Genomic DNA, 57,671 nt, shown 5'->3' with positions numbered 1-57,671 from the left:
GAGGAAGACGACGAGGGTAACCTGCACGCGATGCACCACCCATTCACTTCACCACTGGGTGTGAGCGCAGAAGAGCTGAAGGCGAACCCTGCAGCGGCTAGCTCAAACGCATACGACATGGTTATCAACGGCTACGAAGTGGGCGGCGGTTCTGTACGTATCCACAACGCTGAGATGCAGTCTGCGGTATTCGATATCCTAGGTATTGATGCGCAGGAGCAACGCGCGAAGTTCGGCTTCCTACTGGATGCTCTAAAATACGGCACACCACCACACGCAGGTCTAGCATTCGGTCTTGACCGCCTAGTGATGCTACTGTGTGGCACAGAAAACATCCGTGACGTAATTGCGTTCCCGAAAACAACCGCAGCTTCGTGTCTGCTAACAGACGCACCAAGTGTGGCAAACCCAGCTGCGCTTGAAGAGCTAGCGATTACGGTTGCTGCCGCGAAAGAGAAAGATGCTGAGTAATTGTTAAGTTATTCGGATTGATTTGAGCCCACTCCCGAGGAGTGGGCTTTTTTATGAGGGAAGTAAAGAGAAGAGGACTCTATATCGTCACAAGGGAGAGGCATGGTTGTAAATCGCGGTGCAGCTAACTTTTGCTCCGACCTAATCCCAATAAGGTGGCGTGCCATAGTATTCCGAAAGGTAATCAATAAACGCACGAACCTTAGGGGCAAGCAATCGTGAGCTAGGATAAACCGCCCAAATCGCAGAATTATCCACCAAGCTGAAATCCTCCAGCACTTGGACGAGGCTACCATCACTCAAGTGTTGATAAGCAATCCAGGTAGCACACATCGCGATACCCATGCCATCGGCTGCCGCATCTCTTACTGCTTCACCATGGTCAACCCTAATCTTCCCCTTTACTTTGATGTGCTGCACGCCTTCAGGGGTATCGAAAGCCCAAGACTCAAGACCCGTTTGATTGATACACATGTGCTGTTTAAGCTCAGAAGGGTGTCTTGGTATGCCATGCTCGGCAATATAGGCAGGTGATGCACACATAATACGTTTATCCGTTGCGAGCTTTCTGGCGATTAACGTGGAGTCTTTTAAGTCCGCGTTGCGAATTGCCACATCAAACCCTCCTTCGACTAAGTCGACCATTGAGTCCGTTAGGCGAATATCGACACTGAGGTCATCATATTGCGCCAGAAAACCCTTCAATGCAGGGATCAAGTGCATACGCCCAAAAGAGGCTGGAGCCGTCACCCTTAACGTGCCTTTTGGGTAAGCTTTCCCTTTCCCCACAGCTGCTTGCGCAGTATCGACACTACTTATGATCTCCTCTGCATAGGGAAGTAGCGCTTCTCCCTCTTCGGTGAGTGAGACCCTCCGCGTTGTGCGGTGAATCAATCTTGCTCCCATGTTTTCTTCCAGTTTATTGAGATGCATACTGGCAACGGGTGCAGAGAGGCCGAGTTCTTTACCCGCTTGACTGATGTTGTGCGTAGAGGCAACGCGCACAAACAACCGAAGGTGATCAATGTTCACTAATAGTTCCTACATTTCAGATGTGGCACAAGTACATGATTGCTTGTTGTTATCTACAAACAAGGATAAGTATCAGCCAAGGCATTGGCAATGTAACTCGCTCAAGGCACTGCTCAGTTCAGTGTTGGAGACGCACAATCTCTCATATCTCAACTAACCCCAAAGGGTTGTTTGATTAGACTTTGCCCACGTTGGTTAATGGAGTGTTAATCCTTTATGGGCAACGAAACCAGTTACTTAGCCTGATTATTGGGTATTCTTATAGTTGATAATTCCATTTGGTTATCAATATCTCGAATATGATCATATTTTCATCCTTCAACACAGCTCATCTCTCCGTATAATTCGCGACAGAAATATATTGTTACACTCTGGAATGACGTTGAGACCCTAATAATGAATACATTTACTGAAAAACAGTTAACTAAAGCGACTCTGAAAATTACCCTAGCTATCTTCGCTGTTGCTATCGCTATCTCGGCAACCGACGCTAATGCAGCTTGGCAGACCAGCGGCGAGACAAACTCGATGACTAGCAAAGCACAACACTTCATGATGAGTGATTCTGTAACCAGCCTTAAGCCTATGGCTCGTCCATAGATTGGCATTGAGTAATGAATGTGTAGTAGGTTAGGGCGTTTGGCTTATATTTAGCCCGGTCCAATATGCTCTATATCAGAAGAAATATAAAGACAGAATGCCCTTTGGATCTTAATTTGAAATTGTTCTGAAGTATTACGGCACAGCTTGAAACATAGGGTAATCCCTTTCTGTCAGCGGCGTTCGACTTCCTAATACATGTTGTTCCGAGTAGGCGTACTTTTCCAATTAGAACCGCCACAGACAAACACCTGGTTACGTCTGAGCACACTCAGAAAGAACTATCGAATGTTATTTTGCTTCTTAAACCGTCGAACTTTAGTCCGCATGTTTTTCATTGGTGCAGATGTATTTAACTGAATCATGCGACCTAGAGTGTAATTTTCATACCATGGTTCGCCATACAGAACACCATTATCTAAGCGAGAAATGAGCTGCAAAATTTTGGTAACAGTATTGTCGAGTTCATTCAATAGATCTCGATAGGGCACGTTGTCATATTGGCGATGAAAATGTTGGGCAAGCAAACCAAGCCCGCTCCATTTGAACCCTGTTTCAGGGAAATCAATCTTCTCGTTATTTTCTGAGAGTGTTTGCCACTTGAGAACCAAATTTCCCCACCCAACTAAGTACGCTACTGTGTCAGATATTGTAATTTCAGTTCCTTTGATATTACCTTCAACGCCAACTTTTTTAGCCCACTCTTCGGGGATTGAGTCATAATCTACCATTAGTTTATTGAAGATATCGATAATGGCTTGTTGAAGCTCCTCTTTGGAGGTTGAAATCGTCGACATATTCGCTCCCTGCGGGTTTGAGTGCTTAGCGCATCTTCATCATACTCGCGTTAAGTGAAAGCTTAAAGCCACAGCTTCTATTGTGTTTAAGCTCAATTGCAATGATGTTTTTATACAAAGTACGCTCCCGTTTCGCGCTAGCAGCTGCACAGTTGCGATACGAACTTAACATGACTTAGTTTTGCTTACACCTCGATAGTGTCTGTAGAATCGGTGGAGATTGGCAGTGATCACTGCTTTGTGCAATGATAAGTATATAAATTACCTATCGTATTTATATTTAAGTTGCTTCCTCCTTTGTCAGGGAGCTAATTTTGAACACAAACCACTCAGGTGATTGATTGTGAAATATTTGTTGTTACTGTTGCTTGTACCCCTCTCTATTTCTGCTAGTGAAGACCAAAAGGGTTCAAGTTACGAAAAGAGATTTCTTGAAATCAGTAATTATTCTTCTGTGGATGGAGTATGGGAAGGAAAGTACACTCTTCAACACGTATCTCAAGCATTTCTTGACTTGGTAAATGAGCCTATTAATCAAGAAATCGCGGTTAGAATTTCCGTACAAAGAAACTCTGCTAAAGTTGAGATTCAACGCTCTCCAGGCGAGGAATGGGAAATATTGGACGGTCAAACTAGTTATCTATCTGATACTCTTGGCTGGCATGTAATTATTGCTCGTGAGGGTGGAGTTTGGGTAGAACGAATATGGTACTCATTTTCCCGAACTCAAGAAAATTCAGGCTCTTTAGCTGTCACCAGAACCGTTCACAATTGGTATGATGATGGCGATCCGAAACATATAGAGTACTTTAGTGTTTTCGGTGAAGGTAAATTACTAAGAGATTAACAAAACTTGGCTAGTTAGCTGCGTACTTTTCCATTCTTTATGGCTTCCTGTTAGTTGTTTTGTAGCGAATTATAGGCATAAGTGTATGAAGTGTAACAAAGTCTTATTTGGTGTTTAGTAGTGGATATTTAAAAGTTTTACTGATCATGATAACATTAGCTTGTGAGAATTAATTTATATTTATTGTTATATGTTGTTTTTTGGTAATGCTATGGTTAGGTTTTTTGCGCTATTTGCAGTAATTGCTTGTTTTTCATTTTCTAGCTACTTTTCAACTGTAGATGCTGGATTTGGTGCCAAATGTATAGGTATGAATTGTATCATTAGTGCATCTGCTTCTATTGTTTCTATATTAACTGGAGTAATGTTAATTGTTGTTATAGTAAAGGTGCCTAGACTAGCTACGTTTAATACACAAGCTCCTGCAGGTTTATTGAGGAGGTTCGCGTCATTTATGTTAGACTTCTTCGTTCTATTGACCGTTTTTACTCCAATTGCGTCAGTGATAATGGTTCTTGTTGAGTATTACCATACTGGTAACTTTAGTTGGACTTTTAGAAGAGATTACCTCCGTGATAGTGACTATTGGTTTATTGCGTTAAGTATATTGTTCTATTTTGTTTATGTTGCATATTATTTTTATTATTATGCAAGTAAATGTAAGCCTACTCTTGGTCAATTAATTTTTGGATTCAATGTTGTAGCTATAGAAGGTGAAATGACATCGACGATGGCGATTAAGAGGGTTATATTATCTATTTTAGGGGTTTCTCTATTCCCAATATCTGCGCTTTATGGCTTAGTGAATGATAGAGTGTTTTGGTGGGATTCTGGGAGTGATTCTATAGCCGTACTAACAACAAGTTCCAATCTGTAGTGGATGAGTTGATATGGCTCTTTCATAAGAGGTTTTTCTGTACGCAAGATTATGCAAAATATATCGAGTTAAGTATCTGTACTAACTCATTTTTGTCCAAAACCTTGCAGACTGAGGTTGTGGCACGGTTTGGCCCCTTTTACCAGCGATACCAAGCGTCACAAATCACAGTGAGGTTGTTTGGCATACTTTTCTAATCTGATTATGGCTATTGTTGTCGGGCCTGACCAAGTGGTGGTATTCGGAGGGATGATTGTGGCGTTGGTTTTCATTACCCACTTTGACATGAGAAGCTGAAGAAACAGCACCATTATGCTAATCAAAGCCCCAATGTTATCGCTTGGGGCTTTTACTTTATGGGTTACCACTCAATCGCTGAACCATCGAATACGCGGAAAGTGCCTGAAGTCTCTAACGTTATAGATTCGGCAACATTAATGATTCCAGCAACACTTTCTTGTGGTGTGAATGTCGCGTCTTGGCCGCCCATGTCAGTTTGTACCCAGCCAGGGTGAACAGCCACGGTTTTAACACCTTGCTCTGCTAGGTTTTTTGCTGCCGATACGAGGATCTGATTAAGTGCTGCTTTTGATGTGCGGTAGCTGTACATGTTACCTGAACCATTATCACCGATACTTGCAACGCGAGTCGAAATACCAACGATGGTTTTATGCTCACTGGCAGCTACATTTTCTCTTAACGCTTGAATAAGCAGAGCAGGCGCTACGGCGTTAACATTCAGAACTTCTAACCATTTTGATTGGGTCATTTCACCCAGTTTTGCACACTCGTCACCCAGTACACCAGCGTTTAGGATCAGGTGATCAATTGCTCGACCTTCAAGGGTTTTCCCGAGTTCGTTGATGTCTTTCTCTGAAGTCACATCAAGCTTTAGTAGCTCAACATGACCTACAGTCGACAGCTCAAGCAACTGGCTTGCTTGTTGCGGAGCACGACAAGCTGCTAGCACTTTCCAGCCTTTATCAAGATACTGACGAACAAACTCTAAACCAAGACCACGATTTGCACCGGTAATAAGTACAGTAGACATTTTTCTTCCTCATCTGTTGAGATGACGCAAGTGTAGAACGCCTTATTCTTAATAGTATTTAATAAAGAAGAATATCCACCCAAATTCGACATTGTCGAATCTAAACTTAGTTGCTAAGAACAGAGTTACTTACTGAGGAATACCGAAGCAAAGTGCTCAAGACGAGGTTGATCGAGCTCGTTTGAATGCCCGCTAATGCCTGCGACAGCGGCTAGGCTACCATCAATGTATAGTGGGATTGCCAAGCAATTGAGGTTCGCCTCTGCTTGCTCTAAATCAAGTGCAAAACCCTGTTGTTTTACTTTCAGTAGCTCTTGCTCAAGCGGATTATTGATTTGCTCTTTGGTACGTAACTCACGCAATAGATCGTCATCGAACGCCAAGAACACTTTACCAATAGCAGAAGAGGTAAGCCCTTCACGCTGGCCTCGCGGGCTGCGTATGGTAAGCGGATTGTTGCGTTCTATCGCATCAATATATAAATATTCTTGCGCGCCACTTTTAACTGCTAGATAAGCGGTGTTATTGGTTAGGTCCGCCATACGTCGCAGTAGAGAAGAGAAGTGGGTTCTAATCGTTTCATCTTTTTGCTCGAGTGGTTTAGAGAGCTCGCGTAAACGCAGACCGAGACTGTAGCTATGTTTGCTCTTTGTGACATACCCCAGCGAGCACAGCGTTGCTAGTAGCCCATGAACCGTGGTCTTACTCAACTCTACTTGTTGACTGATATCTTGCAGAGAAAGCGGTTCTTGATGCATAGAGAGCACCTCAAGAATGGCAAAGGTGCGCTCGACAGACTGAATATTGCGGGTTTCTTTCGCCATGTTGTTTTTCTGTGTTGGATAGACATCTAGAGTATATCCTTGCGTTGTATGTACTTGCAGTTTTTTAATCGCTGATGTGTCACCAAGGCAAATGAATACTTGGCTAAAAATCAGAGGGTTAGGGCAGTAGGCTATTGCTTTTCCATATGTTTTCCCACCCTAACAGATCCTATGTTGACTATGTTCACCAGATCGGAGTTGTGCACAGGTGTGCTGGCGGGCATGTAACACAGAGGTGCTTTAAAGATTGTTAGGGGCTCTTTAGAAACAATACAGTCGCCAAAGTATTATTCGTTAGCGACTGTTCAATAAGATACACCATTTATTTCTGCTTCGAGAATCTTGCCTGATAAGGCGTCAACTCATTCCCTTCCATCGTTAAGGGTGTATAGAGGTTGGGTCTACGACCTCTGATCCAGCGTCTGCCTGTGCACATATTCAGATCTTTCGCATTGAGATCGGCAATAACCATATCATTATCAACGCAGTCAGTTTCAGCGAGAATATCGCCATAGGGGTTGAGCACCATCGCATTACCCGTTCTGACTTCATCCATATCAACCCCAACGCCGTTACTAAAGATCAGGAACATGCCGTTGTCATGGGCACGTGCGGGTAGCCAGCGCATCAACCACTCTCTTCCTTTAGAGCCTTGCATTTCAGAACGAATTAAATCTGGGTTTTGCTTACGATTATGCCAAAGCTGGGGATCGATCAACCCCATCGCATTAGGGCTGCGAGAGTTCGTGCCACCTGTTTGATGAGGCGCAACTAGGATATCAGCTCCTTTTAATGCAGTTATTCGAACATTCTCGACCAAATTATTGTCCCAGCAAATCAGGATTCCGACACGGCACCCATGTGGTGTGTCAAATACAGTGTATTCACTACCACTTTTCATGTGTTCACTGACAAACGTATGCAGCTTTCTGTGTTTAGCTATCTGACCATCAGGCATTGCCATGACATAAGAGTTGTAAAGATTTCCGTCCTTGTCTTTTTCAATCAGACCTGCACCGATGCTGAGTTGATATTTTCGAGACATTTCTAGCAAGCGTTGAGAAGTTTCTCCTTGCGGTATGGACTCCGACAACTCATCGATCTGTGACTTTTGCAGTCTTGAAACATGCCAGTAACCAGTAACGCACATTTCAGGGAAGACAAGGATTTTTACTCCTTGTTTAGCCGCCTGTTCTACATAACTTTGAATGATCGATAAGTTGTAGTTTTTATCGTTCGCATGGTGGTTAAATTGAACAGTGGCAACACGGATATCTTTCATGACGGATCCTTTTCCTTAGTGAATATCCATCATCTTAAAAACCTCATTCGATTCCGTATAATGAATATATTTCTCACATACAATGAGCAATTGGAATGGATTTGGGTGATTTACGTGCATTCTGTCAATTAGCGCAAGAGGGTAATTATCGAGTAGCTTCAGAGCACTTACACATTACTCAGTCGGCTTTAACCAAGAAGATTCAACGTCTTGAGGCTTTTTGTGGCGTGGTTTTATTTGAAAGAGGAAGACAAGGGGCCAGTTTGACGGCGGCAGGAGTGACTCTTTTACCGGAAGCTCAGCGACTGGTTTCCAGTTTTGATTCTTATAAAGGGCTAACCCGACAAGTTGCCAAGGGCATTGCAGGAAACCTCAATATAGGTTTTGGTATATCTACTTATCACCTTGCACCAGATTACATTGCAAAGTTTAAACAACACTACCCAGAGATCCACATCACGCTCAATGATATACCATCTCAAAACCAGTCGAAGGCGTTGCTTTCGGGAGAACTTCAGCTCAGCTTTAGTCGACTTCCAACTATTGCTCCTTTGAGGGGGTTAAAGCTCTCAACAGATCAGTTAGTGATAGCGACGCATAGGAGCCAAATCGTAGACCAAAGCCAATTGTGGTCCTCGTTAGAAGTCATTGATTATTTACAGCTAAATCCTGCAAGAGGCATGGGTTTAAGCCAGCAAATAAGCATGCTTTTGGCGGAGCATGAGAAAAAACTGACTGTTGCTCAAGAGGCTGATGATATTCAAACACTGTTGGCGCTAGTATCTGCAAACTTAGGCTTCGCTATTCTGCCAGCAAGTGTAAAGCATATTGCGAATGAGCATGTTGTTTTTTGGGAGCTATCTGGAGAAAGCAGCTCGTGGGATGTCGGTCTAATTTGGAATGAACAGTTAGAGAGCTTTGCAAAAGATAACTTCATTCAATTCGTGGAGAACATTCAAATTGAATGTGGATGATTTTAACGGTGCGCTACAACTCACTTATGCCCAGAAATGAGTTACTTCTAGGCAAAAGGCCTACGAAAGTAGGCCTATAGAGGATTCTCAAAAAACTCACTCAAACTGCAACTTTAGGCTAGCGAAGAACAAGTATAAATATCAGATGCTTACCACAACCTTTCCGATTGCTTGACCACTTGCGAGGCGATCGTGCGCTTTACCTGCCTCTTCAAGAGAAAACACTTCTGAATCCAAAACAGGTTTTAGTTCATCGGCTTCAACAATCTGAGCAAGTGCTTTTAGAATTTTACCGTGCTCTGCACGACCCACGTTGTAAATCATCGGTAGCAGCATGAAGACAACGTGCAGTGATAGACCTTTCATGTGAACCATAGTCAGGTCTTGCTCATGTAGGCTGAGCGTTGTCGCGATCTGGCCATTGAGCTTCACCGCTTCGATTGAATTGTTCAGATTTGCTCCGCCGACTGAGTCGAAGATTAGGTCAAAACCTGCGCCCGCAGTGTGTTTTTCAACGTAATCCGCCACCGACTCAGATTTAAAATCGATCGCCGTTGCGCCCAAATCGCTAATTAAGTCAACTTGTTCACCGGCTGCACCTGTCGCAAAAACTTCAGCGCCCAAATGACGTGCAAGTTGCAGAGCGATGTGACCTACACCACCGGCGCCGCCGTGCACTAACACCTTTTGGCCAGCAGTAATACCCGCGCGAACCAGGCCCTCATAGGCGGTGATACCAACCAAAGGTAGGGCAGCGGCTTCTCGCATTGAGAGGTTTTTCGGTTTGTGTGCAATCAGCTCAACATCTGCCAGCATGTATTCAGCGAGTGAGCCCTGAAGCTCGCCAAGTCCACCCGCACAGCCATACACTTCATCTCCGACAGCATACTCAGTAACTCCCTCGCCAACGAACTCCACAGTACCCGCAAAGTCCATACCCAGCACGCCCGGCAGCTTTGGATGGAATGGCAGTGCTTCACCCATTTCTCGCAGCATCATGTCAATGGTGTTGACACTCGATGCAGCAACCTTAACAACGACGTGTCCAGGTTTTGCCTCAGGCATTGGGAGTTCTGCAGTTTCAAATACGTCTGTACCGCCGAATTTGCGAATTACTGTAGCTTTCATGGATAACGACCTCTGTGATGTTTTGTCAGTGGTGCGTAGTATAAACATTGGCATGAATTTGATAATAAGCCCTAATGTACAATCAGTATTAAGGATTTATTAATAATATGCCAAGTTACCTCGATGCTACTGTGTCTCAGTTCAAGTGGTATGACAGACAACCCGTTAGAGTTCCTTACGTTGCCTTGCCCGTAAATACATTAAGTGTATACGCTTTGTTAATTCCATCCTCTAGAAGCCCAAGCAGATATCATCGAAGCTAGTATCCTGCTCGTATTCAGCAGGATACTGCTATGGATGCTTGGGGAATTACTCAGCTAGATCCAATACTCGCATCTCATCTTTACCCGGTAGCTCGCGATTAGCACGCATATACGCTGCCATTAGGTCGGTCATCATCATATCAGTGCGCTCTTCTATGTTAGCGCCTTCAACGAAAGTCAGGAAACCATCACCACCATCGGCGATAAAGTTGTTAGCAACGACGCGATAGCTCTGCTCCGGTTTAATCGCTTCTCCGTGAAGTGTCATACTGACCACACGACTGCCAACGGTGCGTGAGCTGTCGTAGCGCATTTCAAAACCTGCAGATACCTGCAGCACGCCGTTGGTCAAGCCTGCCGAGTGTTCCATCAGATCTTTTAACTGGTTGCCAGTGAGATCCATCGCCATTGCAGTATTTGGGAAAGGGAAGACGCTGAGGATATCACCTAGTGTGACAGTACCAGCTTCGATATCGTTGCGCAGCGCACCGCTGTTCATAAAGCCGATATCGGCATTTTCAAATGCGAACAGGGTGGCATCTGCACTGATGTTGCCCATCGGTGACGACTGACCGTAAGCACGAGTCAGTACCTCGTCGGTATCGATAACCTTTTGCTTAGCAATCACTTCAACGTTTTGCTTCCACTTATCGATCACCTCTTGGGTTTCTGGTTGTGGCGTCCATTCATCGGCCCAAAGCGTCTTGAGTTCAAACTCGTAGCCGCGAATAGTGCGGTTTTCCTCATCAAAATCGAGCACAAGTTTACCCGCATTGATGCCATAGCCGTCAGTAGACACGATAAGGGTATCGTTAACCTCAATAGGCTCTGGGGTGCCGACGTGGGCGTGACCTGTCACTAAGATGTCAAGGCCAGTAACTTGCTTCGCGGTCTCGATGTCTTTATCCAGAGCGCGACGCACATCTGTGGTGCCCTCACTGGATTGACGCGCCGGAGTGCCTTGGTGCATAAGCGCTATGGTAATATCGACTTGTGAGCGCAGCTCATCAAGGTACGTTTGCAGGTACTCTATCTCGTCACGTGCTTCTAAGTTCTGGCGCTGAGCAGCAGAGACAGTGTCATAAAAGGCAAACTTGCCATGCAGGCCAATGACACCAAAGCGAATACCGTCTTTTTCTATAATGGTATACGGCTTGTCCCAGACCGGCTTGTCTGAGTTTTCAAAGAAGACATTTCCCAACAGCAGTTCGAAGTCTGCCTTGGCAAGCTGTACCAGCATGTTGTCCCAACCATAGTCGAACTCATGGTTACCGATAGAGGCGACATCGTAGTTCATGGTATTCATGATATCGATGATTGCTTCGCCCTTGGTTAGGCTACAGAGGTAAGGGCCTGAGAAGTAGTCTCCGGCATCAACAAAGATAGAGGCAGGGTTTGCCGCTTTTTCCTGCGCACTCCATGCAGCGATGTTGGCAAAGCCTCCTACTGGACGTTCACCATCGACATAGCGGGCGATAAATGGTTCAGAGTGAGCGTGGATATCATTGGTGTAGAGGATGGTGACATCTTTTGCCAGTGCAGCGCCACTTGTCGCGGCCAGTAGTGAAACCAGTAAGGTCTTTTTCATCGTATCTTGTCTTGTAACGTTGGAAATCGAGGCGCAAAGTTTACGAACAGGTCGCCTTAAAAGTGTGATATAGATCACGCCATGAACGTTTGCGCAAACGATAAAATAAAAAAATACACTTTTTGTTGCTGTGAAATATGAAGCTAGTTGATCTAAACGTCTGCAAAAATAACCGATGTGAGAATTTCGGTATCACCAATGCCGATGGTTTTTACGGGCCCGTTTATCGCCTCGGCTTTCGCGCTTATCATTGCCAAAAGTGTGACTCTTATCCTCCCGTGTTAGATAACCACGGCTTCACTCAAATCTGGAGTCACATCGCAGAAAAAATAGGCAAGCTGACGGCGAAAATCTGCCCATATTGTGCCGGTGAAACGCAAAAAAGATTCGGTTCATCGACTAATGGAAAGGCACGTTATCGTTGTAAATCCTGCTCTAGGACCTATTCGCGTTGGAGTCCCAAGCAAGAGTTCGCGACAATTGTGCCTAAATTAACGCAGCACCTAAAAGGGAGTGATGATTGGTTGTGTTATGTAAATAATGTCGTGCTACAGCGGAACCAGATCGATAGACAGCTAATGCAACTGAGTAGCCAGGCTCAACAGCAACGATATGACGAGCAACCTGCTCAGCGCGTTGCGACTTTGGCTTTTACCATACCGTACAAAGGGATGCATCAAGGGGAGCAAAACCGGATGTGGGTGCTTTGGAGTTGTGATGTGGATAGTGGCAAAGTCTTGCTAGTGACCAGCAATTGGTGTCCATTTCTATTGACCGAGGATAGTCTTTATCAATACTCACAACCAAACTCTGAGTCGCTGGAACACCATAGCTCAGCGGAGGTGAAGGCGTTAGAGGCAGCCGAGAAACGCAGTCAACAATTTCTGCAACGCTCTCAGTTTGACTTGATTAACTATGGTCCTAGCCCTCTCCATGCCAAGACTGAGGCAATCGCTAAACCTGTTTTAACTGCACACGCTCACTGGCGCGCGTTACATGCTCTCGGACATGGTCGCCTTAAGGGGGAGCACTATTTGTATCATGAGGTTTTTCTGCGCGGCGCTTGTATGACTCAGTTCGCTGAGCAGGTCAGGCTGGGAGAGTGCCGGATCTTCTATGTTTCAGGCCAAAATGATGGATTGTTCGGAGAGCTTGTCGATAGTAAGACGCTAGGCTGGTGGCAAAATCGCTGGTATCTTTTTCGCCAGGGTGATCAAGAATACGCTGTGACTGCCTTGGTACCGAGTGTTTCGCTCAGAGACACTGCCAAGGCAACACTGGCCCCGTGTTATCAGTTTGCCGATTTATTGCAACAGCAGGGCTGGCTCGAAGTCTTCAAACAGACATCACCATCAAGAGTGAATGCACTTCTTCAGTGCTTGGCGACACGGTTTAACCAGGACAAAGGCGCTGATTAACCTAGTACATTGCCTCTGTGGATTGCACTAGATTAATAAGCAAAAGACTTCCTAACGCTCTCTGCTAAGCTTCATCGCTAAACCGTTACCAACAAAGATTAATATGCCTTGGATGATCAACTGGTCATAAAATGGGATACCCATCAGGTTCAGACCACTGGTTAAGATAGCTAAGATAGCTACACCCAGAACCGTTCTAAATATCGACCCTTCACCGCCAAACATGCTGGTGCCACCCAGTACTACGCCACCAATGATGATCAGGAGGATCGTGTCACCGACGCCGGGAATCGCGTTGCCAAGGTTAATGATACTGATCATGCCTGCAACACCCGCCAATAAGCCGGCCACCACATACACAGAGGCCTCAGTGCGCTCTGTATTGATGCCGGTGTATTTGGCGGCTGAACGATTGCTGCCGAGTAAATAGACTTGTCGTCCCCAGGTACTCAACGCCAGCACGCCAATCGAGACAACGGTAAGCGCTATCGCAATCCAAGCAACAGCGGGCAGACCCAAAAAGGTCATAAAGCTAAAGTCTAGAATAGCGAAGGGGGTGCCTTTAACCGCGATACCTTTTGAGATCAAAAATGCGATACCACGAGCAATTAACTGTGTGCCCATGGTGGTGATAAAGGGATTGAGCTTGCAATAACCAATCAAAAAACCATTGAGCAGCCCAAATGCCAATCCCACTCCAAGCGCGGCGATAACGCCTAGCGTTACACTCTGCGTTTCTGCCATAACCGTACCGGCGATAACGGCGCTGGCAGAAATCACCGTGGCGATAGACAGGTCAATCCCCCCGGTCAGGAATACTAGGGTCATGCCGATCGCCGCGATCATGATGACTGAGTTGGAAATCATGATCGATTCAACATTCCCGGAGGTGAGGAAAAACGGAGAAAGCGAAGAGAACCCAACCAGCAGCACAATAATGATCGGCACGGCTGGATATTGTTTAAAAAAACCAAGGACTCCGAGTGATGCCTTGCTCTCGCGCCCGCTACCTTTTACCACGTTTTCCATAACTACCTCCGAGTAAGGTTAGTGCGTGCTATTTCGCGCCCCAAATGACTGACTTATTGGCCTCAATATCATCTGTGGTATAGAAGTTACCCGGAATAACATTGTTCATATCTACGGGCTCTCCGTTGATTAACGCCGTGGCAACTTTGACGGTTTTAATCCCGGTTCCATTGGTGTCCATTGCGACGATACCATCCGCATTGCCAGACAGCGTGGCTTGATAACCATCGTTACTGCCGTTGACGCCGGTCACCACCACATGGTCAGCTGAGCCTTTTGGTTGGATCTTATTCAGGTCACGAAGTACGGTCTCGACACTAGGGATGTGGGTATCGGTTGCAGCGAATACCGCCTTGATGTTTGGATTGGCTTGGAAGGCATTTTGAGTCGCCGCCAGCGCGCGAGCGGAATCCCAGTCGGTCGGCATCGCGATCACTTCGACGTTCTTGAGCCCTTTCAACGCGTCGTTAAAGCCTTTACTTCGGTCGATGCCATTTTGGTCATTGAGTGCGCCAAGCAGTTCAAGGATAACTATTTTCTCATCAGTATCTTTAAACTGTTCAGCGGTGTATTGACCGGCAAGGTAACCATCGGTAATTGAGTCAGGACCAACATAAGCATCAACAGCGCGGCTATCAGGGAGCGCGCGGTCATAAGCGACAATCGGGATACCGCGTCGTTTAGCGCCAATCAATGCCCGCTCGATGGTATTTTGGTCAACAGCACAGACTAAGATAGCATCCACTTTCTGTGTTACTAGTGATTGGATCTGAGAGTTTTGCGCTTGAGCATCGCCATCCGCCACAACCTCAATGATCTTGTAGCCTTTTTGCTCCGCTTCCGCCTTAATCGCATCGATGACAGCGACGCGACTCTCGAACAATTGATCAACAGACAGACCGAGCGTGATCTCTTTGGCCATAGCAAAGCCAGACATGGTAAACAGTGAAGCGGCAGCAATTAACCCAATTACTCTTTTGTTGTTCGTTTTCATAGTAACCTCATTTCACGTTGTGGGTAGGCTTTGAGAAGCGGAGCGGATTCGCTTGGCTCGCTCTTCTAAAACCGATTTTTGTTGCCGCATGACCGACAGCTTGTCAATCACGACAGCGACTAGGAGCACAACACCTTTGACGATGTCGTAGACATAGGGGGAGGCGTTTAATAGGTTGAGACCGTTGTCGATCAGCACCAAGAATATCGCCCCAATAACACTGCCTAGGACGGTTCCAGTGCCGCCGGACAGTTTGGTGCCTCCAAGCACGACCGCCGCGATCACGGTAAACTCAATCCCGATACCAATTCCTGACTGAAGGCCACCGACGCGCGCCAGTAGGATCAGTGCTGCAATCCCGGTTGTGACGCCGCCAATCAGATAGACCAACATGGTGATCTGCTTGACCGGCAGGTTCGACTCACGGGCAGACTGCTCTGAGTTACCAATGGCTTTGACATACAGACCAAACCGAGTTCGATTGAAGAGGTAAGCCCCGGCAATCAGGGTGAGAAACATTAGGATGATTGGCATGGGAATCCCGAGTAGCGAGCCATTACCCAAAAAGCCCATTTCTCGTGGCACGGGTATGTTCTTCGCTTCGGTTAGGTGGATCGCCATACCGCGATACATGGTGTAAGTCGCGAGGGTGGTGATCAGCGGTGAGATCTTAAAGCGAACAATTAGGAACCCATTGAGATAGCCGAGGATGCAGGCAAACGACATTGATGCGCTGAAGGCGATAAAGTAGGAGTTGGTCATCATCATCAGTTGCGCAAACAGCGAAGAGGTAAAAAACAGTATCGCACCGACTGAAATATCGATCCCCGCCGTGCAGATAATGAAGGTCATGCCCACGGCCATAATCGCGGTGACACTCGACTGAACCAAAATCGATTGAAAATTCGCTGCCGACAAAAATGACGCTGACACCAAAGATAAAACAATACACATGACAAAGGTCGCACCAGCGATCGGCAGCCAGTTGTATTGCGAGAGTGCTTTTTTGATCGAATCCATTTAATTGCTCCTAGGCTGACTTCTGTTCATAAGCGGAGCTTGCCGCAAGGGAAATGATCTTGGCCGGATCAAACTCTGAGCGTTCAAACTCACCCACGATATGACCGGTGCGCATCACCAGAATGCGATGACTGAGCTCGAGAAGTTCGGGTAAGTCGGACGATACCAGCAGCACCGAGACACCCGATTTAGCTAGGGCCGCAATGCGGTTATGGATATCGAACTTGGCGCCGATATCTACCCCCTTTGTCGGTTCATCGAGAATGCAAACACTCGGCTGTGTGGCGAGCCAACGCGCGAGCAGGACCTTTTGCTGGTTTCCGCCACTTAGGTTGGCGACGGCTGAATCTATCGAAGGGACAGAGATGTTCTGCTCATCGGCGATCTTGTCAGCACTTTGATACTCACCTTTGAAGCCAAACCCTTTGATTTTGCGCTGGACAAATCGAGTAATCGCTGCCGCTGAGATGTTTTCTTTTACTGAACGTACAGGGAATAGGCCGTGCGAGCGCCTGTCTTCGGTGAGGTAACACAGACCACGCTGCATAGACTCCTTAACAGAGCGCTTATTCATCGGCACGCCGTCGACAGAAACCAACCCAGTTGACTCTATAAGGCCAACGATCGCCTCAGCCACTTCGGTTCGACCTGCCCCCATCAGTCCAGCAATTCCGAGGATCTCCCCTTGGTGAAGGTTAAAGGAGATATCGTCGAAATAGTAAGAGCTTAAGCGGTCAACGCTTAGCTTTACCTTTTCGCTGTGTGGCGAGAGATTAATTCGTGACTCCTCAATGGTTCGACCTACCATCAATTGCTCTAACTCTTTGCGTGGCGTGTTCGCCAATAGGTCGCTGCCAACCTGTTTACCATCACGAAGACAAATGAACTTATCACTCATGCGATAGATCTCATCCATAAAGTGAGAGATGAAGATCATCGCGATGCCTTGCTGTTTTAGGCGGTTCATCAAATCAAACAGTCGGTCACGCTCCGGGGCGGTAAGGGAGGTGGTCGGCTCATCGAGGATCAACACGTTTTGCGCGTGGAGCAGGGCCTTGGCGATTTCAACGATCTGTTGTTTACCGGCGCCGAGAGATTCGACTTTTTGCCCGGTTTCTATCGAAATACCAAGGTTGTCTAACTGCTCCTGGGCAATCTTGTGGCAGGCTTGCCAATCGACTTTTGAGGCACTGCCTGGCAGATCACTAATGCAGATGTTTTCAGCGACATTCAGCGTTTCGAATAGGCTAAGTTCTTGGTGAACGGCCCCGATACCGTGGGTACGGCCATCAATCTTGTCAACCTTCTCACCTCGGACAAATATCTCACCTTGGTTGGGCTCGAGCAGCCCACAAATCATATTCTTGGTGGTGGATTTGCCTGCGCCGTTTTCTCCCACCAAGGCAACGATTTCACCAGGATAGATATCAAAAGAGACATTACTGACCACAGTTTTTCCAGAAAAACTTTTCGCCAGCCCTCGAACGGATAATACAGGTTTGCATGTTTCACTAGGCATATCTAAGCGCCTCCTGCTTCAATCGATAACCTTTATTGAGACAATACTTCACCGTCCGACACACCCTTAATGTGGTCGTAATGCCTCAGCATAATATGATCATTACCAAGCCTAATTGGTGCTACCAATACTCTAAAACTGAGATAAATCGTCAGTGTTTCTATTTCAGCTATTCTACTAAAAGCATAGGAATTATTGGGTGACCAATGTCCAACTTATTGGTCAATAAATAGACAGGAGTGCAATAATTGGTAGTACCAATAAAGAGCGAGGTAGGGTAGGGGCTTGCAGTCAACTCCCGAGGATAAGCTAGGACTTTTTGTCCAGATTCCAGGACAGTCTCATTGGATATACTTCATCGGGTATAAGGTGATGTGAAATGGATGAGGCGCTGAGACCTCATCCGATTTTATTAGAGAGTATTTGATTAAATTTGACTACTTGCGGTAATGCTTGATGAGCTCATTTAACTTAACCACCAACGCACGGTATTCAGTATCTTGGTTCATCACAAACTCACGGATCAATTTGCCTGCGTGCTCTTGGAACTCAATATAGCCGTCAAAACGCGGGCGCATCGAGCCTAGATCGAGTGTCTTGAGTGTGTTTTTGAAGAAGTTGTTACTGTTGTCGTTGGTATGCTTGTCCATCCAGGCCTGTCTGTGACCAGGCTGACCAGCCTGATCAAAGAAAATCGTTTTTTGGAAATCTCCCGCTGCAGTCATCTGAATAAACTTCGCCGCCACCTCTGGGTGCTTACATTTCGATGAGATAGACAGACCCACACCACCGATCATACTGCCGTTTGGCGCACCTGTATCTGAAGGCATTTCGTCAAAAATCACCACATTCTCTAGGTAGCCATCCCTCGCGTAGTTTGAATAGCCATAAATCAACGGCGTATAGGCGATTTCATCCGTGCAGGCCATCTTGTCAAGCAGTTGAATAGGGTCACTGTCGAACGAGATCTTATGTGCTTTACTCAGTACTCGGTTAAGTAGCTTGAGCACCTGTTCACCGACCTCAAGGTCGAGATCGGATCCGTCGCTCCAAACTGTCTTATCTGAAAGCTGAGAACACAGGGTATAAAAGCTCGAGTACGCGTGAACTGGTACAAACGGTATCCCAATCACAGGGGAGGGCTGTGCTTGGCTTTCCAGGCTGTCTGCGAGCGAAAATACGTCAGACCAAGTTTGTGGTATCGCCTGACCGTACTTATCCATCAAGTCTTTTCGATAAGCAGAAACCTGAGCGGCAGCGTCTGCGGGTAAAGCCCATTGATGCCCTTCCCAGTGGTAACTCTCAAAGCTTCGGCCAACGGAATTCTGTTTTTGATCTTCAATAAACTCTTGTGGCAGAAGTTGGTCAAGAGGCAATAAGAGTTCTTGCTCGTAAGCCACACCAATATGTGGGTGGTCGATCATGATGAAATCGTATTTGCTGGCCAGTTGATCGAGTGGAAACAGCTCAAAGTCGGCCAGCGATCTTGCATCCCATGAAATCTCTACATCATCGTGCTGTTTGGCAAATTCAGTCGTCGCGGCAATCAGTGGCTTGAGCCCTCTGTCATGAGACCACGTCATTCCTTTTAACTTAATCATTGTAAACTCCGGTTAATTTTAAACGCTTGTAACTTTTGATATCTCATCCGGCTCCGCTTTGAGCCAGACTTAGGCTCACAGAATGATTTGGTTGGTGTGAGCCCCTAAAAGCGGTGCTGGCTTGCTTGAGGTTAGGTATTCGCCATCAAGTCGAATTGGACAGCGGGTCGTTTTGATCGGATCACCACCGATGACGTCGACGGTCTGCAGTGGTTCAAGTGCTTTAAAGCCTTCTTCCTCTAACAGTCGACTCCAATCCAAGATTTCAGCACACCAAACGTCTCTCGCCTCGAGCACTTCTAGCCAAGCGCTGGTGGAGCGCTGTTTTACCGCATCGGCGACGATCGCTTTGATTTTGTCTCGCTGTTGAAAGGCATCATCTTGAGTGAATTGAGTCAGTGCTTCACATTCTAATAGCTCTGCCAGCAGGCTAATCGGCATCATAGCCAGAGCCAGATAGCCGTCTGTAGTTTTATAGATGCCGTAAGGCGCAGCGCCGTAGATGTTGGCATTGGCAATGTTACTTCGAGACGGCTCTTTATTGTCATTGGCATAGGCGGTGAGCTGTTCGAACTGAAGATCAAACGCGCTGCTCATCAGATCAACTTCGATAAGGCTGCCCTTACCGGTTATTCCTCTGCGAATAATGGCGGCCAAGATGCCTTGGACTAGATTGCCACTGGTGACAATATCTAATACCGGAAGACCGACCGGGGTTGGGTTGTGCTCACCATCACCAGATAGCCAGGTAAGTCCAGACAGCGATTGAACCAACAAGTCTTGACCTGGCTTATCGCGCCATGGCCCCTTGTCACCATAGCCCGACACTGAGCCATAAATTATCTTAGGATTGAGCTGTGATACCACGGCGTAATCTAGGCCGATTCTCTCCATCACACCGGGTCTAAAGTTATGGATCATCACGTCTGCGGTTGAGATGAGTTTCTTAACTTGCTCAAGGTCCGATTCAGATTTTAGGTTAAGCGCGACGCTTTTTTTGTTGCGATTAAAGGTGTGGAATAACAGACTGTTGTCACCGATTCTCTGGTCATTAATTGCCAGATTTCGACATAAGTCACCCACGCCAGGGCGCTCAATCTTAATCACCTCAGCGCCCAAGTCTGCTAATCGCAGTGCAGCTGCGGGGCCCGATAAAAAGTTGGCAAAATCAAGAACGGTAATGCCTTCAAGTGGTAGTGTTTCCATGGATCATTTCCTTTTAATAACTTGGCGATGCGAGGCCAACAGCTCCTGGTGGGCGAGACAGTTCTTCGGCTATCTTGCGCAAAATGTTAAGCGTGTCCTCTGAGTTAAATGCTTTCTGATTTGTTCGTTTTCGCTGATGTTGTAGGCCTCGTAAGCGCTTGGTTCCTATGGTTGCAGCAAAGCCCATCTAGGCCCCTTTTCTCACTAGCTGTCACCTCTAAAATCAGCGACTTTTACATGGCATTTCGCTTCGATTAAAAACTACCACATCACCCTCATATTTAATCGTGATCTCTATCATGATTTTTCATATATAAACATAATTTTTATATATAAAGCGTAAGCGAGTGAGTTTTAGCTGGAATTTGACTTGCTAATAATGCCTGGCGAAGTGACCAGTTATGCACTGGGTTACGGGCTAAAGTATTTTTATGATGTCTACGGAATTAAAGATGGGGTAAACTCAGATTCAATCGGTGCTGGGCATTACTTTTCAGCTATTTATAAGTTCTAGCTAGATATTAATCTGACATCAAAGCGGCCCCCAAATTCGAGTCTAGGTTATTTGTGGGTTGCTTAACCTCGCTTTAGTGATGACGCTATAACCTTCAAAAAAAAGGGGTAGCACAAAGCATACCCCAAAGGTTTTGCTGTGTTTTATTCTGGTGTAGGCATAGGGATTAGGTCAGGAGAAATAACCAGGTTTGCCTGCGTAGCGGCTTGAATCTCATCGATGCTGAACTCAGGTGCCAACTCGGTGAGCACCATCTGGTTATTAATGATCGATATCACGCCCATCTCGGTGACTATCAGGTCAACTTGGCCAACTGCGGTCAGGGGTAGTGAGCAGTGTTGGAGCAGCTTTGGCTGCCCTTTGACGGTGTGCTCCATGGCGACAATCACTTTTTTGGCGCCGACAACCAGATCCATTGCCCCGCCCATGCCGGGCACCATTTGGCCGGGAATAATCCAGTTGGCCAGGTTGCCTCGCTCATCGACTTGTAGCGCTCCGAGCACCGTCGCATCGACATGACCACCGCGAATAATCGCGAACGAGTCAGCACTATTGAAATAGCAACTGCCGGCAATGGCTGTGATAGGCTGACCACCTGCGTTAACTAGGTCTGCATCCGCATGTTGCTCACTGGCTAAAGCGTCGATACCGAGCAAGCCATTTTCACCCTGAAGCAGCAGCTCAACGTCTTTATCGACCTCATTAGCGACCAGTGAGGGAAGACCAATGCCGAGATTGACGATATCACCGTCCTGCATCTCTTGCGCGACTCGCCATGCAATGCGACGTCGAATCGTGTGTTTATCGAGTTGTGTCGTCATTAGGACTCCTCCACAAAGATATAGTCGATATATAAGCTGGGGGTGTGCACTGCCTCGGGTTCGATCTCCCCAAGGGCCACTAACTGCTCTGGTTCGACGATGACAGTGCCTGCAGCTGTCGCCATCAACGGGTTAAAATTTTGGCTGGTTTTTTTGTAAAAGACATTGCCACGCTGATCGACCACCGAACCGCGTATCAGTGCTAGGTCAGCTTTAAGAGGCTTTTCGAGTAAAAAAGCCTGCCCATCTACCTCAATAACGGGCTTGTTTTCAGCAACAATCGTCCCGAGCCCCGTCGGGGTTAATACACCGCCCAATCCGGCCCCAGCGCTGCGAATTCGCTCTGCAAGGGTGCCTTGCGGCACCAGTTCCACCTCAAGTGTCCCTTGATTCATCTGTCTGCCCGTTTCTGGGTTGGTGCCAATGTGCGAGGCATAGAGCTTCTTGACCCTTTGGCTGGCGATGAGTCGACTGGCTCCTTTGCCAGGCGAGCCAGTATCGGTGCTGATCAGAGTGATGTCTTTGATACCGGACTCAAGCACCAGGTCGATTAGCTTTTCCGGTGCACCAGTGGCCATAAACCCGCCAATCATGATCGTCATACCATCATGAAGAAGGGGAGTGATCTGCTCTTTTGTGGCTGATTTTTTCATCATGTTTACCCCTAGTAACAACGTTTTACTATCATCGCGGTGCCCATACCACCGCCAATACAAAGAGACGCCAGTCCATAATCGCAACGCGTGCGCTGCAGTTGATGGACGAGGGTGGTGACAATTCTGTTGCCAGAGGCACCGACCGGATGACCCAGTGCGATCGCACCGCCGCAGACATTGCTACGCTCAAGGATCCACGGCTCATCGACATTATGCTGACGGGTCAGTGAGCGGATCACGCCGAGGGCTTGGGCAGCGAATGCCTCATTGAGCTCGAAAAGGTCGATATCTTCTATCGCCATATCGGCCTTGGTGAGGGTATTTGCGATGGCTGAGACCGGGCCAAGCCCCATTACCTCGGGCGCTATCGCCCCTTGCCCATATTCAATAAGCTCAGCGATTGGCGTGAGGTTATGCCTTTTAAGTGCGCTACCGGAAACCAATAAGATCGCGGAGGCGCCATCGTTGATCCCAGAGGCGTTTCCGGCGGTGACACTGCCATTTTTATCAAAGGCAGGGGCTAAGTTTTGTAGGGCCTGATAGGTACAGTCAGCTCTTGGGTATTCATCTTGAGTGACATTGATTTGGCGCTTGCGTAGATTAGTAGTGACTGGCGCAATCTCGGCATCAAAATAATTCATCTCAATTGCTTGAGCAGCCTTGCGCTGACTATCGAGCGCAAAGGCATCTTGTTCCTCACGAGAGATACCTAGCTGAGTTGCGATGTTTTCTGCGGTGACCCCCATGTGGTAATGGTGAAAGGCATCGGTCAAGCCATCTTTTAGAATGCTGTCCTCAAGACCTTGGTGCCCAAGCCGATAGCCACGACGAGCCTGACCTGAGGTGGTGTAACAGGCATTAGACATGCTCTCCATGCCGCAGGTAAGGACGATGTCCGAATCACCGGCGCGGATGTGGCTGGCCGCGTCCATAATTGCCCGCATGCCACTGCCACAAATCATGTTGATGGTATAGGCGGGGACAGATTCGGGCAGGCCTGCTCGGATTGCCGCTTGTCGGCCGGGTCCCATTCCCGTACCGCCAGTTAAAACGCTGCCCACAATCACTTCATCAATATGGTCCAAGGGAAGCTCAACTTGGTCAAGGGTTGCTCGCATCGCAGCTGCTCCCAACTCTACGCCAGACAGCGAACTCAGCGCACCATTGAAGTTACCAATCGGGGTGCGCTTGGCTGCCACGATAAAAATACGTTCCATGTCGATTCTCCAGTGTCGGTTTTAAGGCCAGTGTAGGGAGTCACGCCTCACCGCGATATAGGCAGGAAATCAAAGCGGCTTTGCATAAATGCAAGCACCGAGCACAGGGTCAATCACACATTGAGAACGAGTAAGTGGGTATGGTGGCGGTAGGTCAACTTAGGAGAGATGGTTATGCTAAATCGTATCGCTTGTGCCCCTTGCTGTTGGGGCGTTGAATTTGCGTCCAATGAGACCAACCCAAGCTGGGGAAAGGTATTAATGGATGCCAGTGACAGTGGTTATCATGGGATAGAGTTAGGGCCAGATGGCTACTTTCCGCTCGAAAAGGGACTGCTGCGCAGTGCCTGCCAAGTGCGAGGCCTTGAGGTTTGTGCTGGAAAGATTGAGCTACCCTTTGCAGATACATTGCAGATGAGCTCGATTCTGGATGAGGTGGCACACATTTGTCAGCACTTAGCTTCATTAGAGGTCAAGACCTTGCTGATCATGGAAGGGGTCCACAGCCAACGCTCCGGACACCGAGATCACTCAGCAACCGCGATACGTTTAACGGTCAAGCAAAAGCAGCAGTTGAACGACAACCTAGATGCGATCATTTCGATCGCAAACAAGTATGGTTTGCGCTGCCTGCTACACCCTGGGGTTGGCGGCTATATTCGCTATCAAGACGAGATTGACTTTGTTCTCCATCAGCTCCCTGAGTCTCGTTTAGGCCTGTGTTTGGACGTGGGGCATGCTTTTCTCGATGGTATGGATCCGGTGAGCATCATTCATCAATATGGGCGCCGAATTGAGCATGTTCACCTGAAAGACATATCGATGCAGAAGCGGCGTTTGGCAGTACGTGACAGGCTGGAGTGGGTCGACGCCTACAGTCAAGGCATCGTTACTCCTTTGGGGGAGGGGGATATCCAGCTTAGCCAGATTATTGAGGCACTAAATCAGTTGGATTATCAGGGCTGGCTGGTGGTGGAGCATGAGCATGCTTGCGATAATGCCGAGCAAGTGAGCGCCGATTTGTCTCGCAGTCGACAGTATTTACAACGATTAATGGCTTAGGGTAGAGAACGTGATGCTCAGCGATCCTTGGTTCTATCTGGCTGCTATCCCAGCGGTGTTGATTTATGGCGTTGGTAAGGGCGGACTCGGTGGCGCGCTGGGTATTATCGCGGTGCCGCTGATGGCATTGGTGGTGCCGCCAACTCAGGCAGCGGCAATACTGCTGCCAATCTTGTTGGTGATGGATGGTTTTGCGGTCAGTCATCATTATCGTGATGCCGATTATCAAGTGATCAAACGGATGCTACCGGGCGCCATTGTCGGTGTTGCCTTGGCGGGATGGATACTCAAGGTGACGCCCGAGTCAGGGCTTAAACTCACCATTGGTCTATTGTCACTGCTGTTCTGTCTGCAACACTGGTTCGGTCGCGCGCGACAAACAAGGCCGCCAGGGCCGCTGGCAACATGGTTTTGGGGCACTATGACTGGCCTATCGAGTACGGCCATTCATGCTGGCGGGGGGCCTGCGAGTATCTATCTACTGCCACTCAAACTGCCAAAGATCACCTTGATCGCCACGATGGCAGTACTGTTTGCCATCATCAATCTGATCAAATTGATCCCTTACATAGCATTGGGCGAGTTTGACAGCACTAATTTAATCACGGCCCTAGTACTGATCCCCTTAGCCCCTCTAGGGGTTAAACTGGGTGTCTATCTGCTCAATTACACTAGCCAAGAAAAGGTTTATCAGTTGTGTTATCTGTTTCTGTTTGCCTCCGGTATTAAGCTCAGCCTAGACGGCCTTCGAGCTATCACAAGCTTTTAAACAAGCGTTGAGCATTGCCTTGGCCGCCAATACAGAATGCTTATCCCTCACATTGTTGAGCGATTATTTTAGATCTCCCCATTGGCTTGCAATAAGCTATCGATCTGCGATGTGGCTTGCAGCAGAAACTGCTTAAACCTCGTCACAACTGGCGAGGATTTTTGTGGCGAGTGATAGTAAAGGTTAAGGCTCCAGATACTGGTTTGGTACTCTTCGAGCAAGGGAATCAGTTGCTGCTGAGCAAGAGCTGATCGGGTAACAAACTCAGGAAGATAGGCAATACCTGAGCCATTGATGACCCCCTTAAGTAGCAGATCGCTATCATTGACCTCAATCGTCTTCGGCACTTTCAGCATAATATTTTCCATACCAGAGCGAAAAATCCAGTCATTGCTGCCAGTTAGTGTGGTTGCCATCAAGCAAGCATGTTGGCGTAAATCCTCTGGGTGGGTTGGGCGCGGGTGCCGCTCAAGATAGTCACGTGCAGCGACGACAATAAATGGACACTGCATCAGCTCTCTTTTGACTAATAGCAGGTCTTTATCGCGATAGCCTTGATAGTGGGCATTGGCGCTGATGAGTAAGTCACAATGATTGGCGTGGTCTAGCGCCCATGGTGTCACGTTGATATTAAAGGTTACTAGCGGGTTTTGTTGGCGGTAATCGGCGATGATATCCATCAAAAAGTGGTTGGCAAAAATAGGCGTGCAGGCGATGTTGATATGGCCTTTTTCTTGGTCTTGAAAATCCTCTAGCTTGCGCTGGATACGCTCAGCGTGATCAACTAGAGGGGCGAACTCTTCATAAAGGGTTTGTCCTGCCTGGGTGGCTTCGAGGAGGCGGTTGGTGCGGCGACACAAAGTCGTGGCAAAGTGGCGCTCAAGATCTTGCAGCCAGCGGCTTCCAGCCGAAATGGAGATATCGTGCTTTCTGGCCGCAGAAGAGATCGAGCCCGAGCGGATCACATCAACAAAAAAAGCCATCTTATCTAGCATGATTACTCCAAGTTAGCGGGGAGTGGAGGGCAAAAGGGGCAGAGTGACACACACCCTGCCCCTAGGCGATTGAGGATGATTAGGCGTGCGCCTCCGATGGTTTTTTCGGTAGCTCTTTACCGAGCTTTTTCGCCATCGCTTCTTCCATTTTCTCTAAGCTAACCCCTTTGGTTTCAGGGACATATTTAACAACAATGAACATGCAGATAAGCGATAGTACCGCGAACAACCAGAAGGCGAAGGCGCCATTAAAGTTCTCTTGCAGGTAAGGATTATCGTTGAGCATTGGGAAGGTTTGAGTCACGATAAATCCAGTAAACCATTGTGCTCCGACTGCGATCGCCATCGCTCGTGAGCGGATGCTGTTGGGGAAGATTTCTGAGATCATGGTCCAGCATGCACAACCCCAAGAGGTGGCATAAGAGACGACGTAAAGACACAGAGCAAATAGGGCAGCGTAGCCTTCTGTCTGGTTATAGAGCACATGGCCGACCACGAACATCCCAAGCGCACAACCAAAGGTACCAAATTTCATTAGTGGTAGGCGTCCAACCTTGTCGATAAGGTACATGCCAAGCGCGTTACCGCCGATAAACACTAGGCCAACAAAAGTCGTTTGGAATAGGGCGTTTTCAGTTGAACCGGTAATAGGTTTCAGGATTTCCGGGGTGTAGAACATGATCACGTTAATACCGGTCAACTGCTGCGCCGCCGCGACAAAGGTACCAATCACCAAGATAGAGAACAGCAGGGGTGAGCGCAGACTGACCTGTTTGTTCTTGCCTGAGGTTTGGTTGAGGGACTCTTGTATCTCTCCAATCAAGCGCTGGGCATGCTCGGGGTTTGAAATGCGTGACAAGGTAACCTTGGCTTCAGCTAAACGGCCCTTAAGCACCAGCCAGCGAGGAGACTCAGGGATAATAAACAGCAGTGCCGCAAATAGAGCAGCAGGTAATACCTCAGAAGCCAACATCCAGCGCCAGCCCAAATCCACCAACCAGGCTTCTGACATACCACGAGCAATCAGATAGTTAACATAGAATACTCCGGTTTGACCGACCACAGCTGATTGCTGGAACATGCTGACAGCGCGACCACGGAAGTCCTTTGGCGCCACCTCTGACATATACATAGGTGAGACCACGCAGGCAAGACCAACAGCTACACCGCCAACAATACGCAGCAATACATAGAAGGTGAAGGTAGGCGCGACCGCACTACCGATAGCAGAGATTATAAACAGCACCGCTGCAATGAAAAGGGTGTTACGTCGGCCATATTTTAGGGCCGCCCAACCTGCGCCAACCGCGCCGATGATGCTCCCCAAGACGACACTCGATACCGCCCAACCTGTTTGAGCAGGAGTGAGCCCAAAGTACTCTCTAATCGGCCCAATCGCGCCGGAGATAACTGCAGTATCGTAGCCTAAGAGGATACCGCCCAACGCGGCAATACAGCAAATTCTGACAATGTAGGCAATATTGTGTTTTCGAGCTTCAGCATTGGATGTCGCTTCCATGTTAATTTCCTTTATTAGAGTCCCCAAACCGTCACCTAACCATCGAATCAGTTCGTGCTGGGTTACCACCAATACTGCGCAAGTAGGGTACGAGTATTGATATCTAGTTGGTCAACTAATTATGTATTTTTATTGGTGTGGAAATTATTTTTCATTGTGTTGACATGTTTCATCATAAGCTCGCTCGCTAAAGAAGACTAGTCGAGGAGCGTATCAATGCTTGAAAGTGTTATCTAAATCAAACTATGGAAAACATTTTTCAAAAGTAATTTTTAATTTAACTGATTGAATATATTGAGTTTTTATGAAATGAGATCTAGCTCAAATTCATCTTGTAGCCCCCGTTTTCCCTAGCTTTTTCCATTTTTTTGAAAAAAAATCGAAAAGAAATTTGAGTGTGAAAAATATTTTTCAACTGGTGTTTTTTTAGGTAGTGTTATCTCCAGTGAAACGAAAACTGTGAATCAGAAAGTGCTCCACAATCTAAAACGCTTTTTACTTCACCCCCTAAATCAATGACACCTTTGTTGGAGAATAATAATGAGCAACGTGCAATATGGAATTAGCCCACTCACTTGGACAAATGATGACATGCCAGAGCTTGGCGGTGATATCCCATTGGAGACGTGCCTAAGTGAGATGGCAGAAGCCGGCTTTACTGGGACTGAGTTAGGTACTAAATATCCACGTCAGCCAGAGGTGCTTATCCCATTATTAGAAAAACATGGCCTGGTACTCGCTTCTGGTTGGTACAGCGGCAACCTGATGACGCTGACGGCTGAAGAAGAGATCGCCGCGATGCAAGACCACATCAAACTGCTAAAAGCGGCCGGCTGTAAGGCGATGGTGTTTGGAGAAGTCAGCAACACCGTCCACGGTGACATCAACACCCCGCTTTCGCAGCGCGTGATCCTGACAATGGATGAGTGGAAAACTTACTGCGCCAAGCTGACCACGGTCGCAGAGTATTTGCTCAACGAGCACGATATCAAGCTGTCATTCCATCACCATGTCGGCACCATCTGTGAGACAGAAGACGACATCAACTTGTTAATGGAATTCTCTGGCGAAGCGGTGCACTTGACCCTAGATACCGGGCACATCACCTACGGTGGCGGTAACCCAGTGACCATGATTGAGCGTTGGGGGCATCGTATTGGCCACATGCACTTTAAAGACCTGCGTCTAGAGGTGATGAATGCTGCTCGCTCTGCCGATAAGTCGTTCCTTAATGCCGTATTAGACGGCGTCTTCACAGTACCAGGAACCGGCGACGTTGATTATGACGATGTCTTCGCCGCGCTTAAGGCACGCAACTACTCTGGATGGCTGCTGGTGGAAGCAGAGCAAGACCCGGCTAAGGCACACCCGCTGACGTTTGCCAAAACGGCTTACGAAAACATCACAGGTTACGCCAAGAAGTACGGCTTGTAATAGAGCACGCATGAAGGGGAGCCCCTGAGCTCCCCCATTTCAAGCTACCAAAATCCTCTCTACTGGGTAGCTGATGAGCAAAAAATTGATTACCGAGGAAGACAATGAATACAGTACGCCTAACAGTTGCAGAAGCACTAGCAAAGTACTTAGCAGCTCAAATGATTGAAATTGATGGTAAAAAAGAGCAACTCTTTGGGGCGGCGTTTGCCATTTTTGGTCACGGCAATGTGACTTGTTTTGGACAGCAACTGAAAAATATCGAAGACAAAATTCCAACCTGGCGTGGGCAAAATGAGCAGTCGATGGCAACCGCCGCCATCGCTTATGCCAAAGCGAATCAGCGTCGCCGTATTGGTATTGCCACTAGCTCCATCGGTCCAGGAGCGACCAATATGGTCACTGCCGCCGGTATTGCGCATACCAACCGTCTTCCTGTGCTACTTATCGCGGGTGACGCTTATGTTAGTCGTCTGCCTGATCCTGTCCTACAGCAGCCAGAAAATTTTTACGACCCATCAATCACTTGTAATGACACTTTCAAGCCCCTAACTCGTTACTGGGATCGGATTATTTCACCTACTCAACTGATGCACTCTCTGCCTCAAGCCATTGATACCATGCTTGACCCAGAGACTTGCGGCCCAGCATTTATCGGTTTGCCCCAGGATATCCAAGGTGTTGCTTACGATTTTCCAGAGGTCTTCTTTGCAGAGAAAGTACACCGTATTCGCCGACCTGAGCCAGAGCTTGCCGACCTAGAGGATGCGAAGCAAATCTTGCTTGAGGCGGAAAAACCATTAGTGATCTCTGGCGGCGGTGTGCACTACTCGCTGGCCACCGATGAGTTGGCTGACTTTGCCAAGACACACAATATTCCAGTTGTGGAGACGATTGCAGGTCGCGCGACCATGCTGCAAGACAATCCGCTTAACGCCGGGCCCATCGGCGTCACGGGCTCTGATTCTGCCAACTATATGGCCGCCCATGCCGATGTTGTGCTTGCGGTAGGCACGCGATTACAAGACTTCACCACGGGCTCTTGGAGTGTGTTCAAAAATCCACATATGAAGCTAGTCACGATCAATACCGCGCGTTTTGATGCGATTAAACACCGTGCTATCCCGGTAAAAGCGGACGCCAAGCGCGGCCTGGTGGAGCTGTCAAAACTCCTCGGTGATTATCGTTGCAGTGATGACTGGGCGGAAACTGCGAAAATCCAAGCCGATCAATGGAAGGCCTTGGTTCAGCGCCGCACTAACCCGCAGCCAGGTGAACTGCTACCGGGGCTGACCTCTTACGCGGAAGTCATCGGTAAACTCAATAAGTCTATGCAACCAGGAGATACTGTGCTGACTGCCGCCGGCGGCCTACCAGCAGAGTTGGCGATGAACTGGCAGAACTATCAGATTGGTAAGTTCGACGTCGAGTTTGGCTTCTCGTGCATGGGCTATGAGATAGCCGGTGGTTGGGGCGCTAAGGTTGCCAACCCAGACAATGACGTCGTCGTCTTAGTCGGCGATGGCTCCTACCTAATCCAGAACTCAGATATCTATTCCTCGGTACTGACTGGCCACAAGATGATTGTGGTGGTGTGTGATAACGGCGGCTTTGCGGTGATTAATAAGCTGCAAAACAACACCGGCAACGAGTCCTTCAATAACCTTCTCGAGGACTGTCGTCGCCCTGATGGCGAGGTCGCTCGAGTCGACTTTGCCAAGCATGCCGATGCGCAAGGTGCGATTAGCGAGAAACTAACCAGCGTTGATGAATTTGATGCTGCATTCGCCCGAGCCAAGGAAGCCGACCGCACTTATGTGATTGTGCTGGATATCGACCCAGTCTCCCCCGCAGCTTGGTCGAAGTGTGATTGTTGGTGGGAAGTTGGCCTACCAGAAGTCACGCGCAATGACCAAACCGCGCAGAAGGTTGCCGATTGGCAAGAAGGCCGAGCCACTCAGCGCCCAGGTGTGTAGCCACTTATTTGATTAGCACTCTTTTCTAGAGAAAAAATAATACTAACTGGGCTCTTAACACCCAAGAGCCCACAAGGAGTCAGATATGTTTAATGAAGAACGTCATTTTGAGCAACCTATCCGCTGGGCAATGGTCGGTGGAGGACGTGGCAGCCAGATCGGTTACTCGCACCGCAATGCAGCAACCCGAGATGGCCTGTTTAAGTTAGTCGCTGGCGCATTTGACCTTGATCCACAGCGCTGTCGTGATTTTGGTGAAAACCTCGGTGTCGATGGCGATCGCTGTTATGCCAACTACAAACAGATGTTTGAGCAAGAAGCGCAGCGTGAAGATGGTATTCAAGCGGTGTCTATCGCGACACCCAACTCGACCCACTACGAGATCTGTAAAGCCGCGCTCGAGGCAAACCTGCACGTTGTGTGTGAGAAGCCGATCACCTTCACCACAGAGGAAGCTGAGGATCTCAAACAGATCGCGGCCGAGCGCAATCGCGTGATTGGCGTGATGTACGGCTACACTGGTTTCCCTATGGTGCAACAGGCGCGCGAGATGGTTCAGCGCGGCGACCTTGGCGAAATTCGCGTGGTGAATATGCAGTTCGCACACGGTTTTCACAATGAAGAGTATGAAAAGAATGACCCAGGTCTGAAGTGGCGCGTCAGCCCTGAAGTATCCGGTCCGACTTATGTGTTGGGTGACATTGGTACCCATGCCTTCTATCTGAGTGAAGTCATCACAGGTTTAGAGATCGATCGCTTGGCCTGTATGCGTCAAAGCTTTATCGCTTCACGTGCGCCTCTTGAGGATAACGCGCACATCATGATGCAGTTTAAAGGTGGCGCGGTGGGCACACTCTGGGCCTCAGCGGTAAATGCCGGCTCCATGCACCAGCAAAAAATCCGCATCGTTGGCTCAAAAGCCTCTATCGAATGGTGGGATGAGTATCCAAACCAACTTCGTTACGAGGTACAGGGCGAGGCGCCTCGAGTGCTCGAGCGCGGTATGGGCTATCTATACCAAGATGCTCAAGGCGTAGCGGCTAATCGTGTTGGTGGTGGTCATGCCGAGGGATACTTTGAGTCGTGGGCGAATTTGTATCACCGCTTTGCCCTGGCATTTGATGCTGCGGATCGTGATGACCAAGCAGCACTGTCTGAGATCTGGTTCCCAGGTATCGATGCGGGCATCGAGGGTGTTCGCCTATGTGAAAAGTGTGTTGAATCGGCAGACCAAGGCGCTGCTTGGGTTGAATACAAGTAATTAGGAATGACGATGACTAAGATTGCACTTCAACAGGACAGAGAGTTGGATGCCATCGTGTTGGGTCGCGCGGGCGTGGATCTCTATGCTCGCGAGTCCGGTACGGATATGGCGGATATCTCGGGTTTTAACAAGTTTGTCGGCGGCTCAGCTGCGAACATCGCGGTGGCAGTGAGCAAGCTCGGTGGCAAGGTAGGTTTCATCGGTTGTGTCGCAGAAGACGCATTCGGCGATTACGTTAAGCAGTACATGTCGGGCCAAGGGATTAACCTTGATGGCATGAAAGCCGATGCCTCGGGCACACGCACCTCGGTGGCGTTTACCGAGATGAAGCCCAAAGACTGCACGGTGATCATCTATCGCAACAATGCGTCGGATTTGACCATCAAGCCAGAAGAAATTGACCCTAAGTATATTGCGCAAGCGAAGGTTTTGGTGGTGACCGGCACCGCCTTATCTGAGAGCCCCAGCCGCGAAGCGACCTTGATTGCCATGCAACACGCAAGACGCAGCAACACGCTGGTCGTTCTGGATGTCGATTACCGCCCGTACTCGTGGCGCACCGATACCGATGCCTCGATTTACTACGGTATCGCGGCGGGTCTCTCAGATATCGTTATCGGCAATCGTGAAGAGTTCGACATGATGGAAACGGTGTTAGCCCCAGGCAATCGTGACGATGACCAAACCGCGCAGCGTTTCTTGTGTGAAAACACTCAGATCGTGGTGATCAAAGCCGGTGAGTTTGGCTCTAAAGTTTACTGCCGTGATGGCTATCGCTTTGAGCAAGGCATCTTTCGCGTTGAGGCCAATAAACCATTTGGCTCTGGTGACTCGTTTGCGGGAGGGCTTATCTGGACGTTAACTCATGGTGGGTCCTTAGAAGAGGGGATCCGCAATGGCACCGCGGCGGCGGCAATTAATGTCAGTGGTGACAGTTGTACCGAGGCGATGCCGACCAAAGAGCAGCTTTTTGATTTTATTGAGACAAGAGTGTAAGGGCTGTACCTGCCCTTAGGGCGCGGGTTAGTCAGATTTATGTCTCCCGGGTCAGCATAGGAGAGCCCAGCGGCGCTTTTGTGCACCATCGTGGCCCGGACTTTTATTACAACAACAAGATTTTTCGGACTATTTTGTTTTGCCAACGCAAAACGACTGTGAGGGAACCAAAATGGGTAAACATATTCCACCATTTGATAATAACAACCAAGCCATTATTGACGTGAACGATGAGGTCACGCCGCTGTGTTATTTCAATCAAGTAGTGCTAGAGCAAGAGCAGTCTTTTCAACACAATGTCCCAGGCTATGAGACGGTGATCGTGTTGGCGGGCGGAACCTGCTGCATTACTGTTAGCAAAGATGGCGAAAGCCAAACATTTGACAACATTGGTCAACGCAAATCTGTGTGGGATGGCAACCCAGAAGCTGTGTATGTCCCACTTGGCTACACCGCAGAGATTGTTTGCGTCAGTGAGCAGGCTGACGTGATGATAGCCGGCGGCCAATTTGAGGCTTCTCTGACGCCTTTCTGTGTGCGTGAGGAGAACGTTGATATTGTTCAGTATGGCTCTGATGAGACCAAAACTCACCGCAAGATCAAGCATGTCCTTGGTCAATCTAACTCTGAGCAGCGTGGCCGCCTGTTGGTCAGCGAACTGTTTACCGTCGGAGCGGGCGGTTGGTCAGGCTTCCCGCCTCACAAGCATGATGAAGATCGGGTCAAAGAAGATGGCAGCAAAGAGACCTTGTACGAAGAGGTTTATCAGTTCCGATTTAACCCAGACTTTGGTTTTGGCGCGCAGTTTCTTTATGAGCACGAGGACGATTTTGGCCCCGTTTATCATGTGCGCACAGGCTCAGTGATTGCGATTGATAAAGGGTATCACCCAAGCGTTGCCGCGCCTGGTTATGAGATGTATTACTTCACGATTATTGTTGGCAAGACCGAAAAGTCCTTGGTTCAGCACTTCGACCCTCATCACGAGTACCAGGTAGAAACCATTCCTGGCATTAAAGATATGATTGCTAAGTTTAAGTAGGGAGAGTCACCATGCTTGTATCACTAAAAGAGTTGCTGCCACAGGCGGCAGATTCAAACTACTCCGTACCGTGTTTTAACGTCTTTGGCTATGAGGATGCACGCGCGGTGGTCGAAGCGGCAGAGACCGTTGATAAGCCGGTGATCCTGGCCTGCAATAAAGATGTGGCTGATTTCTATGGTGTTGAGACTGCCGCAGCGATGTTCCTTAATTTAGCGGATAATGCCTCGGTTCCCGTGTGCCTGCACCTTGATCACACTTATGAAGAAGAGATCGTGTACCGAGCCCTCAAGGCGGGCTTTAGCTCGGTGATGTTCGATGGTTCACAGCTGACACTGGAGCAAAATATCGCGCGAACCCGCAAAGTGGTTGATGTCGCGCATGCCCTCGGCGCGTCGGTAGAAGGTGAGATAGGATCGGTGCCTTATGACGAAGGCCGTGATCATATCAAATCCATCTACACCGAGCCGGAAGATGCGCAGCGTTTTGCCAAGGAGACTGGTGTCGACGGCGTTGCGATATCGGTTGGTAACATTCATCGACTAACAGAGCCTACTAGCAGTATCGATTTTGGTCGCTTGGATCGTATCGCCAGCTTGGTCGAAACACCTCTAGTGATCCACGGCACCAGCGGGATCCGTGATGAAGACATTATCAAGCTCAAACAGAGCCGTGTTTCTAAGTTCAATATCGGCACCTGCTTGCGCCAAGCTCTTGGCCATAATTTGCGCGATTATATGAATCAAGAAGAAGATAAGTTTGATCGTATCTACTTCATGCGTAAAGCAATGCCGCATGTTAAGCAAGAAGCACTGCGCAACTTTGAGCTTTTATACTAAAATTCCCACCCCTCTTGATTTGGGGGGTGTCGTTTACTCACTGCGTTCGGTATGATTGGGGGAGAACAGTTAAATGATGGAACTTGATGTGACAACACCTCAAGATTTGGACAGCCTCAAAGAGGTGATCTCCAAGCGTTATCAGGGACTGAGTGGTCGCCTGCAACAGGTCGCGGATTTCGTGACTGAGCAACCGATGTTGGTTGCCGTAGAAACCATGGCAACGATTGCCAATCAAGCCAGTGTCCCCCTTTCTACCTTGAGTCGATTCGCTAATGCGATGGGCTTCGATGGTTTTTCATCGATGCAAGCCCTGTTTCGTGAGCAATACCTAAATCGCCCGCGAGATTATAAAGAGCGGGTGCGCAAGGCTCGGGAGATGGAAGATGTCCCTCAAGATGCGCCCCAGGCCATTTTTCAAGACTTTGGTCAGGCAAATATAGAAGCGATTGAACAGTTACAAGTGTCGGTCTCTCCGCACAAGCTTGAGCGTGCGGTGAGTTTGATGAACCAGGCTGAGACGATCTATATCCAAGGAACTCGACGCGCTTACCCGGTGGCATTTTATCTCTGGTATGCATTGATGAAGTCAGACAAGAATGTGGTGCTTCTTGATGATCACGGTGGGATGCTATCCCCACTGACACGCCGCATGAGCGACAAAGATGTTTTGTTTGCGATTACCTACAACCCCTATGCACAAGAAACCAGTGATCTGATCGACGAGGCGTGTCAGCGCAACGTCCCGATTGTTTGTATTACCGATAACCAGATGACGCCGCATGGCAGTAAAATGGCGGTGTGCTTTGAGGTGCAAGAAGGCGATCTGATGGGCTTTCGTTCCCTGAGTGCCTCCATGTACCTAGCTCAATCACTGGCGGTGAGCCTGATCTGTCAGGAAGTAAAATAAACTTCAACTAGTGACCTCGAGACGCAGACTTCAAAGCCACATACCGTTTTCTTTGTGTGAGTTTGCTCAAAGCGCGGCTAGCGTAGGTCACTTGGGTGTATTGCTCACCTGAGTAGATAGCAGCTGAGATACTCGACAGCACAGACAAGCCCAGCCGCTGAACTTTTTTATGCAATTAAAGTATTGACTAATACCTACCTGTTTCTTGATTTGTAATATTTGCTTACAAATGCCAATGATCGCGCCTCTAACTCCCGCGTAGAACTCTCAAATCGATGTAGAGCATGGTTCCACCACACAGTTCACATGGTCACTACATCGGTCGATGTTGCAACACGAGCTTTGGCAGGGAGGAGTTATGAAGCAATGTCCATTTTGTTATTGTGAGTTAGTTTGTCGCAGTGGCATCAAGGTATGTCCGAGAAATGAGATTGGTGACTGTCGCTATGATGCGTACGCCCAACACAACCAATCAGCATTACTCCGGCCTCGTAACGCAATCAAGTTTGAAATGAAGCTCAGTGCAGCTCAAATGCAAGAAAAGGCCTAGGAGAACACCCAAATAAAATGGACAGCAAGAGTCGTTGTCCATTTTATTTTCATTGCATGCAATCAAAGCATTGACTAAAACAAGCATCTACACAAAACTGCTCGAACCTCGAACCTCGAACCTCGAACCTCGAACCTCGAACCTCGAACCTCGAACCTCGAACCTCGAACCTCGAACCTCGAACCTCGAACCTCGAACCTCGAACCTCGAACCTCGAACCTTAATGCGTCAGACGCGTGATCTTATCAATTAAGATGTCTTTCTTAATCGGCTTGGCGAGGTAAGCATCCATCCCCATATCGAAGCAGCGCTTGATGTCGTCATCCACCACACTGGCAGTGAGGGCGACGATAGGCGTGCGTTCAAAACCAAACTCGTTTTCGAGCAGGCGGATCTCTGATGTTGCGGTAAAGCCGTCTTTGTTGGGCATCATGCAGTCCATCAAGATCAATTGATACTTGTTGCCGGCTTCAATTAAATCGACGGCCTCTTGGCCATCATTGGCGATATCGTACTGGTAACCCGCATTCTTGAGGTGAGTTCCTGCGACTTTCTGGTTAACCTTGTTGTCTTCAACGAGTAAGATTTTTTCGGGCTCTTTACTTGGTCCTGTACTTTGATTTGCACTTGGCACAGGCGCTTCTGGAGTGGCAGAGGCAGGTTCAGACTTACTTTGTACAACGAGGTTAGGCTCTTCGGTGATCAAGCGTTCTATCTTGTCTCGAAGTAGGTCAGATTTGAAGGGTTTCGGCACATAGTCGTCCATGCCACACTCGAAGCAGTACTGGATATCGTCGTCGACCACACTGGCGGTCATGGCGATGATCGGCAGTTTTTTATGACCGTTGTTTTGCTCCCAAGCGCGAATTTGCTTGGTGGCCTCAAAGCCATCCAGCACCGGCATCATACAGTCCATCAGCGCAAATAAGTAGGCGGGGTTGGCTTTGACCATATCGACCGCTTCCTGGCCATTGTTGGCAATATCACACTCGTAGCCCATCTTGCGCAGTGCTAGCTGTGCCACTTTTTGATTGACCTTGTTATCTTCGATGAGAAGTGCCTTGGTGATCGCTATCTCTGGTTTTGTATCTGTCGTCGTTGCGACTGTATAGGCAGATGGTGTTGCGGTTGAGCAGATCCGTACGGCTTTGATCAAGCGATTGCCCAACAGTGGATAGCTGACCAAGCCATCGATCAAGTTACCGTAGTCATGCTGTGATTGGCCATAGCGACGCACTAGACATATCTTCGGTTGAGCAAAGCGCTCGCGCAGGCTTTTACAATCGGCGAGTGTTTGATTGAGCTCTGACTGGCACAGAACTACCACACAGTTATCGTGCAGATCACTGACTGCCGCGGTGTTTTTATACACCTTGAGGACATCCACATCGTAGTACTGGAATTCTTGCACTAGCCCCTCGGTCATATTGGCATCTTGACTGACTAAGACGACCTGCAACTTGCTTTGTTCTACGGCGGGTGAATAAGTTTGGTCAATCACCTCAAGGCCAAGCTCAAAGTAAAAGCGGCTGCCGTGTCCCTTTCTTGAATCAAGCTTGATTTGACCACCCATTAACTCGATCAATTGAGTACTGATAGCCAGCCCCAACCCAGTGCCACCGAACTGACGCGTGGTCGAATCATCTTCTTGGGCAAAAGGCTCAAAGATGGTGGCTTGTTTTTTTTCGTCGATACCGATACCAGAGTCAATCACCTCAAACTCGATCATCGCAAGCTTGCCGTCCATGCCATTGACTTTGGCGCCAATCGTCACCCCACCAGTTTCAGTAAACTTCACGGCGTTTGACATAAAGTTCATCAGCACTTGGCGCAGGCGGTGATCATCAATCATGATCCGATAGGGCAGGTTAGGATCGATATCGACATTGAGTGTGATCTCTTTCTCGGCGGTTTTCGGTGCTAAGATCGAGGCGATATCAAACAGTGTCTCGCGAATCGTGGTGTGGTGATGGGCGATCTGCAGCATGCCCGATTCAATCTTAGAGAAGTCGAGGATGTCGTTAATAAGACTCAAGAGTAGCTGTGATGAGGTTTCAATTGTATCCACATAATCGCGCTGTGTGGCGCTAAGTTCGGTGTCGGCGAGGATCTCAGAGATCCCAATCACCCCATTGAGTGGCGTGCGGATCTCGTGGGACATATTGGCCAAAAAGCTACTCTTGGCTTTACTTGCGAGGATCGCTTTGTCTTTGGCCGACTCGGCCTCCTCTTTAGCGCTGATAATACGTTTTTGGTTATCGATCCGCTCTTTGGCAAGGTGATCCACTTTGGCGGCGAACTTACTTAGCTCATCCGCTCCGGGGACTTTGACCTCAATATCGGCATCTGGAGAGCGTTCAATTTGCTCAAGAGAGCTGAGGATATACTTCAACTTGGAGGTAATGCGGTGCGCAAGACTGATCCCAATCACCAAAACAATTAAGGTTACGAAACCAATGCTGGACAAAAATAGATTGCGCTGAGTATTAAAGTCTGCGACTAGTTGTGAAATTTCACCCTTAAGCTGCTCCTCAATCGCACTCGCTACGCCAGACAGTAAATTGAGTCTTCGGTCCAGAGCGACAAAGCCTTGTCTTAGCTCAGAGTCTGAGATAGGTGTTGTCGCTCGAGTATCGAGTAAGCGTTGGCGAAAATCATTACTTTTGATAAAGGCCTGATTGGAGAAAGTGGTCAACAGTAGCTTGACTTGCTCTTCATCGGCGTTTATGGCTACGAAGCGTTCTATATACAACTGCTGCTTCTCTAGATAAGCAAGCAGCATGTCATGATGATAGGGCTCGCTGAGGATGTCTGAAATCTCACTGTTGCTGACATCATCGATCAGCATGTGTGTGTGCCAGTTTTCTTCAGATGCCCAAAATAGTAACCACTCCAGTTGATAGAGTGCCTGTTGGTGGCCCTCGACGGTCGACAAGCCACTATGGATCGGCTCTTTTTCTAGCATTAAAACCAGCTGTTTGTAGATGTCAGCCATCCAGTCGGAGAGTTCAGTGATTTCTTCAGGGTCAGTGGACACCCGAATTGAGCGCCCGGTTTCTTTCAGGTCTGCCACAAGCTCTCTCACTAAGATCTGCTCTTGACTTGGGAAGGTGTTCGGGATCAAGCCCTGCAGGTCACCAAAGGCACGTTCTAACTGTGCTGTCTCTTGGTTAATCCGCTCTTGGTGAGTGGCCTTGTAAATGGTCGAGAGGTTTTCTATAAAATTAACGCCACTTTCGATGGTCTGCAAGCTAGTTAATTGCTTGTCGAGGACACTGATTTGGCGAGTGGCGAGAAAAATCACTAACAGCAGTGGCAGTGATAGGCCAATCAGGAGTTTTGTTTTTACTGAGTAATTATTCAGCCAACCGAGTATAGATGTCATGATTTCACCTAATTTGTCGTTATGTAGGCAAGCTAGTAGACAAATAGGTGATATCAACTCAAACGGTATGTCGTTCTGTAGTTTGAGGTGACTTATTTAAGCTGCAAACTTGACGCAGCGATCAGTATCGGGTTTACTCTCCGGCCCCATTTTTCAGCACAAGGTCTCCTCATGGCAATAGGTTTTGATTACGGTACAGCAAACTGCTCGGTCGCTCAGCTTGAGCAAGGCATGGTAAAACAAATCCCGCTGGTTGGAGAGCAACGCTACGTGCCATCGACCTTGTGTGCGCCAAATTCGGAGTCGGTGTCTGAGTTTCTGTTTCGTTGCTGTGATATTCAACCAGCAGACAGTACCGGCGAGGCGCTACTGCGCCGCGCGATTAAGGTCAATCGTGAGGAAGGGCTAGAGATCCAAGCTGATGATCTTAAATTTGGTCATGAAGCACTTGATCTCTACCTTGAAGATCCGCGCGATGTTTATTACGTCAAATCGCCAAAGTCTTTTCTAGGTGCGATGGGATTGCGCGATATGCAGCTTGCGTTCTTTGAAGATCTCGTGTGCGCGATGATGGTCAACATCAAGCAACGTACAGAAAATCATCTACAACAGTCAGTCACTCAGGCGGTGATCGGACGCCCAGTTAACTTTTTAGGGCGTGGTGGGGATAAGTCCAATATCCAGGCGGAAGGCATTTTGCGCCGAGCGGCCAATCGCGCAGGCTTTCGTGATGTCGAGTTTCAGTTTGAGCCAGTAGCCGCTGGCCTTGAGTTTGAGGCGAGCCTCAATGAAGATAAAAACGTACTGATCGTGGATATCGGCGGTGGTACCACTGACTGCTCGATGATCCAGATGGGGCCATCGTGGGCCAAGCAGCTTGATCGCAGTGCCTCGCTATTGGCGCACTCAGGACAGATGGTTGGTGGTAACGACCTCGACATCTACACCGCATTTAAGTGCTTTATGCACGAGTTTGGTATGGGTACCAAGCGCCAGTCGGGTCTCGATATCCCAATTATCCAGTTCTGGAATCCAATCGCGATCAGCGATGTTCAGGCCCAGCGTAGCTTCTACGCTCACGATAATGGCGCCGTACTAAAGCACATTTTGCGAGAGGCGAAAGAGCCAGAAAAAGTTCAGCGCTTACTGCAACTGCACAATGAAACCCTAGGCTATAGCGTGATCCGCGAAGCGGAGAAGACTAAGATTGCCCTTGGAGACAACGAACACTACCAAGCCAATATCAATCTGCTGTCAGAGGTATTTGCAGTGGATGTGACGCGCGAGCGTCTAGAGGAAGCGATCGTTCCACCGACCAATAAGATCAAAGCCTTGGTCGAAGAAGCCGTCACCCAAAGTGGCATCAAACCCGACACGGTATTCATGACCGGCGGCTCAGCACGCTCACCCATCTTAACCAATGCCGTCAAAGCGGTTGTCGGCGACATCCCAGTCGTGCGCGGCGATTTCTTCGGTTCAGTCACTTCTGGCCTAGCACGTCGAGCTGACATGATCTTCGCCTAACGGCAGGTGCGAGGAGCGGGGACACTTCGTTTCGAGGAGCGAGGAAGTTCACCGCGAGTGATAAACCCCTCGCTCCCCGAAGGGCGAAGCCCGTCCTCGAACCCCGAACCTGTGGTTTAGTGTTTGCGGCTAGGCCCGTTGCGCACTAAATCTTTGCCGTTTTCGTAGACTTCAGCCGATACCCAACGGCCAAGCAGAAGCTGGTGTTTGCTGTCTAGGACTGCGACAAACGGTCGGCCGTCGGTGTTGGTGGTCGCAAGCGCGATGCCTGCGACATCAGAAAGGCCAAGTGCGCCACTTTCTACAGTGATAAGGAAGCTTTCAAGCTCTTCTAAGGTATCAATTACCTTTGGATCGTCGATCATGATGATTCTCTGAAATTGTGTTGCTGTAGCGCTAACTATACTCGCATTCACACTCACTGGCACATCCAATCGCTCTGATTGATTAGAAATAGGTCAATCAGTCGTCCCCATTGCTGCCTTTTACATCAAAGTCGATCCGCTCTGCGCCATGGAAGACTTGAAACCGGAGCCCCTTGGCCCTGGCAATGGTGATAATGCCAAACTGTTTGGCCAAATCGAGCCCCATTTGGGTGACACCCGAGCGCGAGAGCAATACGGGTACTCCCATCTGCGCCACTTTGATCACCATCTCTGAGGTGAGGCGTCCGGTGGTATAGAAAATCTTGTCATCACCAGTCTCTTGGTTAAGCCACATTTCACCTGCTAGCGTATCGACGGCATTATGTCGGCCAACATCCTCGACAAAAGACAGCACTTTGTCGCCCTTGCAGATGGCGCACCCATGCACCGCACCGGCTTTTTTGTAGGTGTCATTAAAGTGAGTAAGCGCCTCCAATGCGGTGTAGATCTCGGATTGCTTTAGCGTCACCTGTGGCACTTGGTAGCCCTCAAGCTGCTTCATCACGTTGCCATACATGGTGCCTTGGCCACAGCCGGAGGTAACGGTTTTTTTCTTTAGAGCCTCCTCGACCTGGCCGACATCCTCTTTAGTGATCACAGCGGCTGAGCTGGTTTGCCAGTCGATGATCACCGACTCAATTGCATCGGGGTCGCTGATAAAGCTCTGATTCTTCAGATAACCCAAGACTAAAGAATCAGGTCTTGAGCCAAGTGTCATCAGCGTGACGACCTCTTTCCAGTTCAGCATCACGGTGAGAGGACGCTCACAGGCGATCTGTTTGGTGATGACTTCACCATACTCGTCGTAGACGTCGACTTCGATGGTTTGCATCGGGTTATCGCTGGTTTTGATGATATGGGGGTTACTCACGCCGAGCTCCTTGATTTGTAATTGTTTTAGTATGGCTGTCGATACTCAATTCTCTGCTATTAAGCAACGCTCGTTCCAAGTTTGTCAATCAGGCAATAGATAGAGAGTAGGCACTGTTTTTGCTTTGGTTTCTGATTAACGATCTTATTAGCTTTATTTGGGCTTACTTCGCAAACCGATCAGTTAGAAAGCCGATCATTAAAAAATGTCACCGATAAACACTTAATAATAATGGCACAGCGACTATGGAACCGTCACAACCCCCTAACACACATGCCGAGCAGAAAACGGAAACCCTGTGGCCGCTTGGCTGCCAACTGGAGTCGAAAGCGATCCAAGCTAAATTCTGGTCGACACTGCAATGGCAACTGAACGGCTTTGATCTTCATCCTCAGCAGGACCAACCCTATCCCGTTTATCTAGAGCTGTTTAAGGATGAGCGGACCGATTATCGCTTTAACCTAAGCTCACACCAGCCCAAATTATTTGTAGTGCTGGAAGATGGCAGTGCCGAGGTGCCGGTTATCGTCAGTATCACTGCCTCACAAAGTGTTGCGGCGCAGTTTATGGATGGCGATTATCAGGTGTTATCGAGCGATATGCCGCTGCCGATCCAAGCGTGGATGGAGGCGTTTATCGGTCGCCATGGCGAGCTGATTGAAGAGCGAAAGAAAAAGAAACGAAAGGGAGCAGGGCGTTCACGTGAGCAATAGTTTTTTATCACGCTGGTCACAGCGTAAAGCCGAGCAGGAAGCACTTAAGTCGGTCCCGGATGGGCAAGACAGCGTCGATGAAGAGACTAGTCTTGAGCAGGACGGTGAGGCGCGTCTTGATGACCAAGAGGGGGCGTCAGATGTTTTGGATGAGAGTGCTTTAGAACTAGGCGCTGCTGAGGAGCCTGCGCCAGAGTCGCAGGATGATGCGTCGGAGACAGATGGTGCAGACAGCGAGCCTCCCACCGTTGCCGAGTTACTGGCAATGGGCGCCGATGCCGCTGTGAAAAAGCAGGCTTTGCGCAGCTTGTTTTTAAGCGGTGAGTTTTCTGAGGTGGATCGCCTAAACGACTATGACCATGATTACAAAGCGGTGAAGTCACTTTCCAGTGAAGCGGTACAAAAGCTGCGAGATTGGATGCAAGAGGAAGTCGAATCAGAGATTGATGAAGACGACCAAGCTCAGATTACCGAGGCAAATAGCACTGAGGCTAATGACACCGAGGCTAATAGTACCGAGATTAGTGATACCAACGTTAATGATGCTGAGATACAGGGTGACACCCAACAGGTATTGGATGAGGCGATTGGCGATACAAATGATGAGCCAGAGCTTGCCGCACAGCTCAGTGAAGATGGAGCTCAATCACCGGAAGAGCTAGCCTCTGAGCCCAAACAAGTGGATTCAGATCACGCTCACGGGGGGCATGTGCGACAAAATAACCCAAATTCCGACCAAAGTTAGCATAGGGTCATTTTGTCCATGAGCCTCGTCACATAGGTGAGACAAAATGTCTCTATCCACTGTTGCGAAAATGAAATAGGTCATTTTGTCTTGAGTGCTGCCACCAAACCTTAATGCGAAAGCCCCCAGAAAATGGGGCTTTTTTATTTCAGGCTTAAGCCCGTGAAATTGGAATGGTTATTGCTCTTAACCAGTTTATAACTAAAAAAACACAATGCGATTGCTATGATGCGATTGCCTTGATGGAACGAGAGCAATGCTGAAAAATTTACTCCAACAAAGCCAAACGGTGAATGGTAAAGCACGGCTGTACGCGATTGAAAATACAGTTGAGTTGACCAATTTGATCCCACCGACCGTCAGTTATGAGAGCGGGGGACACACCTTGTTGATCGGTCCAACCGCGATCATCACCAGCACCGCTGAGCAGCTAGCACAGATGAACTCACTCACGCTTCTTTCCACCGATGGCGAGAAAAGTGATGATCCGCGCGTGTTTTACACTCAGTCTGTCGCAGTGACAGGCTTTTTAGGCGCATTTGAAGTGCAGGTCGAGAGCGGTTTGGTGACGACGAATCTCGCTCAAGTTGCCATCGGCGCGGATCGCTTTGATGTGGTGCTCGACCTTTCGCTCAACGGCTGCATGAGCGAGGAGGTACCCGTGCCGGGTTACTACCCTGTCGGGCGAGGCTATCCTAAATTGGCGGATGCTCTGGAAGAGATCCCGACCTTGATGGGCACCTTTGATAAGCCCAAATATTTCCGCCTCGATAACGATATCTGTGCCCACAGCTCACGTGGCGTCAAAGGCTGTCAGCGCTGCGTTGATGCCTGTCCAGCGGGCGCGTTGAGTAGTGAGGGCAATGACGATATCGGTTATCAGATAGAGGTTAACCCATACCTATGCCAGGGGATTGGGACTTGCGCGACCTCATGTCCAACAGAGGCCATCTCCTATGCTCTGCCCAATCCCACCGACACGCAAAAGTTTATCGAGCGTACGCTGCACAACTACGCCCAGGCTGGTGGCACAGATCCGGTGATCCTGATCTGCAGCAGTCGTCATGAAAGCTATAACGCCATGGCACTGCAAGCATTGCCGGATCACGTGGTGCCGATTGTGGTTGAAGAGTTACCATCGGTTGGGATTGATTCTTGGTTCGCCGCGCTAGTCAATGGTGCCAGTCAGGTACTGTTTGCCGCCAGTCGGCATATGCCAGAGACAATCTTGCGTGTACTCAACAATGAGGTGGCGGTAGCGCAGGGCATGCTAGAGCAATTGGGCCTAGAGCGCGATCGCATCGATATTCTCTATCTTGAGGCTCTGCGCGATGAACTGCCAAGTCTCGATTACCCAACTCTCGGTCTTAACCTAGGCGATCTCGCCGGCAACAAACGCAGCCGCTTATTCGTTGCCCTTGATGCGTTAGCCGAGCGCTACCCTGCCAAAGAGGCCCAAGTACCCCTGCCGCAGACCGCAGCTTACGGCACGGTGGCATGCTCAACTAAAGATTGCACCCTATGCATGGGTTGTGTGGCTGTGTGCCCAACCGCAGCGATTCATTCGCCGGGCGATTCACCCGCACTGCAATTTATCGAGCAAGACTGCATACAATGTGGCATGTGTGAAAAGGCCTGCCCAGAGAATGCGCTGACACTCACCCCGCGCATGAACTGGGATAAAACTGAGCGTCAGAGCGTGCAGGTACTGCATCAAGACCAACCTGCTGAATGCTTACGCTGTGGTAAGCCATTCGCGCCTCAGTCGATGATCACCATGCTGCAGCAAAAGCTAGCGGGTCATTCTCAGTTTACCGATGACGCCGCCATACGCCGCATTGCCATGTGCGAGGACTGTCGCGTTATCGATGTGTTTGAAGGCATGGCGCAAGATCCGACTAAACAGTTGGATTACTAAATAAGCAGTTGAACTACTAATAGGAGCCAGATGTGGATACCCAAACAACACTAAGAACCGACATCTACTTATTGATCGCCAGTTTGATGCGCCAAGCGCCGAGTCGCGAGCAACTGCAGTTCCTCAGTCAACTGGAGGTCGAGCCAAGTGAGAGTGCCATGCAAGCCGCGTGGCTTGGGTTGATCTCAGCCGCCAAAGCGGAGTTGATTCAAGGTGACAGCCAGGAGCGATTAGAAGAAGAGTACCAAGAGCTGTTTATCGGCATTGGCCGTGGTGAGGTGATGCCGTTTGGCTCATGGCATATCGCCGGCGCGCTGATGGAAAAGCCGCTTGCAGAGCTGCGCCATGATCTGGCGCTGCTGGGTTTCGAGCGGGCTGAGAGCGTGAAAGAGCCGGAGGATCATATCTCAGCAATCTGTGAGGTGCTCGCGCTGCTCTCTGAGCAAGATGAGCGTCAGCAACAGGTGATGTTTAACAAACACCTTGCCCCTTGGCACCAATCACTGGTTAAGCAGATCAATCAGGCGGCCAGCGCGCAGTTTTATCTCGCCATTGCTGCGCTGATGGACGCCTTTTTTACCCTCGAGCAGGTGCGTTTTAGCGACGCAAGCGCTCACCACAAACAAGGTCAGAAAATCGAAGTGAAGAATATCGTCGATACGCTCTAGTCCTACCACCCCAGTTGTTCTTCGAGAACGGCTAGAGCGCGTCCTCTACGATAAGTGTAAAACACAAGCCAATAATAAAAACCTTAAAGAAACGAGAAGGTACACGGGAAGGAAGCAACCCATGAAAGACAAAGATAAAGTCAATACCAGCCGTCGGGACTTACTCAAGGGCCTCACTGCCGCCTCCATCGCAGGTGCGGTTGTGGCCGGGACCACCCAGGCTGCCCATGCTGACGAGAGCACGCCAGCTGACGTCAAGCCAGACAAAAAGACTGGTTATCGAGAGACTCAACACGTTCGTGATTACTACGACACCCTATAGGAGCGATGACAATGAAGTTAACTAAACGCTCAGATAGCGTCACCAAGGAGCAAAATCAGCTCGGTGTCAGCCGTCGAGCCTTCATGCGAAATACCTCAATTGCCGCCGGTGGTCTCGCCGCAGGCAGCGCACTGTTTGGACCTAAGATGATCCAAAAAGCCGAGGCGAAGGCGGTCGACCCTGATGCAAAAACCGAAATCAAGCGCACCATCTGTACTCACTGCTCAGTCGGTTGTGGTATCTATGCCGAGGTGCAAGACGGCGTATGGACAGGCCAAGAGCCGGCGTTTGATCACCCATTTAATGCTGGTGGTCACTGTGCCAAAGGGGCCGCATTGCGTGAGCATGGCCATGGTGAGCGCCGCCTCAAATACCCAATGAAATTGGTTGATGGTAAGTGGAAAAAGCTCTCTTGGGACGAGGCGATCGAAGAGATCGGCAACAACGTGCTCAAGATCCGCGAAGAGTCGGGCCCGGATTCGGTCTACTTCCTCGGTAGTGCTAAGCACAACAACGAGCAGGCGTACACCTTCCGCAAAATGGCCTCAATGTGGGGCACCAACAACGTTGACCACCAGGCGCGTATCTGTCACTCCACCACGGTAGCAGGGGTAGCCAACACCTGGGGCTACGGGGCGATGACCAACTCGTTTAACGATATGCACAACTGCAAATCGATGCTGTTTATTGGCTCAAACCCGGCCGAAGCCCACCCAGTGGCGATGCAACATATCCTGATCGCCAAAGAGAAGAACAACTGTAAGATTGTCGTTGCAGACCCGCGTCGCACGCGCACAGCAGCCAAATCCGATCACTACGTCTCACTGCGCCCAGGTACTGATGTGGCGTTTATCTGGGGTCTCTTGTGGCATGTGTTCGACCAAGGCTGGGAAGACAAAGAGTTTATCCGTCAACGCGTGTTCGGCATGGATGAGATCCGCGCTGAAGTGGCGAAATGGACCCCAGCGGAAGTTGAACGCGTGACCGGCGTTTCACAGGCTGATGTCTATCAAACTGCCAAGTTGCTGTCTGAAAACCGCCCAGGCTGTGTGGTTTGGTGTATGGGTGGTACCCAGCACACCACAGGTAACAATAACACTCGCGCTTACTGTGTGCTCGAGCTTGCGCTGGGTAACATGGGTAAATCGGGTGGCGGTGCCAACATCTTCCGTGGCCATGATAACGTGCAGGGCGCAACCGACCTTGGCGTATTGTCGCATACTCTGCCAGGTTACTACGGTCTGGCTGAAGGCTCTTGGAAGCACTGGGCGAATGTCTGGGGCGTTGATTACGAGTGGCTGAAGAATCAGTTTGACCAGACCGAGTATCGCGGCAAGAAACCGATGCTCAACATGGGTATCCCAGTGTCTCGCTGGGTCGATGGGGTGTTGGAAGACAAAGACGCCATCGAGCAGAAAGACAATATCCGCGCCATGTTCTACTGGGGTCATGCGGTGAACTCGCAAACCCGCGGCGTGGAGATGAAAAAGGCGATGCAGAAATTGGATATGATGGTGATTGTTGACCCGTATCCAACCGTGGCTGCGGTAATGAATGGTCGCACCGACGGTGTTTACCTGCTGCCTGCAACAACTCAGTTTGAGACCACAGGCAGTGTGACCGCCTCAAACCGCTCATTGCAGTGGCGCGATCAGGTGATTGAGCCATTGTTCGAGTCGAAATCAGACCATGAAATCATGTATCTGCTGTCGAAAAAACTCGGTTTTGCCGACCAGCTGTTTGCTAACGTCAAGGTTGAGAATAACGTGCCGGTGATTGAAGACATCACCCGTGAGTTCAACCGCGGCATGTGGACGATTGGCTATACTGGCCAAAGCCCAGAGCGTTTGAAGCAGCACCAGCAAAACTGGCACACCTTCCACAAAACCACCTTAGAAGGCGAGGGTGGACCAGCCGATGGTGATACCTATGGCTTACCATGGCCATGTTGGGGCACTCCAGAGATGAAGCACCCAGGTACCCATATCCTTTATGACACCTCGAAAACTGTCGCTGATGGTGGCGGTAACTTCCGTGCTCGTTTCGGTGTGGAGTTTGAGGGCAAAAACCTGCTTGCAGAGGACAGCTATTCACTAGGCTGTGAGCTAGAAGACGGCTACCCAGAGTTTACCGATAAGCTGCTTAAAGCGCTTGGCTGGTGGGGCGATATGACCCCAGAAGAGCAAGCGGCGGCCGAGGGTAAAAACTGGAAGACCGACCTGTCTGGTGGTATCCAGCGCGTGGCGATCAAGCATGGCTGTATTCCGTTTGGTAATGCCAAGGCGCGTGCGATTGTGTGGGCATTCCCTGATCGCGTGCCATTGCACCGTGAGCCACTCTACACCCCACGCCGTGATTTGGTTGCTGACTACCCAACCTGGGATGACAGCGAATCTATCTACCGCTTACCGACCCTGTACAAGTCGATTCAGGACCAAGACAAGTCGGCTGAGTACCCAATCATCCTGACCTCTGGTCGCTTGGTTGAGTACGAGGGCGGTGGTGATGAAACCCGCTCTAACCCTTGGCTGGCAGAATTGCGTCAAGAGATGTTTGTTGAGGTCAACCCGCGCGATGCCAATGACTTAGGCTTTAAAGATGGCGACATGGTCTGGGTTGAAGGGGCTGAGAAAGGACGGATCAATGTTAAGGCCATGGTGACGCGCCGCGTCAAACCAGGTATGGCATTTATCCCATTCCACTTTGGCGGTAAGTTCCAAGGCGAAGATCTTCGTGGTAACTACCCTGAAGGATCAGATCCTTATGTGATTGGTGAATCTGCCAACATTGCGACCACGTACGGTTATGACCCAGTGACGCAGATGCAGGAAACCAAAGTCACCCTATGTAATATTCGCAAGGCTTGAGGAGTGTAGACAATGGCTAATATGAAATTCCTTTGTGACACTAAGCGTTGCATCGATTGCAATGGGTGTGTCACGGCATGTAAGAATGAGAACGACGATGCGCTGCAATGGGGTATCCAGCGCCGCCGCGTCGTGACTCTTAACGATGGTGAGCCGGGTGAAAGCTCGATATCGGTGGCGTGTATGCACTGTACCGACGCGCCTTGTAAGGCGGTGTGTCCGGCAGACTGCTTTGTGCAGACCGACGATGGTATCGTGCTGCACAACAAAGACTTGTGTATCGGTTGTGGCTACTGCTTGTTTGCGTGTCCGTTTGGTGCGCCGCAATTTCCGAAGCAATCGGCCTTTGGTGAGCGCGGAAAGATGGACAAATGTACCTTCTGTGCCGGTGGTCCTGAGACCGAGCCGGGCTCATTGGAAGAGCGTCAGAAATACGGTGCTAACCGTATTGCAGAAGGTAAGCTACCTATGTGTGCCTCGCTCTGTTCGACCAAGGCACTGCTCGCCGGTGATGCAGCTAAGGTATCGGATATCTTCCGTAAACGCGTGGTAGCGCGCGGCGCGGAAGGTGCCGGTTGGACAAGCGGTGAAGACCTGTCATATGACGCGACCAAGAGCTAACGGCGGGGTGAGGTATGATTCAATCTCTTAAATACCTCTCTTCAATGCTGCTGTCTTTGATGGCAGCAGCGTTGTTGACGCTGTCAATGCCGACGCTGGCCGAGCAGGCTCAGGCCAATCCGCCCGCCTCGGAAAACAGTGTCGCACAGCGAGAGATGGTGCAATTAACAGGCGGCCCAGACTTTTGGCGCCAAGTGAGGCAAGGCCAGACTGGAACCACATCATCCCAGTTCCCCGAGCACGATACCTTGATCAGTACCCCTGGTCAGGCTTGGTATATCCTCAAAGAGAAGTGGATGTCACCTGCGGGGGCCGTGGCGATCTTTGGCAGTATTGCTATGGTGACCTTGTTCTATGTCGCCGTAGGGCCGATGAAGCTGAGCAAGCCGCGTACCGGGCGTAGAATTAAGCGCTGGACGCGGATGGATCGCGCTCTGCACTGGTCGATGGCGTTCACCTTCCTTACGCTGGCCTTTAGTGGTCTGATGATGGTGTACGGCAAGCACTTCTTAAAGCCTTATATCCCAACCGATTTATGGGGCTTTATCATCATGCTCGCCAAACAGTATCACAACTACGTTGGTCCGCTGTTCTACGTGCTATTGATTTGTCTGCTGTTTAAATGGTGGAGTAAATCGATCCCAAGCAAGGTGGATTTGCAGTGGATGCTTAAGTTTGGCGGGATGTTCGGCAAACACAAAGGCAGTCACCCTTCGGCAGAGTTCTCCAATGCGGGTGAGAAGATCCTGTTTTGGATGCTGATCATTGTCGGCAGTGTGGTGGCACTCAGTGGTCTGGTGCTCGACTTCCCAATCTTTGGCCAAACCAGGCGGGATATGGAGCTATCGAACCTGGTGCATGGTCTATCAGCGCTGATTTTGATTTGTGGCTTTATCTTCCACATCTATATCGGTCTCTTTGGTATGGAAGGCGCACTTGAGGGTATGGTGACAGGCGAGGTCGATGAGACCTGGGCGAAAGAGCACCATGACCTGTGGTATGAAGAGGTCAAAGATCAGCAGGATATTGAGCAAACCAAGGTAGAGAGGACGACACCGCTAGATGGAGGAGCGAGTAATGAACAAACCTCATAAGGGTATTTGGACTGCGTACATATTAAGCTGCTTCACGCCGTTTACCTGCTTGATTTCGGGCGTTATCGCGATTGTCTATGCAGGTTATCGGCTCGATAAAGGTGAAGATGGCGAGGTACTGGACTCCCACTATTATGGTTTGATCCGGACCTTCTTCCTCAACTTGACCTTCTTTGTGGTGTTGATCGTGACGGTGGCGACCTCAAATGGGGTGCTCAAGGGTATCAATGACTATTGGTATCGCAGCCATATCATTGATGATATTGCCTATTACATCCCATACGTGGGAATGTTGATTGCATTAGTGGCAATCCTGCTGTGGTTTGTACGCATGTATAATGGCATGAAATTACTAAAGCAAAATCAACCGTTAAAACAGATAGTTGGGCCTCACCTTTAGTGGAGTGTGAAAAGTTATTAATGAAAAGAGCGGCTTAGGCTGCTCTTTTTACTTTGGGTAGGGGAACTTTTATCGCAATTCAGCAGACAAAAGTAGTAAGCAACTCTGTATTAACTCGCAACATATTGCGCTTGCAAGTTGGAATGAATCGGAAGATTATGCAACGGTCAGGTGATTAATCGCTTGTTGTATCTGGTGGCAAAGTATCACCGGAACAACTCATTACAATAATTTTATACAAGTACTATCGGACATTTATGCAACCAAGAAGCAAAATCGCTTTACTCGCCATCGCTGTAGCGCTGGTTGGGTGTGAAAAGCAAGCTGGAGGCCAGCAGGCCCAAGTCTTACCTCTTGTCTCTGCGCAGAACGTAGAAACCATTGAATACCAGCCAAGCAAATCCTATATCGGTCGCGTGGAGGCGGTCGAAGACACGGAGATCACCGCGCAGGTATCAGGTTATCTACAGCAGCGTCACTTCCAAGAAGGCCAGATGGTCGCCAAGGGTGACCTACTCTACACCATCGAACCGTCCTCGTTTGAGGCGCAGGTCGCAAATGCTAAAGCCGCTGTTGCTCAGGCAGAGGCTGCGCTGAAAAAAGCCCAGTTGGACTTTGCTCGTGGTAAAGATCTTCTTCCACGCGGCAGTATCTCGCAGTCTGAATTTGATGCGCTAACCGCTGCTCAGTTGGGCGCAGAAGCGCAACTGGCGGCGAGCAATGCACAGCTTAATCTAGCTGAGGTAAACCTGTCTTACACTGAGATCCGCGCACCATTTGATGGCCGCATCAGTGACAGCAAAGCGAGTAAGGGTGATCTGGTTTCACCGTCATCAGGCGTGCTTACCACACTCGTTAGCCTTGACCCTGTACACGCCTCTTTCAGTGTCAGTGAGCGTGAGCGCTTGAGCCTAGGCATTGATAAAGTGAAGGGTGATGGCCGCGCTGAAGCGCAGGCGGTGCAGGTTCAGGTTGAGCTGGAAAATGGTGCCACCTTTGGCCACTTTGGCGAGCTAGACTTCTTGGGTAATCGCATTGACTTGCAAACCGGTACTATCGCGATGCGCGCTGTAGTACCAAACCCAGAGCAGCAACTTCTACCAGGCCAGCACATCAAGGTGCGCCTGCTTGATAGCCAGAAACGTGATGTGGTGGTTGTGCCACGCCGCGCTGTTCAGACTGACCTTGAGGGCAACTTTGTCATGATGGTTGCTGAGGGCGATGTCGCTGAGCGTCGTAACGTCGAGCTTGGTACTCAGGTAGAAGATGGCGTGATCATCTCTGCAGGTGTTGAGCCAAACGAAATGATCATCACTCAAGGTTTGCAGCGTATTCGTAACGGAGTGCCAGTACGTCTACAAGAAGCGCAAGCTGAGTAAGGGGTCGCCACATGCTAAGTCGCTTCTTTATTCAAAGACCAAAGTTTGCTTTGGTCATCTCGATTATTCTCACCTTGGCAGGTGCGATCGCTCTAGCGGTGCTGCCGGTAGCAGAATATCCAAGAATCAGCCCACCGTCTGTAAGTGTCACAGCGTTCTATACCGGTGCAAGTGCCGAGGACGTTGAGCAGGCGATCGCCGACCCGATAGAGACCTCGGTCAACGGGGTTGAGAACATGATCTACATGTCCTCAAAGAGTGCCAATGATGGCTCGTACAACCTCAACGTGACGTTTGAGGTCGGTACCGACCCTGACATGGCGCAGGTGAACGTGCAAAACCGTGTATCGCAGATCGAATCTAAGCTGCCTCAAGAGGTGCGCATGGTCGGTGTGACGGTGAAAAAGCGCTCGCCTGACCTGTTGATGGTACTTAACTTCTATTCACCCGATGGTCGCTACGATGATCAGTTCTTGATCAACTATGTAAACCTCAATATCAAAGACCAGCTGGCGCGCGTTAAGGGCATCAGTGAGGTTAACGTGATTGGTGGTGGTGAATACGCGATGCGTGTCTGGTTAGACCCTGAAAAGATGGCTAACCTTAAGCTGACCACCTCAGATGTGTATGCAGCGCTTGCAGAGCAAAACGTTCAGGTGGCTGCCGGTCGTATTGGCTCAGCGCCATACTCAAGTGCGCAAGAGGTGCAGTTTAACCTCGTGACTAAAGGTCGCTTGGAGACAGTTTCTGAATTTGAAAACGTCATCCTGCGTGCCAACAGCGATGGTTCAACCGTTTATCTTAAAGACGTTGCTCGAGTTGAGCTAGGTAAGAAGTTCTACGATGGTAACGGTAAGTTCCGTAATCAAGACGCCTCGATTGTTGCGCTGAACCTGCAATCTGACGCGAACGCGCTAGAAAGTGGTCAGGCGGTGATGGACTTGCTCGATGGCATGAGCGCGAACTTCCCTGAAGGGATGTCTTACGAGACCAGTTACGACACCACCATTTTCGTCGCTGAGTCCATCAAGGGTGTTGTCAAAACCTTGATTGAGGCGATCTTGTTGGTTATTGCCGTGACGTACCTGTTCTTGGGTAGTGCACGTGCGACGTTAATCCCAGTTGTGGCTATTCCGGTTTCCCTGATTGGTACCTTTGCCATCATGCAAGCGACCGGCTTTACGATTAACACCGTGACGCTGTTTGGTCTGATCTTGGCGATTGGTATCGTGGTGGATGACGCGATCCTGGTTATCGAAAACGTTGATACCACCATGGCCAAGGACCCAAGCCTGACGCCGCGTAAAGCTACCTTGTTGGCGATGAAAGAGGTCACCGGTCCAATCATCACCTCGACCTTGGTACTGCTGGCGGTATTCTTGCCGGTGGCCATGTTGCCGGGTATCACGGGTATCATGTACCGTCAGTTCGCACTGACTATCTGTATCTCAGTGGTGATCTCATCGATCAACGCGCTAACGCTCTCGCCAGCGCTATGTTCACTGGTGCTTAAGCAAGGTGGCGACAACACGGCGAACTGGTTTAAGGCGTTTAACCGCGGTCTTGATAAAGTCACTCACCGTTATGGTCAGGTGGCCGGGTTCTTGGTTAAGAAAACCTTGCTACTGGGTACCTTCTTTATCCTCGCGATCGCGGCGGTAACTTTCTTTGCTAAAACCACGTCATCGGCATTCGTACCGCAAGAAGATAAAGGTATCTTGCTGGTTAACGTGCAATTGCCAGATTCAGCGTCTTTGTCACGCACCGAAGAGGTGTCTGAAAAGCTGATGGATATTGTCTCTCAAGAGCCAGGTATTGACGGTGTGACGGTAGCAAACGGCTTCGCGTTTATGACAGGGGCGGCAGCCTCGAATGGTGCCTCGCTGTTTATTAAGTTGCACGATTGGGATATGCGAAATGGTCTAGATGGCGATCACTCAGCCAATGCCATTGCAGGACGCATTAATGCGACTGCGGCTCAACAATTGCCGCAAGCGATTGTGTTTGCCATGGGGCCGCCAGCGGTGCCAGGCATGGGCGCAGCCTCTGGTTTTGAGTTTGTGCTTGAGGATACTCTAGGTCGTAGTCGTACCGACTTGGCGATGGTGATGGCGGATGTGATTGCAGAGGCCAATAAACAGCCAGAGATCGCTTACACGTTTAGTACATTCCGCGCAAACGTACCACATTACTATGTGGACATTGACCGCGAGAAAGCGCAGCAGCTTGGTATTCCACTATCATCGATCTTCCAAACCCTACAGGGTAACTTGGGTTCGATGTACGTGAACGACTTCACCATGTTTGGTAAGAACTACCGCGTGACCATGCAGGCTGACAGCCAGCATCGCAGCACGATGGAAGATCTTGAGCTATTCCATGTTCGCTCTTCATCGGGTGCGATGATCCCGCTGAGCACTCTAGTCAGCTTCGAGCAGGTGTTTGAGCCGGATGTGGCATGGCGATACAACATGTACCGCAGTGCGATTATCCAAGGCCAAGCCGCGCCGGGTTACTCGAGTGGTGATGCAATTGAAGCTATGGAGCGTGTGGCGGCAGAAATCCTTCCACAAGGGTATCAGCACGAATGGACAGGCATGGCTTACCAAGAAAAACTCGCCGGTAACCAAGCGATCTACGCCTTTGCTCTAGCACTGATCTTTATCTACCTATTTATGGTGGCTCAGTACGAGAGTTGGTCAATTCCGCTGGCGATCATCTTGGTGGTACCGGTGGCGACACTTGGCTCCTTCTTGGCGCTGAATCTAGCGGGTCTTCCGCTTAACCTGTATGCCCAGATAGGTTTGGTACTGCTGATTGCGATGGCCTCAAAGAACGCGATTCTGATCGTAGAATTTGCCAAGCAAGAGCGTGAAGAGAAGGGCGTCGAGCTCAATGAAGCAGCGGTACAAGGCGGTAAACTGCGTTTCCGCGCGGTGAACATGACGTCATGGTCGTTTATCTTGGGTATTTTCCCACTGATCTTCGCCTCGGGCGCAGGCCACGTGAGCCAGAACTCACTGGGTATCTCGCTTGTTGGCGGTCTGTTGTGTGTATTGCTAGCCGGTACCTTCCTCATCCCTGGCTTCTTTGCTGTGATCCAGCGTCGCCGTGAGAAAATCCACGGTGGCAGCACTAAGCTGATTCCGCTTGATGATGAGTAAGCATATTTAAATTTCGAATAACTGAAGCGCCAACGTTAACCGTTGGCGCTTTTTTTACATCTACTGTAAACCCGCATGATGTTCTACCTGTACTCTACAACCAAGTTTCCCATGTTCTTAGAAACAGGTCACTACCTTTGAATCTCAACTAATCCTCACACCACCTAGCTATGGATTGGGGTAAGCTTGCTCAAGCAGTGATAGTACCCACTAGTGTAAAGCATCGTCATTGTATCTCGGGTACCAAGCGGCAATCACATCAAAAGGGGCAGGTATTTCATCCATCTCAATCTGCTCCAAGTTTAGCCCCTCAATATGTTTGTGCAGTGCGTTGCCCATGAGATGCCTCATGGTATGCGCATTAATGTCGTCAACCCAACGGTATTAGCAGAAGCTTGGGATGTGTACGGTGAAATGATGCCAGGCTTTGAGCCAGTCCCGAGTTCTTTGGTCGGTAAAGCCTTCGAGCGCTCAGTAGATGGGTTTATCA

Annotated in this window: 50 protein-coding genes and 3 pseudogenes (2 of these 53 only partly in view); 31 read left to right on the top strand and 22 right to left on the bottom strand. The window is 49.2% G+C overall.

Annotation, left to right across the window (positions count from 1 at the left end):
- Nucleotides 1–471, top strand: partial view of an aspartate--tRNA ligase gene (gene aspS, locus ACSTTG_RS11505; RefSeq protein ID WP_438474923.1) — the 3' portion only. 1,308 nt of this gene lie to the left of the window's left edge; 471 of the gene's 1,779 nt are visible here — the last part of the coding sequence; the start codon falls outside the window, past its left edge; the stop codon is at nt 469–471.
- 141 nt (nt 472–612) lie between these two features.
- Here aspS and ACSTTG_RS11500 read toward each other — a convergent pair whose 3' ends face one another.
- Entirely contained in the window at nt 613–1,503 is an 891-nt protein-coding gene (locus ACSTTG_RS11500) for a LysR family transcriptional regulator (protein ID WP_438474922.1), read from the bottom strand.
- Between the two features lie 396 nt (nt 1,504–1,899).
- Between ACSTTG_RS11500 and ACSTTG_RS11495 the strand changes: the two genes are divergently transcribed.
- Nucleotides 1,900–2,103, top strand: coding sequence for a hypothetical protein (locus tag ACSTTG_RS11495; RefSeq protein ID WP_438474921.1), 204 nt, complete (start codon nt 1,900–1,902; stop codon nt 2,101–2,103).
- Nucleotides 2,104–2,384: 281 nt separating this feature from the next.
- Here the strand turns inward: ACSTTG_RS11495 and ACSTTG_RS11490 are convergent, their stop codons facing one another.
- Entirely contained in the window at nt 2,385–2,900 is a 516-nt protein-coding gene (locus tag ACSTTG_RS11490) for a ClbS/DfsB family four-helix bundle protein (protein WP_438474920.1), read from the bottom strand.
- 343 nt (nt 2,901–3,243) lie between these two features.
- Between ACSTTG_RS11490 and ACSTTG_RS11485 the strand changes: the two genes are divergently transcribed.
- A complete protein-coding gene (locus ACSTTG_RS11485; RefSeq protein WP_438474919.1) occupies nt 3,244–3,747 on the top strand; it encodes a hypothetical protein in 504 nt (167 codons plus the stop codon).
- A gap of 211 nt (nt 3,748–3,958) precedes the next feature.
- Nucleotides 3,959–4,624 carry an RDD family protein gene (locus ACSTTG_RS11480; protein ID WP_438474918.1) on the top strand — a complete coding sequence of 222 codons (666 nt, stop codon included), beginning with the start codon at nt 3,959–3,961 and terminating at the stop codon, nt 4,622–4,624.
- A gap of 361 nt (nt 4,625–4,985) precedes the next feature.
- Here ACSTTG_RS11480 and ACSTTG_RS11475 read toward each other — a convergent pair whose 3' ends face one another.
- The 3 genes from ACSTTG_RS11475 to ACSTTG_RS11465 all read right to left on the bottom strand — a co-directional run bounded on the left by ACSTTG_RS11475 (nt 4,986) and on the right by ACSTTG_RS11465 (nt 7,781).
- Nucleotides 4,986–5,675: an SDR family oxidoreductase gene (locus ACSTTG_RS11475; RefSeq protein ID WP_438474917.1), complete on the bottom strand. Its 690-nt coding sequence runs from the start codon at nt 5,673–5,675 to the stop codon at nt 4,986–4,988.
- 125 nt (nt 5,676–5,800) lie between these two features.
- Nucleotides 5,801–6,499 (bottom strand): IclR family transcriptional regulator, encoded by a 699-nt coding sequence (locus ACSTTG_RS11470; RefSeq protein WP_438474916.1) that lies wholly within the window; start codon nt 6,497–6,499, stop codon nt 5,801–5,803.
- A gap of 322 nt (nt 6,500–6,821) precedes the next feature.
- A complete protein-coding gene (locus ACSTTG_RS11465; protein ID WP_438474915.1) occupies nt 6,822–7,781 on the bottom strand; it encodes a nitrilase family protein in 960 nt (319 codons plus the stop codon).
- Nucleotides 7,782–7,876: 95 nt separating this feature from the next.
- Here ACSTTG_RS11465 and ACSTTG_RS11460 point away from each other — a divergent pair, with 95 nt between their 5' ends.
- Nucleotides 7,877–8,755 carry a LysR family transcriptional regulator gene (locus ACSTTG_RS11460; protein ID WP_438474914.1) on the top strand — a complete coding sequence of 293 codons (879 nt, stop codon included), beginning with the start codon at nt 7,877–7,879 and terminating at the stop codon, nt 8,753–8,755.
- A gap of 141 nt (nt 8,756–8,896) precedes the next feature.
- On the opposite strand, the gene ACSTTG_RS11455 is transcribed toward ACSTTG_RS11460, so the two are convergent.
- The gene (locus tag ACSTTG_RS11455) at nt 8,897–9,883 is read right to left on the bottom strand and encodes a zinc-dependent alcohol dehydrogenase family protein (protein WP_438474913.1); all 987 of its coding nucleotides are present in this window, start codon (nt 9,881–9,883) and stop codon (nt 8,897–8,899) included.
- Nucleotides 9,884–10,192: 309 nt separating this feature from the next.
- On the bottom strand, nt 10,193–11,734 hold the full coding sequence (locus tag ACSTTG_RS11450; RefSeq protein WP_438474912.1) for a bifunctional metallophosphatase/5'-nucleotidase: 1,542 nt from the start codon (nt 11,732–11,734) through the stop codon (nt 10,193–10,195).
- A 137-nt stretch (nt 11,735–11,871) separates the two neighbouring features.
- Here ACSTTG_RS11450 and ACSTTG_RS11445 point away from each other — a divergent pair.
- A pseudogene (locus ACSTTG_RS11445) lies at nt 11,872–12,168 on the top strand (transposase-like zinc-binding domain-containing protein); the annotation flags it as partial.
- Nucleotides 12,169–12,312: 144 nt separating this feature from the next.
- Nucleotides 12,313–13,152, top strand: a complete 840-nt coding sequence (locus ACSTTG_RS11440) for a hypothetical protein (protein ID WP_438475033.1) — start codon at nt 12,313–12,315, stop codon at nt 13,150–13,152.
- Nucleotides 13,153–13,203: 51 nt separating this feature from the next.
- Here ACSTTG_RS11440 and ACSTTG_RS11435 read toward each other — a convergent pair whose 3' ends face one another.
- From ACSTTG_RS11435 to ACSTTG_RS11410, 6 genes are all read right to left on the bottom strand, one after another.
- A complete protein-coding gene (locus tag ACSTTG_RS11435) occupies nt 13,204–14,181 on the bottom strand; it encodes an ABC transporter permease (protein WP_438474911.1) in 978 nt (325 codons plus the stop codon).
- Between the two features lie 28 nt (nt 14,182–14,209).
- A complete protein-coding gene (locus ACSTTG_RS11430; protein ID WP_438474910.1) occupies nt 14,210–15,175 on the bottom strand; it encodes a sugar ABC transporter substrate-binding protein in 966 nt (321 codons plus the stop codon).
- A gap of 12 nt (nt 15,176–15,187) precedes the next feature.
- On the bottom strand, nt 15,188–16,195 hold the full coding sequence (locus tag ACSTTG_RS11425) for an ABC transporter permease (protein WP_438457002.1): 1,008 nt from the start codon (nt 16,193–16,195) through the stop codon (nt 15,188–15,190).
- A 10-nt stretch (nt 16,196–16,205) separates the two neighbouring features.
- Nucleotides 16,206–17,714 (bottom strand): sugar ABC transporter ATP-binding protein, encoded by a 1,509-nt coding sequence (locus tag ACSTTG_RS11420; RefSeq protein ID WP_438474909.1) that lies wholly within the window; start codon nt 17,712–17,714, stop codon nt 16,206–16,208.
- A 437-nt stretch (nt 17,715–18,151) separates the two neighbouring features.
- The gene (locus ACSTTG_RS11415; protein WP_438474908.1) at nt 18,152–19,315 is read right to left on the bottom strand and encodes an ABC transporter substrate-binding protein; all 1,164 of its coding nucleotides are present in this window, start codon (nt 19,313–19,315) and stop codon (nt 18,152–18,154) included.
- A gap of 75 nt (nt 19,316–19,390) precedes the next feature.
- Entirely contained in the window at nt 19,391–20,521 is a 1,131-nt protein-coding gene (locus ACSTTG_RS11410) for a CaiB/BaiF CoA transferase family protein (protein WP_438474907.1), read from the bottom strand.
- A gap of 379 nt (nt 20,522–20,900) precedes the next feature.
- On the opposite strand from ACSTTG_RS11410, the gene ACSTTG_RS11405 reads away from it, so the two are divergent.
- Nucleotides 20,901–21,035: an outer membrane protein OmpK gene (locus ACSTTG_RS11405; RefSeq protein ID WP_438475025.1), complete on the top strand. Its 135-nt coding sequence runs from the start codon at nt 20,901–20,903 to the stop codon at nt 21,033–21,035.
- 143 nt (nt 21,036–21,178) lie between these two features.
- Here ACSTTG_RS11405 and ACSTTG_RS11400 read toward each other — a convergent pair whose 3' ends face one another.
- From ACSTTG_RS11400 to ACSTTG_RS11390, 3 genes are read right to left on the bottom strand one after another with little or no spacing between them, the layout of a single operon-like run.
- Nucleotides 21,179–21,856, bottom strand: a complete 678-nt coding sequence (locus ACSTTG_RS11400; protein ID WP_438474906.1) for a 3-oxoacid CoA-transferase subunit B — start codon at nt 21,854–21,856, stop codon at nt 21,179–21,181.
- Nucleotides 21,856–22,509: a CoA transferase subunit A gene (locus ACSTTG_RS11395; protein ID WP_438475024.1), complete on the bottom strand. Its 654-nt coding sequence runs from the start codon at nt 22,507–22,509 to the stop codon at nt 21,856–21,858. Before ACSTTG_RS11395 ends, ACSTTG_RS11400 begins: the two co-directional genes overlap by 1 nt.
- A gap of 11 nt (nt 22,510–22,520) precedes the next feature.
- Nucleotides 22,521–23,729 carry an acetyl-CoA C-acetyltransferase gene (locus ACSTTG_RS11390; protein ID WP_438457008.1) on the bottom strand — a complete coding sequence of 403 codons (1,209 nt, stop codon included), beginning with the start codon at nt 23,727–23,729 and terminating at the stop codon, nt 22,521–22,523.
- A 174-nt stretch (nt 23,730–23,903) separates the two neighbouring features.
- Here ACSTTG_RS11390 and ACSTTG_RS11385 point away from each other — a divergent pair, with 174 nt between their 5' ends.
- Together ACSTTG_RS11385 and ACSTTG_RS11380 are read left to right on the top strand one after the other, a co-directional pair.
- The gene (locus ACSTTG_RS11385) at nt 23,904–24,791 is read left to right on the top strand and encodes a sugar phosphate isomerase/epimerase family protein (RefSeq protein ID WP_438474905.1); all 888 of its coding nucleotides are present in this window, start codon (nt 23,904–23,906) and stop codon (nt 24,789–24,791) included.
- Between the two features lie 13 nt (nt 24,792–24,804).
- Nucleotides 24,805–25,560, top strand: a complete 756-nt coding sequence (locus ACSTTG_RS11380) for a sulfite exporter TauE/SafE family protein (protein WP_438475023.1) — start codon at nt 24,805–24,807, stop codon at nt 25,558–25,560.
- Between the two features lie 68 nt (nt 25,561–25,628).
- Here the strand turns inward: ACSTTG_RS11380 and ACSTTG_RS11375 are convergent, their stop codons facing one another.
- Both ACSTTG_RS11375 and ACSTTG_RS11370 read right to left on the bottom strand, forming a co-directional pair.
- A complete protein-coding gene (locus tag ACSTTG_RS11375; protein ID WP_438457010.1) occupies nt 25,629–26,555 on the bottom strand; it encodes a LysR family transcriptional regulator in 927 nt (308 codons plus the stop codon).
- 79 nt (nt 26,556–26,634) lie between these two features.
- Complete coding sequence (locus tag ACSTTG_RS11370) at nt 26,635–28,074, bottom strand: sugar porter family MFS transporter (RefSeq protein ID WP_438457011.1); 1,440 nt, start codon at nt 28,072–28,074, stop codon at nt 26,635–26,637.
- 540 nt (nt 28,075–28,614) lie between these two features.
- Between ACSTTG_RS11370 and iolE the strand changes: the two genes are divergently transcribed.
- The 8 genes from iolE (at nt 28,615) to ACSTTG_RS11330 (ending at nt 37,085) form a co-directional block, all read left to right on the top strand.
- Nucleotides 28,615–29,508, top strand: coding sequence for a myo-inosose-2 dehydratase (iolE, locus tag ACSTTG_RS11365; RefSeq protein WP_438457012.1), 894 nt, complete (start codon nt 28,615–28,617; stop codon nt 29,506–29,508).
- Nucleotides 29,509–29,612: 104 nt separating this feature from the next.
- Nucleotides 29,613–31,484, top strand: coding sequence for a 3D-(3,5/4)-trihydroxycyclohexane-1,2-dione acylhydrolase (decyclizing) (iolD, locus tag ACSTTG_RS11360; protein ID WP_438474904.1), 1,872 nt, complete (start codon nt 29,613–29,615; stop codon nt 31,482–31,484).
- 85 nt (nt 31,485–31,569) lie between these two features.
- Nucleotides 31,570–32,745: a Gfo/Idh/MocA family protein gene (locus tag ACSTTG_RS11355; protein WP_438474903.1), complete on the top strand. Its 1,176-nt coding sequence runs from the start codon at nt 31,570–31,572 to the stop codon at nt 32,743–32,745.
- A gap of 12 nt (nt 32,746–32,757) precedes the next feature.
- Complete coding sequence (gene iolC, locus ACSTTG_RS11350) at nt 32,758–33,744, top strand: 5-dehydro-2-deoxygluconokinase (RefSeq protein ID WP_438457015.1); 987 nt, start codon at nt 32,758–32,760, stop codon at nt 33,742–33,744.
- A 172-nt stretch (nt 33,745–33,916) separates the two neighbouring features.
- A complete protein-coding gene (locus ACSTTG_RS11345; RefSeq protein WP_438457016.1) occupies nt 33,917–34,786 on the top strand; it encodes a 5-deoxy-glucuronate isomerase in 870 nt (289 codons plus the stop codon).
- Between the two features lie 11 nt (nt 34,787–34,797).
- The gene (locus tag ACSTTG_RS11340; protein ID WP_438457017.1) at nt 34,798–35,625 is read left to right on the top strand and encodes a class II fructose-bisphosphate aldolase; all 828 of its coding nucleotides are present in this window, start codon (nt 34,798–34,800) and stop codon (nt 35,623–35,625) included.
- Nucleotides 35,626–35,701: 76 nt separating this feature from the next.
- The gene (locus tag ACSTTG_RS11335; protein WP_438457597.1) at nt 35,702–36,535 is read left to right on the top strand and encodes a MurR/RpiR family transcriptional regulator; all 834 of its coding nucleotides are present in this window, start codon (nt 35,702–35,704) and stop codon (nt 36,533–36,535) included.
- Nucleotides 36,536–36,893: 358 nt separating this feature from the next.
- Complete coding sequence (locus tag ACSTTG_RS11330) at nt 36,894–37,085, top strand: hypothetical protein (RefSeq protein WP_438474902.1); 192 nt, start codon at nt 36,894–36,896, stop codon at nt 37,083–37,085.
- Between the two features lie 220 nt (nt 37,086–37,305).
- On the opposite strand, the gene ACSTTG_RS11325 is transcribed toward ACSTTG_RS11330, so the two are convergent.
- The gene (locus ACSTTG_RS11325; protein WP_438474901.1) at nt 37,306–40,470 is read right to left on the bottom strand and encodes a response regulator; all 3,165 of its coding nucleotides are present in this window, start codon (nt 40,468–40,470) and stop codon (nt 37,306–37,308) included.
- 171 nt (nt 40,471–40,641) lie between these two features.
- Between ACSTTG_RS11325 and yegD the strand changes: the two genes are divergently transcribed.
- A complete protein-coding gene (gene yegD / locus ACSTTG_RS11320; RefSeq protein ID WP_438474900.1) occupies nt 40,642–41,994 on the top strand; it encodes a molecular chaperone in 1,353 nt (450 codons plus the stop codon).
- A 116-nt stretch (nt 41,995–42,110) separates the two neighbouring features.
- On the opposite strand, the gene ACSTTG_RS11315 is transcribed toward yegD, so the two are convergent.
- Both ACSTTG_RS11315 and ACSTTG_RS11310 read right to left on the bottom strand, forming a co-directional pair.
- Nucleotides 42,111–42,359, bottom strand: coding sequence for a hypothetical protein (locus tag ACSTTG_RS11315; protein ID WP_438457020.1), 249 nt, complete (start codon nt 42,357–42,359; stop codon nt 42,111–42,113).
- Nucleotides 42,360–42,456: 97 nt separating this feature from the next.
- On the bottom strand, nt 42,457–43,290 hold the full coding sequence (locus tag ACSTTG_RS11310) for a formate dehydrogenase accessory sulfurtransferase FdhD (protein ID WP_438457021.1): 834 nt from the start codon (nt 43,288–43,290) through the stop codon (nt 42,457–42,459).
- A gap of 245 nt (nt 43,291–43,535) precedes the next feature.
- On the opposite strand from ACSTTG_RS11310, the gene ACSTTG_RS11305 reads away from it, so the two are divergent.
- The 11 genes from ACSTTG_RS11305 (at nt 43,536) to ACSTTG_RS11255 (ending at nt 57,181) form a co-directional block, all read left to right on the top strand.
- Nucleotides 43,536–44,003: a DUF3305 domain-containing protein gene (locus ACSTTG_RS11305; protein ID WP_438474899.1), complete on the top strand. Its 468-nt coding sequence runs from the start codon at nt 43,536–43,538 to the stop codon at nt 44,001–44,003.
- Nucleotides 43,993–44,748, top strand: a complete 756-nt coding sequence (locus ACSTTG_RS11300; RefSeq protein ID WP_438457023.1) for a DUF3306 domain-containing protein — start codon at nt 43,993–43,995, stop codon at nt 44,746–44,748. The genes ACSTTG_RS11305 and ACSTTG_RS11300 overlap by 11 nt, the downstream gene beginning before the upstream one ends.
- Before the next feature lie 256 nt (nt 44,749–45,004).
- Nucleotides 45,005–46,666, top strand: a complete 1,662-nt coding sequence (locus ACSTTG_RS11295) for a 4Fe-4S binding protein (RefSeq protein ID WP_438474897.1) — start codon at nt 45,005–45,007, stop codon at nt 46,664–46,666.
- Between the two features lie 86 nt (nt 46,667–46,752).
- Nucleotides 46,753–47,334 carry a TorD/DmsD family molecular chaperone gene (locus ACSTTG_RS11290; protein ID WP_438475022.1) on the top strand — a complete coding sequence of 194 codons (582 nt, stop codon included), beginning with the start codon at nt 46,753–46,755 and terminating at the stop codon, nt 47,332–47,334.
- A gap of 121 nt (nt 47,335–47,455) precedes the next feature.
- Nucleotides 47,456–47,656, top strand: coding sequence for a twin-arginine translocation signal domain-containing protein (locus ACSTTG_RS11285; RefSeq protein WP_438457026.1), 201 nt, complete (start codon nt 47,456–47,458; stop codon nt 47,654–47,656).
- 11 nt (nt 47,657–47,667) lie between these two features.
- Nucleotides 47,668–50,523, top strand: coding sequence for a formate dehydrogenase subunit alpha (locus tag ACSTTG_RS11280; protein ID WP_438474896.1), 2,856 nt, complete (start codon nt 47,668–47,670; stop codon nt 50,521–50,523).
- Between the two features lie 12 nt (nt 50,524–50,535).
- Entirely contained in the window at nt 50,536–51,144 is a 609-nt protein-coding gene (gene fdh3B / locus ACSTTG_RS11275; protein WP_438474894.1) for a formate dehydrogenase FDH3 subunit beta, read from the top strand.
- A gap of 14 nt (nt 51,145–51,158) precedes the next feature.
- Nucleotides 51,159–52,238 (top strand): formate dehydrogenase subunit gamma, encoded by a 1,080-nt coding sequence (locus ACSTTG_RS11270; protein ID WP_438474893.1) that lies wholly within the window; start codon nt 51,159–51,161, stop codon nt 52,236–52,238.
- Nucleotides 52,222–52,638 carry a hypothetical protein gene (locus ACSTTG_RS11265; protein ID WP_438457030.1) on the top strand — a complete coding sequence of 139 codons (417 nt, stop codon included), beginning with the start codon at nt 52,222–52,224 and terminating at the stop codon, nt 52,636–52,638. Before ACSTTG_RS11270 ends, ACSTTG_RS11265 begins: the two co-directional genes overlap by 17 nt.
- A gap of 257 nt (nt 52,639–52,895) precedes the next feature.
- On the top strand, nt 52,896–54,017 hold the full coding sequence (locus tag ACSTTG_RS11260; RefSeq protein ID WP_438457031.1) for an efflux RND transporter periplasmic adaptor subunit: 1,122 nt from the start codon (nt 52,896–52,898) through the stop codon (nt 54,015–54,017).
- Nucleotides 54,018–54,028: 11 nt separating this feature from the next.
- Nucleotides 54,029–57,181, top strand: a complete 3,153-nt coding sequence (locus ACSTTG_RS11255; RefSeq protein WP_438457032.1) for an efflux RND transporter permease subunit — start codon at nt 54,029–54,031, stop codon at nt 57,179–57,181.
- 210 nt (nt 57,182–57,391) lie between these two features.
- Here ACSTTG_RS11255 and ACSTTG_RS11250 read toward each other — a convergent pair.
- A pseudogene (locus tag ACSTTG_RS11250) lies at nt 57,392–57,496 on the bottom strand (LysR family transcriptional regulator); the annotation flags it as partial.
- Nucleotides 57,497–57,499: 3 nt separating this feature from the next.
- On the opposite strand from ACSTTG_RS11250, the pseudogene ACSTTG_RS11245 reads away from it, so the two are divergent.
- Nucleotides 57,500–57,671: pseudogene (locus ACSTTG_RS11245) on the top strand (short chain dehydrogenase); its annotated part runs 29 nt beyond the window's last position; the annotation flags it as partial.

It is taken from the genome of Vibrio glycogenivorans, from assembly GCF_051660965.1.
Lineage (GTDB): Bacteria > Pseudomonadota > Gammaproteobacteria > Enterobacterales > Vibrionaceae > Vibrio.
Note: the sequence above shows the minus strand (reverse complement) of the source record. Positions and strands in the feature narration are given on the sequence as shown.

What these genes read in the sequence shown, in the direction of transcription:
- ACSTTG_RS11495 (WP_438474921.1), top strand. Translation starts at nt 1,900, where the DNA reads ATGAATACATTTACTGAAAAACAGTTAACTAAAGCGACTCTGAAAATT.
- ACSTTG_RS11490 (WP_438474920.1), bottom strand. Translation starts at nt 2,900, where the DNA reads ATGTCGACGATTTCAACCTCCAAAGAGGAGCTTCAACAAGCCATTATC.
- ACSTTG_RS11480 (WP_438474918.1), top strand. Translation starts at nt 3,959, where the DNA reads ATGGTTAGGTTTTTTGCGCTATTTGCAGTAATTGCTTGTTTTTCATTT.
- ACSTTG_RS11475 (WP_438474917.1), bottom strand. Translation starts at nt 5,675, where the DNA reads ATGTCTACTGTACTTATTACCGGTGCAAATCGTGGTCTTGGTTTAGAG.
- ACSTTG_RS11470 (WP_438474916.1), bottom strand. Translation starts at nt 6,499, where the DNA reads ATGGCGAAAGAAACCCGCAATATTCAGTCTGTCGAGCGCACCTTTGCC.
- ACSTTG_RS11465 (WP_438474915.1), bottom strand. Translation starts at nt 7,781, where the DNA reads ATGAAAGATATCCGTGTTGCCACTGTTCAATTTAACCACCATGCGAAC.
- ACSTTG_RS11460 (WP_438474914.1), top strand. Translation starts at nt 7,877, where the DNA reads ATGGATTTGGGTGATTTACGTGCATTCTGTCAATTAGCGCAAGAGGGT.
- ACSTTG_RS11455 (WP_438474913.1), bottom strand. Translation starts at nt 9,883, where the DNA reads ATGAAAGCTACAGTAATTCGCAAATTCGGCGGTACAGACGTATTTGAA.
- ACSTTG_RS11450 (WP_438474912.1), bottom strand. Translation starts at nt 11,734, where the DNA reads ATGAAAAAGACCTTACTGGTTTCACTACTGGCCGCGACAAGTGGCGCT.
- ACSTTG_RS11440 (WP_438475033.1), top strand. Translation starts at nt 12,313, where the DNA reads ATGCAACTGAGTAGCCAGGCTCAACAGCAACGATATGACGAGCAACCT.
- ACSTTG_RS11435 (WP_438474911.1), bottom strand. Translation starts at nt 14,181, where the DNA reads ATGGAAAACGTGGTAAAAGGTAGCGGGCGCGAGAGCAAGGCATCACTC.
- ACSTTG_RS11430 (WP_438474910.1), bottom strand. Translation starts at nt 15,175, where the DNA reads ATGAAAACGAACAACAAAAGAGTAATTGGGTTAATTGCTGCCGCTTCA.
- ACSTTG_RS11425 (WP_438457002.1), bottom strand. Translation starts at nt 16,195, where the DNA reads ATGGATTCGATCAAAAAAGCACTCTCGCAATACAACTGGCTGCCGATC.
- ACSTTG_RS11420 (WP_438474909.1), bottom strand. Translation starts at nt 17,714, where the DNA reads ATGCCTAGTGAAACATGCAAACCTGTATTATCCGTTCGAGGGCTGGCG.
- ACSTTG_RS11415 (WP_438474908.1), bottom strand. Translation starts at nt 19,315, where the DNA reads ATGATTAAGTTAAAAGGAATGACGTGGTCTCATGACAGAGGGCTCAAG.
- ACSTTG_RS11410 (WP_438474907.1), bottom strand. Translation starts at nt 20,521, where the DNA reads ATGGAAACACTACCACTTGAAGGCATTACCGTTCTTGATTTTGCCAAC.
- ACSTTG_RS11405 (WP_438475025.1), top strand. Translation starts at nt 20,901, where the DNA reads ATGCCTGGCGAAGTGACCAGTTATGCACTGGGTTACGGGCTAAAGTAT.
- ACSTTG_RS11400 (WP_438474906.1), bottom strand. Translation starts at nt 21,856, where the DNA reads ATGACGACACAACTCGATAAACACACGATTCGACGTCGCATTGCATGG.
- ACSTTG_RS11395 (WP_438475024.1), bottom strand. Translation starts at nt 22,509, where the DNA reads ATGAAAAAATCAGCCACAAAAGAGCAGATCACTCCCCTTCTTCATGAT.
- ACSTTG_RS11390 (WP_438457008.1), bottom strand. Translation starts at nt 23,729, where the DNA reads ATGGAACGTATTTTTATCGTGGCAGCCAAGCGCACCCCGATTGGTAAC.
- ACSTTG_RS11385 (WP_438474905.1), top strand. Translation starts at nt 23,904, where the DNA reads ATGCTAAATCGTATCGCTTGTGCCCCTTGCTGTTGGGGCGTTGAATTT.
- ACSTTG_RS11380 (WP_438475023.1), top strand. Translation starts at nt 24,805, where the DNA reads ATGCTCAGCGATCCTTGGTTCTATCTGGCTGCTATCCCAGCGGTGTTG.
- ACSTTG_RS11375 (WP_438457010.1), bottom strand. Translation starts at nt 26,555, where the DNA reads ATGCTAGATAAGATGGCTTTTTTTGTTGATGTGATCCGCTCGGGCTCG.
- ACSTTG_RS11370 (WP_438457011.1), bottom strand. Translation starts at nt 28,074, where the DNA reads ATGGAAGCGACATCCAATGCTGAAGCTCGAAAACACAATATTGCCTAC.
- iolE (WP_438457012.1), top strand. Translation starts at nt 28,615, where the DNA reads ATGAGCAACGTGCAATATGGAATTAGCCCACTCACTTGGACAAATGAT.
- iolD (WP_438474904.1), top strand. Translation starts at nt 29,613, where the DNA reads ATGAATACAGTACGCCTAACAGTTGCAGAAGCACTAGCAAAGTACTTA.
- ACSTTG_RS11355 (WP_438474903.1), top strand. Translation starts at nt 31,570, where the DNA reads ATGTTTAATGAAGAACGTCATTTTGAGCAACCTATCCGCTGGGCAATG.
- iolC (WP_438457015.1), top strand. Translation starts at nt 32,758, where the DNA reads ATGACTAAGATTGCACTTCAACAGGACAGAGAGTTGGATGCCATCGTG.
- ACSTTG_RS11345 (WP_438457016.1), top strand. Translation starts at nt 33,917, where the DNA reads ATGGGTAAACATATTCCACCATTTGATAATAACAACCAAGCCATTATT.
- ACSTTG_RS11340 (WP_438457017.1), top strand. Translation starts at nt 34,798, where the DNA reads ATGCTTGTATCACTAAAAGAGTTGCTGCCACAGGCGGCAGATTCAAAC.
- ACSTTG_RS11335 (WP_438457597.1), top strand. Translation starts at nt 35,702, where the DNA reads ATGGAACTTGATGTGACAACACCTCAAGATTTGGACAGCCTCAAAGAG.
- ACSTTG_RS11330 (WP_438474902.1), top strand. Translation starts at nt 36,894, where the DNA reads ATGAAGCAATGTCCATTTTGTTATTGTGAGTTAGTTTGTCGCAGTGGC.
- ACSTTG_RS11325 (WP_438474901.1), bottom strand. Translation starts at nt 40,470, where the DNA reads ATGACATCTATACTCGGTTGGCTGAATAATTACTCAGTAAAAACAAAA.
- yegD (WP_438474900.1), top strand. Translation starts at nt 40,642, where the DNA reads ATGGCAATAGGTTTTGATTACGGTACAGCAAACTGCTCGGTCGCTCAG.
- ACSTTG_RS11315 (WP_438457020.1), bottom strand. Translation starts at nt 42,359, where the DNA reads ATGATCGACGATCCAAAGGTAATTGATACCTTAGAAGAGCTTGAAAGC.
- ACSTTG_RS11305 (WP_438474899.1), top strand. Translation starts at nt 43,536, where the DNA reads ATGGAACCGTCACAACCCCCTAACACACATGCCGAGCAGAAAACGGAA.
- ACSTTG_RS11295 (WP_438474897.1), top strand. Translation starts at nt 45,005, where the DNA reads ATGCTGAAAAATTTACTCCAACAAAGCCAAACGGTGAATGGTAAAGCA.
- ACSTTG_RS11290 (WP_438475022.1), top strand. Translation starts at nt 46,753, where the DNA reads ATGCGCCAAGCGCCGAGTCGCGAGCAACTGCAGTTCCTCAGTCAACTG.
- ACSTTG_RS11285 (WP_438457026.1), top strand. Translation starts at nt 47,456, where the DNA reads ATGAAAGACAAAGATAAAGTCAATACCAGCCGTCGGGACTTACTCAAG.
- ACSTTG_RS11280 (WP_438474896.1), top strand. Translation starts at nt 47,668, where the DNA reads ATGAAGTTAACTAAACGCTCAGATAGCGTCACCAAGGAGCAAAATCAG.
- fdh3B (WP_438474894.1), top strand. Translation starts at nt 50,536, where the DNA reads ATGGCTAATATGAAATTCCTTTGTGACACTAAGCGTTGCATCGATTGC.
- ACSTTG_RS11270 (WP_438474893.1), top strand. Translation starts at nt 51,159, where the DNA reads ATGATTCAATCTCTTAAATACCTCTCTTCAATGCTGCTGTCTTTGATG.
- ACSTTG_RS11265 (WP_438457030.1), top strand. Translation starts at nt 52,222, where the DNA reads ATGAACAAACCTCATAAGGGTATTTGGACTGCGTACATATTAAGCTGC.
- ACSTTG_RS11260 (WP_438457031.1), top strand. Translation starts at nt 52,896, where the DNA reads ATGCAACCAAGAAGCAAAATCGCTTTACTCGCCATCGCTGTAGCGCTG.
- ACSTTG_RS11255 (WP_438457032.1), top strand. Translation starts at nt 54,029, where the DNA reads ATGCTAAGTCGCTTCTTTATTCAAAGACCAAAGTTTGCTTTGGTCATC.